Origin of the sequence: Xylanibacillus composti (assembly GCF_018403685.1) — a bacterium.
Classification (GTDB): domain Bacteria; phylum Bacillota; class Bacilli; order Paenibacillales; family K13; genus Xylanibacillus; species Xylanibacillus composti.
On the sequence record NZ_BOVK01000028.1, the window covers coordinates 57672 to 105286 of the forward strand.

Genomic DNA, 47615 nt, shown 5'->3' on the forward strand with positions numbered 1-47615 from the left:
CTGAGCGCTTTGGCACAACGGGATTTGTATGGTTACCAGTTAATTAAGGAATTGGAGCAGCAATCTGATGGGACATTCGTTCTGAAGGAGGGGACGCTGTACCCGATTCTCCATGGCATGGAGGCGGAAAAGTGGGTGGAAGCTTACTGGGAAGAAGCAGAAGGCCGCAGACGCAAGTATTACCGGATTACAGACAGCGGAAGGAAACAGCTGGAGGAGAAAAAGCGGGAATGGCGTCTGTTCCGAGGCGCGGTTGACCGTGTGCTTGGGGAGGAGCCGATATGAGAAAAGATGCCCATCCCCTATTCCAGCAGTATCTTCACGCGGTGTGCAGTCAAGTAAAGGCCAAGGAGCTTCGTCAGGATATCCGGGCTGAGCTGACAGATCACTTGGAAGAACGGATGGAGGTTAAGCTGGCGGAAGGATCGGACGAAGAGGCAGCGGCCGCATGGGCCATTCAGCAAATGGGGGAAGCGGATTCTGTCGCACAAGGACTGAATCATGTCCATAAGCCTCGCACGCCATGGGCCATGCTTGGCTCATTGGCGCTGTTGCTGGCCATCGCCCTGCTCGTCATCTATGCAGTGGAACAGAGCTACCACGCGAGAGGCAGCCAGCTGTATATTTCGTTCTTTGAGAAGCAAACCTTCTTTATCGCGGCGGGATTGCTCCTGCTGTTCGCTCTAAGTCGGTTGCCGTATCGCTCGCTGCTTCGATGGTCCAAGTGGCTCTATGCGGGAACGATTCTAATGGTAGCCGTTTCGGCATCCGAATACGGGGTACAGGTGAACGGTGTTTCGGGCTATGTCAACATAGGATCCTTCGTGGTAAATACGTCAGTCACAAGTCAGTATCTGTTCATCATCGCCGCAGCCGGATTCCTGTATAGACGGAAGGAGAACTGGGGAGCCATCCTGTGGCATACAGGATTATTTACCATAATACCTATGGCGATATACTCCCTTGCCCCTTCTCTGCCAACTCTAGTAATCTATGCAGCTGCGTATACGCTCTTGCTTATTGCAGCCAAATGCAGCTGGCGTTGGGTGCTGCCGCATGTGTTCCTGAACGGCTTGCTTATGTATGGGCTCACCTGGTATGGCCGGGAGCGATTTGCCGGATTCCTGCATCGGGAGGATCTGGCTGACGGAGCCGGGTACGTATACGTGCAAATCGACGAAGCGATTCGCTCTGCAGGCTGGTGGGGGCATGGATTTGCCGCTGTAGCCGACAAGCTGCCATTCATCCATTCGGATTCGATCTTTACGTACATGATCTACAGTCTGGGCTGGGGATTTGCGGCTTTCGTCTCAGTATGCATTCTCCTGTTTCTCATTCAGTTGGCTCAGGCTGGCCAATCGGTCCGCGACTCCTATGGAAGCATGCTGATATACGGATTGAGCGCGCTGTTCTTCGTGCAATTCGCCTGGAGCATCGGCATGTCACTGGGGCTGCTGCCATATTCCAGCGTCACGCTGCCGCTCATCAGTTACGGCGGCGGCAATCTGCTCGTACAATTGACAGCGCTTGGCATCATCTACAGCGTCTATCGCGGCAAGGACATGGTACGCATCGCGTGGGAACGTTAATCGACATTCTCCCAAAAAAAGCAGCCAATCCTGGTGCATTGGCTGCTTTATAACCTTGCTGGGGCAACGCTTCCGTTACTTCTCCATCACGGCGAAGTAATTATCCTCGTTATCCGCAAAGTTAAAGACTTTGCTGCCGGTTGGCATTGCAACGATATCGCCGACCTTGACCTGCTTATTCGCCAGATCGGCATGCAATTGATCGAGATTGTCTGTGAAGAACATTAACGAAGGCGTATCGAGATTCATTTCAGGATTCATCTTGGCTACAAATGCCCGGTCATGAAGGATAATGGTGGTTGCCGCGTTCTCCGAGGGAGACATTTCAATCCACCTCATTTCACCGCTGCGTACATCATCTACGACATGAAACCCGAACTTTTCCGTCCAGAAATCCCGCACTGCCTCTTGATTATTCACATACACCATAATTTGGCCTACTTGCTTAAACATTGAACATCCAACTCCTTTATAGTTTTTCAGAATAAATATTTTGAGAAAATGCACTGCTCCTTGCTGCTGTGCCTCGTAACCGCATCCTTCTTCCCCTCTTTCCAACTCTACTCTTAAGGCATCATTCCCGGCAACCAGCTCCGGATCATCTGTAAGCTCCGTTGTTTCATAAACTTGCCGCAGCTCAATCTGCCCTTCGCCATCCATGAGGATCGGGCATCCGCATTGCCCATTCAATCGCTTCCTCCCGCGACTTCACTTCGATCAGTGTATAGCCAGCGATCAGCTCCTTCGCCTCGGTGAACAGCCCGTCCACCACCTGCGGTTTCCCGCCCGGTTCCGGATAGGAGATGCGAATCGCATTGGAGCTGGGATGAAGCCCGTCTCCGGCTAGCAATACACCCGCCTTGACCAGTTCCTCATTGTACCGCATCATCGCTTCAATCAGCTCCGGACTCGGCAGCTTCCCCGCCTCTGAATCCTTGGTTGCTTTGACAATCATCATAAATCGCATAAGTGAACGCCTCCTATTTATTCGTGAAGCCAACTTCTGCCTGCCGCTTCCTTCTGTTCCGACTTCTATATATTTCGACGATTGGAAACCCTCATCCTCGCCAATTTATTTCGAAACAAACCGACACAAGCATCCCCACTCCGTAGACGCCGATCAAAAGCGCCCCCCCCACATGCCGCTCCAGCTGCCTCGCAGCAAGCGGCGCATGCCAACTGCTGCCAAGAAAGCAAACAAACCGGTTACAATGAAATTCCCGCTTTGAATCCACCCCGCCTCGCCCAACTGATCGCATGTTTCCTGATATCGAAGCCGGAACGCGCAAAGACGGCTACGGCATAAAACAGCGGTGCTGATATTACCCCGCAAGCAATCAACGCGCGCATAACCCTTTTCCTGTTGCTTCTTTCCTTTATTTGCTCCATCGTTCCCAACGCTTTCTCTAATATGGTTATATTGGAATGGACTCAAGAAGCGGCGTTTCTTTCCGCCCCTATCCATACGACGAACAGCACGCCGCCAAATCGACACACAGAAGAAAAAAATCCGAGTTGAAATCCAGGATGGATGTGGAAAGGGTATTTCCTGCGCCAAGGCAGCGAACGCATATTCCGCATGGAACCCGGCGCAGAAACAGAAAGACACGAATGTAAAGCAAAGAGGGATGTCCGCAAGACCGATGAATCGGCCGTCAGACATCCCTGCTCCTGCAGACGGTGCTGCCTATGTATCCAGCAGCGTATAAACTGTCACGTAATGGTTCATGTCCAGATGGTATTGGTACACCAGATCCGATACCTGCAAGGCAATCACCGGCATCGACATTGCATTCACTTCGCGAACGGCTTCCTTCAATCTGAACACCTCGGTGTCGCGATATGGGCGAGCCAACAAATAGCCGAGCGTCACATGCGGCTGATACGGCTTGTGCAGCGGATATACTTCTTCCAACTGCGCGAACAAATCAAGCAAAATCGAGCTGTCCGCATCACTGCTCGGCACAAACTGAAGGCTCACCGCTTCCTTCCACGTCGTCTTCACACCGAGCGCCCTCATTTGGATGACCGAACCTGCATATTGCCTGCGAATCTTCGAGAAAGCCGCCTGCACATCCGATTCCGAGCTGGCAATGGCGCGTTCTACCTCCTGCTTGTCCAACGATACATTATTCATGTTTGCGAAAGAATGCAGCGTTATATGAAAGGTCGCCGGATCGACGAAAGCCAACTCTCTCATCAACGCTGCCAGATTGAATTGCAGCAGCTCACACTTCTCACGATCTTCCACCGACAGCGGGAACACAGAGGTCGCCCCGAAGAAGGGACGGAACTCCCCTTCCCGGGTCACCTTGTTGGACAGACCGGCTTCGATGGACCACGCCGATACAGGAGCCTGGACCTCCTCTTCGAATTGTCGGCCAAGCCTGTCAACAAACATTCTATGATTCATATAGCACACCTGATCTCCATTTTCTATATTTTAGAAACGTCCTTAGCTTCTAGCCGTTAGTCATGTTGTAGCGCTCAAGCTGCGCTTGAATTTCCTCTGCTGCCTTCTGCAGCGCCTCCTCTGGTTCCATTGCCCCAGTCAGCACCTGCTCTATTGCATTGGCTACGCTCTCCCGCGCATCTGCGAACACGCCCATAACCGCCCCTTGAGTCGCTGGATTCAAGGTAGTCGCATGCAATTGATCTACAGCTGTCTGGAATTGCGGGAACTCGGCCATGTTCTGCTGCACACTATCCAGTTCATAAGCAAGCGGGGTTACAGGGAAATATCCAGTTTGAATATGCCAGTACGCCTGCTGCTCCGGCTCCGCCAAGAACTTCATGAATTCCCATGCGGCTTGCTGCTGTTCCGCAGTTGCATCCTTGAGTATATACAAGCTGCCTCCGCCGACTACGACACCGCCCGGAGCGCCATCCGCCGGACGCGGCAAAAATCCTGTGCCAACTTCGAATTGGTTGCCCACACTATCCACAATGCCTTTCAATCCTGCAGTGGAATCAATGATCATCCCGACTTGACCGGCGACGAATGCCTTCTTCGTATCTGCAGTTTTGCGCCCCAAGTTCAAGGCCACCTTCTCATCGATCATTTGCTTCCACCATGTCATAATCTTCATGCCCGCTTCGGAAGCGAGCAGCGATTCGGTTGCCGGCGCTTCGCGACCGTTGCCGTTGTTCACCAGCAAAGCGCCTTGATTCGCGAAGAGCTGCTCCGTGAACCATGGACTGATCGCTATCGCAATGCCTGTCTGACTATCCTTCGTCAGTGTTTTAGCCGCTTCATACACTTCTTCAAACGTCTGCGGCGGACTCTCTGGATCAAGTCCCGCTGCCGCGAACATATCCTTGTTGTAATAGAGCAGCGGATTGGACGTATTGAAAGGCATTGCGTACAGCTGACCATCAAATGTATAGTACCCTGTGATATTAGGCTCCAGCTTGTCCAAGTCATACCCTTCCTGATCAATAAACGTCTGGACGGGCTCAATCTCGCCGGAATCGATCATATAACGGCTGCTCACTTCATTCATCTGCACCATGGCCGGTACAGCGTTGGAGCCAAAGGAAGCCTTCATCTTATTCAGCAGCTCGTCATAACTCCCTTGGAAAACCGCTTCCACACGCACACCCTCCTGGGACGAATTGAATTGCTCCACCAGATCATCGACAGCCCTGCCCATCTCGCCGCCCATCGCATGCCACCAGATGATGTCCACAGGCTCTGACGATTGCGCACCTTCATTTGCGGATCCACCCGAAGTCGCATCGTTTGCGACCGATTGCTGTGAAGAGGTTGCCGCGCCATTCGATCCATTGCCTCCCGACGAGCAAGCACTCAGCAGCAACAAGCAAGCCGCTACGAGCACGAGTATAGAAAATCCCCTGTTCTGTCCAGTAACCTTCAATTTCATTGTTTATCCTCTCCTTATCCTTTTATTGCCCCCGCCGTTATTCCCTGCACAAGCTGCTTCAAGCCGAACACGAGCAGCAGAAGGGACGGCAGAAGTACCAATACCACACCGCTTAATACCAAGTTCCAGGATTGCGCTTCCTCCCACTGCAGCATCGTTATGCCGATTTGCACAGTGCGCATGCCGGGATCATTCGTAATGAGCAGCGGCCACAAATATTGATTCCAGGCGTTCAAAAACACATAGACGCACAGCGTGGCAAGCACAGGCCTCGAAAGCGGAAGCGCCAGCGTCAAAAACATGCGAATATGCCCGCAGCCATCAATCTTGGCTGCTTCAAAAAGCTCGCTCGGCAGCTGCAGGAAGGCCTGCCGAAGCAGAAAGATGCCGAAGGCGTTGGCCAAAAGCGGTACAATTAATCCTGCATATGAATCCAGCCACCCTAACGCGCGAACGGTCAAGAAGTTCGGAATGATCGTCACTTCCCATGGAACCATCATCGTCGCCAGCACGAGCGCGAACAGAGTAGCTCGTCCGGGAAAACGAATGAAGACGAATGCATAGGCGGCCATGCTGGAGATCAAGCATTGTCCAATCATAATGCCCAGCGATACAATGAAGCTATTCTGAATAAATTTCCTAATTGGAACCAGCGCCGCCACTTCGCGGTAGTTGTCCAACTGGATGCTTGAAGGAAGCCATCGCGGCGGATACACATCCAGCTCCCCGGCTGTCATGAATGAGGTGACAAGCGCATACCACAGCGGGTAAAGCACTGCAGCAGCCAAGACGGCCAATACGGTATAATGCGCCGCCGTCTTCCCAATCTTCACTGGTAATGCACCCGCCTTTCCGCCACCCGAAATTGAATCCAGGTCAGCAGCAGAATGAGGGCGAACAGCACCAGCGCCTGAGCGCTCCCAGTGCCGAACCTAAAGTTCACAAAGGCATCCTGATAAATGGCGTAGACAAGCACCTCCGTCGAACGGGCCGGGCCTCCCCCTGTTAAGATGTGAATCTGACCAAATGTCTGAAATGAACCGATGATTGAGACAATCGTCAAGAAGAACAACGTCGGTGACAGCATCGGAACCAGGATAGAGCGGAACATCTGCAGCGGCTTCACTCCATCTATTCTGGCACTCTCCAACAGCACGGGCGGAATGCCCTGCAGAGCGCTGAGCAGCACAATGAAATTAAAGCCCAGGTGCAGCCATACTGTCATCAACGATACCGAAGCCAGCGCTTGCTTCGGGTCAGTCAACCAGCCGACAGGCTCCAATCCGAACAGACTTAACATGTAGTTAAACATGCCTGCGCTCGGATGGAACAGCAGCAGCCAAATTACGGAGGCGGTGCCTGCCGACAGCGCCATCGGCAGAGAGAAACTGAAATGAAACAGCTTCATTCCTCTCAGCGGCACGTGCGCCAGCACAGCAATCAGCAGGGCAATGACGATGCCAGTCGGCACTGTGTAAAGGGTGAACTTGGCCGTCACGATCAGGCTGTCATAAAATCGCGAATCGGTCAGCAATGAAACAAAATGATCCACGCCTACAAATTTCGCGATCCTCCCGCGGGCATCCGTCATGTGAAGACTCAAATATACAGACTGCAGCAGAGGATAAAATAGAAACGCGCCGAACAAGGTCAGGGCCGGCAGTAAAAAGCCGTAGCCCAGCAGCCATTCCTTCCAGCGGTGCGCGATGTTGGCATTGATCCGAAGCACTCTCAACCCCGCTCCTTTCGCTGATTACTGATGAAAAATCCATTGTTGTGCAGGCTCTCCATTCGGCGTGTGGATGATGACATTGGCTCCCGCCGCATTCCCGTATGTGTCCAATGCCTTCCCGCTTTGTTTGTTGATCAGGCTTGTAACTCCCTCCTCATCGGTGAAGAGCCACCAATTCTGATTGTCTGCATAGTTTTCGGCATACAGTTCAACATTATCGAAATCGTTGCTCCCGACAGGAGTGAGCATATGGGGAACACCTCTGCCCATACCAATAAGCGAATAGGAGCCGTCCCCTCGTCTTATTGGCTTCCACATGTACTGCGGATTGTTCGTCACATTCACGTTCGTGCCGTCGCTTATATACCCATCTGCATGCAAGTACGAGCTGGAACGAATGTTGTAAACGGCATAATGATCTACGGGGATGAGAAGCCAGCGCTGTGCCAAAGTGTCGTTGCTCGAATAGATTTGCACATTCGTGCCATCGCTCATTCCGCCGCCGGCAGCATCCAGCGCCTTGCCGCTTTGCGGATTCCAAATCTTGTACGCCCGATGTAGAGGGTCATACTCTACCTTCCACTGCTGCGCACCGGAAAAGTTCCGCTCATAAATCTGCACATTCGTTCTGTTCGCAGTTCCTCCGTCTGCAACATCCAAATACTTGCCGCTATTCGTATTCTGCAATCCGTACGTACCAGCGGAATCCGGCACAAACACCCATTCTTGCGCTCCGCTTCCATTGTCTCGCCAGAGTTGTACATTGCTGCGGTTCAGCACCCCGGCATTATCCACATCCAGCGCCTTGCCGCTCCCCAGATTCAGCAGCTTGTACATGCGATTGTCCACAACCCCAGTCAAGGTCGTATCGCCAAACATGCTGTCATAGGGTCGCGAGATCGCCGCCTGTACAATGGGCCTGCTGAATGTCTCACTGCGAAGCACTTCCATCACACTGTCAGCTGTAATAATGCCTGCTGTCTTGCGCACATCCTCATAGGTGCGGTACAGCTCCTTATGGATCGGGTAAACGCCGAGCCCGTCATCCTTCCAGTTGAAACCGATAATTGTTGCTTCGCGGACACAGTTCCCATTGACTTTCTCCAGGCACTTGCCCGGGTCCGTTACTTGCTGATCCGCCATCATGTCCGGCGGACGCCATGCTTGCATCGTGGTCGTATAAGTCGTCGCGTAATCGTAAGCGAGCTGAATATTGGATGGGCTCGTCGCATAATCGCCAATGCCCAACTCAATAGTAACAACGGCTCCTCCCAGTTCACGGAGCCAGTCAACTACATATTGCAAGACATCGCCGGTGATCTGAGATACATCCGGGCCAGGAGCACCGGGGATAGACGGCGGACTGCCTGGTGCGTTGCCTGTAATTTGACGGCCTGAAATAGCAGGGATCCACTTGTAGTCGTAGGCGATCGGACCCAGCTTGCCTACGACCGACTCATCATGGGGAAATGCCGGATTACGATGTGCCCAGTTGTACCAGCCCCCCTTGAACACATTCGCAAAAGGCTTGAGAATGACCCAATCCTTGGCTGGAATATTGCGGCAATCACTGACCTGATCAATGACATGGAGTGCTTCCACCACTTCTTCGAAATGACGCAGATCCAGCACGACAGTCATACCCGGATAGTTGTCGCCGATATACTCAAGCGCTGTCTTCAGCGTATGCACTTGCTGCGTCGTCTGAATAAATTCCCCTCTTACTGTCGTACCCATAATCGTCGCCAACTCTTCATTGCCGTTGCGGTCGAACAGGACAAGCGGCTTTGCCGGCGTGTGCAGCTCCATATAGCTGCGATCCTTGATCAGGGAGTTATACATATGCATTGTCTGCCAATCGTCATGAAGCTGTGGCTGGTATCCGTTCGAAAGCATTGCCGATACCGGATCCCATGCCAGTCCGTCATAAGACGGATCCAATCTCGGCAACACACGGCCTGCCGTATAGTCATGCATCAGCACAAGCTGATTGTCGCTAGTCAGCTTAAGATCCAGTTCGACCATCTCAAACTTCAAGTGTGCCGCATTGTCGATCGCTTCCAGCGTGTTCTCCACGGCTGGCTTCAGAAGCCCTGGCATGTTCCCCCAAGCTCCGCGGTGCGCGGACAGGAACGGACCGATTTCCGGATTGGGCGGCTGTCCCATCAGCTCCATCAATCTCTGTGGATCATAGCCGTATCCGGGGTAGGGGCCGTAAGGGACACATGTAGGAGCAGCATGAACCGCGTCCTTCTGGAAAGGAAATAAAGCTGAGCACACAATTACCAAAACCAGGCTGGCAATGATGAATCCTCGTAGTTTCCTCACATTCACTTACTCCTTTTCTTAAGATGTCGGTCATACAGTGCAAGTAAAATTTTTACCTTATTTTCGATTTATTTTTACTAGCACAAAGTCAGATTAGCACACTTCTCAAATCCCCATCAACCAAGTTTTGTTAGCGGACTGTAAGAATTATGTGAAGTTTATGTAAAAGTCGTCTCATAATATTTGACAAAATAATTATTCTTCCTATATACTTCTTTTAGTAAAATTTTTACCGAAAATTCGTAGCAAAGGGGAACAATGATGACCACGATTAAAGATATTGCCAAGCGCGCCAACTGCTCGCCTGCCACCGTCTCTCGTGTATTGAATCGCGATCCGTCGCTGCAAGTGTCTGAAGCAACACGGCAAATCATCCTGCAGATCGCGAAGGAGTTGAAGTATAAGACCGTGTCAGAACGGTACACAAAGAAGCACTATCGCCTGGCGCTGCTTTATCACCCATCCTTGTTCCACAATCACGTCAAGGACGATTTTCATTATTCCATCCGTACCGGCATCGAAGGGGCATGCTCCGACTTTGGCATCGATCTGATCAGCAGCTTTAATGAGAAGGGACTGACTGATGTCAGCCTGCACGGCGCCATCATTATCGGCAACTACACGAATGACGAGATTGCTGCATTCGCCTCTACTGTCCCGACGAATTCGATTGTCATCATTGGCCGTAACCCTGATGAACAACGCTATGATTCTGTATGGTTCGACACGCGACGAGCCGTTCATACCGCATTGGACCATCTTCGCAGCTTAAACCATGAGCGAATAGATTATATCGGCTCATCGGAAAATCCCGATCTGCCGCTCGAGGAACGCAGAGATCATATCTTCCGCGCGTACATGTACAGACACTTTCCAAAATACGAGCCCCGCATCTGGATCGGCGGGCATGGAACCGAGAACGGTTACCAAATGATGAAGCAAGCTTACGCGCATGGCGAACTGCCTAGCGCCTATTTCTTCGCTAACGACCCGCTAGCTATCGGCGCACTAGATTACCTGCGTGAACAGCACGTGCAAGTTCCGCACGATATCAGCATTGTCAGCATGGATGGGCATAATCTAACCAACTTCACGACACCTCCGCTCACAACCGTCAACTATCCAAGAGCTTTTATGGGAGAGATATCCGTCCACGCCGTAATCGCGCTGATTGAACAAGCGCGAACGATACGCCTGAAAACACTTGTGCCGACAAATTTAATTGTGCGGGGAAGCACGAAGGCTCTGAACTGATCGGGTGCCGCGTGTCACGCCTACAGTCATAACCACCGGCTTAGCCGGTGGTTATGACTTGACAAAAAAAGCTGGACGTTACCGTCCAGCTTGCTTTTCTGCATATCCTTGATGTTCATGTGCTGTCACGCACATGACATTTCCCGTTTTTTTGCACGCGCTCAGATTGCCGTTGTCTTCCATTCGTTTAAAATTCAATGAGTATGGCATGCTCCTCCGGTAACCATTGGACTTTCGCTCCAAGGGTCTCCGCTACGAAGCGAAGCGGAACCATGGTCATATAGTCTTTCGTAATCGGCTGCAGCTCCGACGGAATCACTTTCCCGTTCAGCGTCGTCCGCTTGGAGAACATGTCCATTTCCAATAGCAGATCTTCCTTGGAGACAACCACCTTATTCTCCGCCTGCCGCCATTCAACGACTGCGCCTATATGTTCAAATACCCCTCTAAGCGGCACATAATAGGATTGATCAACCCGAATTGGCGGAACCGCCAGTTCCAGGGCTTGCCCATTGACGATAATGGCTGGCGCCATTTGCACGAAGATCGGCTTCTCCGGCTTGCCATCCGGCCCTATCTGCCATTCGGCCACACGGCCATCCCGAAGCAAGGCATAGTGCTTCCCTTGCCGATTGGCTAGGTCCACTGCATCCGTTATCCCTTCTACCTGCACAGCTGCATAGGCTGGCTCATTCCAATAACCATTCCACATCCAGACACTGCCGTCTTCCTTCCTGAAGCTGAAATAGCCATCGATGTGGCTTCCCGCAAGTTGCACTGCCCCTTGCGAATGGTCAATCGGTATCGGGTGAAGCAGCTTGTCGGAGACGCTTAGCGATTTGGCATTCATCCAGGTCTGAATGCTGCCGTTCGCCAAGATAGCCGCTCCCCGATGATGGGACGCAGCAATGCCGGTTGCTGCCGGCAAGTCGCTGACGAGCGTCGGCTTGCGGACCTTTACCGGCGTGTCGTCGGTTAATTCCATTCCCCAAACCCACACTTCACCTTCGCTGCCAAGCGCCATCGACGAGGCAGCGCTTGTTGCTATCTGGCGAATGGCAGGCAAGCCCTCTACCTTTGAAGGCGTTGCCAGCTGCTCATTTCCGATCCAACCCCATTCCCAGACGGTTCCGTCCCGCTGCAGCGCCATGCTCTTGTACGAGGATGCCGCTATAGCAACGACGTCCGTCAATCCTTCTATCTGGACCGGCGTGAGCACCGGCGCGTATGAGATCGATCCCTCACCCAGCTCGCCATAGGCATTCGATCCTGTTGCCCACACTGTGCCGTCCTGCTTAAGGATCAGGGCATGAGCGGAACCTCCCGCTATGGCTTTCACATCGTCTATATCCATCCTGACCGGCGTCGAAACCGGCACGATTGACCCGTTCCCCAACATCCCTCTGCCCAGCATGCCCCCCCCATGCCCAGGCGGAGCCGTCCTTTTTCACCGCATAGGTCGCTACATCGCCAGTCGCAATATGGACAACATCCTCCAGCCACTTCTTGTTCTGCCCGCTCCGATCCTCCGCATAAGCAGTACTCGACAGCAGCAGACTGCCTGCGAGCAGTACCGCCAGCAGCTTGCCCGACCTTCCTCTTTCCAACCATCGTTTCATGGCTATGATCCTCCCTCTCCCATACAAAAAAATAATGGCCAATCTGGCAATGTGCCGTTGACCATTAGACGCAAAACGTTAGTATAGAGTTTCATCATTTCCCTTTTTTCTGCCGCATTGCCAAGAGAAGGCGACCTTCCCCTGTTGCGTGATTCGGAGGTCCCCCGTTTACTCGCCGCTTCATTTCCTCGAGCGCTTGCTGACTGCCAGATAGACGGCGCCCCCCATGAGCATGACAAGAGCAATGGCGATGACCGTCCTGCTTGTTGAAGCAGATCGCTGATTTTCTTCCTGTTCGGCACTGTCGGAAGGTTCATTGACGGCGAACGGCTCCTCCTCGGCATCCGCCTCTGTGGAATCGCCGACCGGAACAGGGTCCAGGGTGATCGGAAGCTCCTTGTCTTCCAAATAGGCCAGTTCATTTCCTGCTTCGCCAGCTTTCATGGAAGGCGAGCACAGCGGGTTCTCCCACTGTTCGTCATCCGTGATCCGCAAGAAATACAAATACGTTTCTCCTGCATCGCTTGGTCCATTCAGATTTCCCCATGTGCTGTTCTCAATCATAGTGATCTGATCGGCTTCGACTCCCTTAAAGCTTCTTTGGACTGTTACCTTGACCTCATGATGCTCACCCTTGCGAGAAATTTCGTCCACTTGGCCTACAATGACCGCATCATACTTTTCGTATGCTTCTTCCACCGGCGGCATTTCCACACAGGAAAGCGCGAACGCCGGCGTTCCATTCAGCACTGTGAACAAAAGCAAAAGAGATACAGTCCCCGTCAGTTTTCTCATATTGCACCATCCCTCTGTAGGCAAGATGTGTTTATCGTCCTTTCCATATACAGACGTGATGAGTAGACGGATTTGTTGCACGGAGGTGTTGTAAAATGTGCGGTCAATGGGAATTCGCGTGCTTGCCGATTTTTTCCGCGGAAGAGGCAACATGTCGGTACCCGCCAACGCTAACGGAAGCAGCGGACGCTAATCGTGAATGTTCGGCCCTTTGCACCATTTAACGGAACTGACACCTATATAGCCCTCGCTGCCGAATCCCCTGGCCAGACAGATACCGATATATCGTATTAAGTCAACCGTCTGCTAGGCAACACGATTGCGGAATGAATTTATACGCTTTCGCCATTAGACAAGAAGCATGATAAGATAATCAACAATAAGCTTATAGTGATGCATGCTGGAGGAAATGAGTATGTGGAAACCCGATCGCAACAGCAAGAAACCGCTCTACGCCCAAATCGCCGACCATGTCGAGCAAAGAATAGCCTTCGGTGAATTTCCGCCGGGAAGCCTGCTCCCGTCAGAGCGAAAATTTGCCGAACTGCTGGGGGTCAATCGCAGCACGGTGATTCTCGCCTTCGACGAACTGCGTTCGCTCGGCATCATCGAAAGCCGAACAGGCAGCGGAACAAGAGTAAGCCGCACCAAATGGGGAGCTATCCCCAAGCATACGCCCAACTGGAAACGCTACACAGAAGGCGGCAGCTTCCTGCCCAATCTTCCTTTTTTGCGGCGCATTCGCGAAGCGTTAGCCCAACATCCCGAATTGATTGATTTCGCCAGCGGCGAGTTGTCCGCCGATTTGGCCCCGGTCCGCGAAATTTCAACGCTTATGCAAGAGAAGCTTCACGCACCCTATCTCGGTTATGACCATCCGCAGGGCTATCTGCCGCTGAGGCAAGCATTGGTCGATTTTTTGGATCAGTACAGAAGCATTCCAACAACGGATTCCTCGATTCTGATCACCTCCGGATCGCAGCAATCCCTTTATTTGATCACACAATGCCTGCTGTCGCCAGGTGATGCGGTAGCGATTGAAGATCCTTCCTACTGCTACTCCCTGCCCATGTTTCAATCGGCGGGACTGCGGTTGTTCCGGCTGCCAGTAGACGCGAACGGCATTCAGCCTGAAGATCTGCGTGACCTGCATAAACAGCATCGTATCAAGATGGTCTTCTTGAACCCCAACTTCCAAAACCCTACCGGCACTGTCCTCAGCGACGAACGGCGGAAATCGCTGCTAGAACTGTCAAGCGAGCTGGGGCTGCCGATAGTGGAGGATGACGCATTCAGCCTCACCGCTTTCGAGAGTTCGCCGCCTCCGCCCTTAAAGGCGATTGATCAGCACGGATCCGTCCTCTATATCGGTTCCTTCTCCAAAATTGCCGCTTCCGGTTTGCGCATTGGCTGGATGGTCGCTCCGAACAGCGTGATCCAAAGACTGGCCGATGCCAGAATGCAGATGGATTTTGGGCTAAGCATCATCCCCCAACAGGCAGCCGAGCAATTTATCCGTTCCGACTATGTGGGGCCGCATTTGGACCGGCTGCGGGTAGAGCTGCTGTTCAAACGGGACCTGATCATCGAAGCGATGCAGCGTGAATGGAAGGAGCTTGTCTCCTTCGCCGTTCCTCGCGGCGGCCTGCATCTGTGGTGCAAGATCAAGCCGGAAATTCAGGAGAGCAAGCTGTTGGAAGAGTCTATCAAGCAAGGCGTCGTCTTTGTTCCGGGGACAGTCTACGGCTCTGACTCGGGCTATATCCGCATGACGTTCGCAAGAACAAGATCAGATGAAATCGGTCCGGGGATAGCGGCATTCGCGCGAGCGCTGCGTGCGCTTCTCTAGCTGCCTGAGTCCAAATTCAAAACCACCGAGTCATGACTCAGTGGTTCGGGTGCTACATGATAAATTGAAATACGATCCAGAAGATAAGTACGGCTAGCAGTATGCACCAGATGTAATACCATGACAAGCGCATCCACTTCTTCCCCGTTTGTTGGAAATAAGCGGGGTTCCCTTCTTTGTTCGCTTTGGAAGCACCGATAAGGATTGTTGCGATAAGCCCAGCAATGATAATGCTCGCAGGAATTGCCATTATCCAGCCCACCATGCTCACCCCCTCATTATGCGTTATATATGGCAATCTGGTACTTTTCTGACGATGTTTTTGCCATAGCTCAGACTTTATTGAACAGATCGGGCGCTGATCAACGGCGACGGTTTGGCCTCCTCGATCGGACAGGCACGGTCAGGTGTATCCTGCGCGCTTGTGCGGCTCATATGTTGAAGCAGTTGTTCGGAGCCCAGGCTGTAGGCGATAAGCTTCCGTTTGGATTGCTTGATGACTGCAATATGATCTCCGCCGTCAAACAGTCTGATTGAGGCCGAACTTTTTCCTCTCATCGTGATAATAAAAGGAACTCCGCCGTTGCCAGCATATAGATGCTCTGCACCCGGCCAAACATAATGGGTTTCGAGCAGATTGGCCTGATTGAAAAAAACGATCATTTGGTCCTTGTCTTCGTCTTCCAGCGGCACATCGCCATAGGAAATCGAAACATCGGTTGAGCGAAGCGCTTCATGTACTCGGAACTGGTTCAGAAGCCACTCGACCACTCCGGTCGGAAGACAGGTCATCATTATTTTGATCAAGCTGAAGAGAATGATCGAGCCCAGGACAGCCCAAGTCATCGGCCACATCTCCTTACTAGTAAATTTCGAATCCGCCTCAGCGCTCTGCATCCGCCTATCTTTTGTTTCGTGTGTTATCATAACGCTGCAGCTACAACAGAGGACCATCCAATTCAAAAAAAATAAGACCAACCATTTCACTGGTTGGACTGTGTTGCTTCGAATAAGACAGATAGTATGATAAGTGGACGACTGATTCTTGAAGATGTCCGATCTTGCCTTCATGAAAGAAGGCATGCATCAATATTCCACCTTCCCCAACAAATAAGCAGTCAGCAATCCTGTGGCAAAGGTGAGCATGCTTACGACCAACAATGCGCCGCTTGCCGGCCAACCCGGAAAAATAACGAACACAGACCCGAACACCGAGCCAATGATAACGGCAAAAGTTCCTGTACCAAAGCGAGTTAAGCAGTAGTTGATCAGTTTGCTCATGGCAATCAATCCAATCGCGATTCCCGCTCCGGTAACAGCAATGATATCAAGCTGAAGATTACTGATCGCGCTAATGACCGTTGGGTATACGCCAAGCACCAGTAACATAAACGACCCGCTTACTCCCGGCAAAATCATGGCACTGCTGCCAATAAACCCCGAAAAGAACAACAGCAAATATGTACCGAACGTAAACTGCTCAATGACCGCTACTTCGCGCTCGCCCACAAAAATCAAGGAACCGATCAACACTGCGCCAATGGCTAATAACAGGTAATGCCGCATCCGAAACGTGCGTCTGGCCTCCGCTTTGCGAAACAAAAAGGGGAGAATCCCCAAGATTAATCCAAGAAAAAAGAAATACGTCGGACCCGCATGATGATGAAGCAACCATTCCAATACACGGCTAAGTGTAAAAATTGCAAGAAGGACTCCTATCCCCAGAGGAATCAAAAAGCCCAGTTGCTTTTTCCATTCCTTCGAGAATAATCCATTAATCGCGGCAACGACCTGATCGTATATGCCAAGCATCACTAAAATCGTTCCCCCGCTTATACCAGGAACAACATCAGTAGCCCCCGTGATCATCCCTCGATAAATATTTCTCCATTCCATTGGTTTTCTCCCCCATATCCGGTTTATGCGGCGAGTTTGATCTCGTCCTATCCCCTTCTTAAAGGTAACAGGTCGTTCACCTGATTTCAATTCCATATTGGCTGATCATGCATATTGTCTCAAATGGCCACTGGCGCCCGCTGTATCCAAATACCATGCCAGCATCAGTTAGCCAACAAACCGATCATCGAGCGCTGCACGGGCGAATTGGCGAACAACGGCTATTGCGCGCGGCATGTCCCGATTCAACCGCTATAGGCGGACACGGCAAAGAGCCGAGGCAGAAACCCTCTGCTTCGGCTCGCTTCTTAGCATTCGTGTTGAATTGCCTGATTACGGACGCTCCAGGGCAAACCGCTTGCCCAGAACAGCGTAGTCACTGCCACCTAAACGGCTTACCGGCTGAAGTCGGTCGGCTGCCACAATGCCATTCAGATACACCTCTTCGGCGAAGTGAAAGCGAACAACCCGGCCGATCAACAAATCGCAGGCAGGCTCTTGTTCGCCAGCGCCGCCAAGGCCAATAGCTTGTTCCAGCACGCATTCCATGCGAATCTTTGCTTCCTGGATGCCTGGAACCTCGATGGCCGCACTAGCAACAGGAGTAAATCCTGCGCGCGGCATCTCGCTTTCATTGGGCGGCAAGCTGGCTGCCGCCTCATTCGCCGCATGCACATTCGTTTCATCCACAATATGAACCACGAATGCTTTCCTCTCGACCGCATTGCGCGCCGTATCCTTCCTGACACCCTGCTTGCGTTGAACAGAAACGGACAGCAGCGGCGGATCGCTTGCGACAATGGAGAAATAACTGAACGGCGCAGCATTCAAGACACCCTCTTGGGAGAGCGTCGTGACCAGCGCAATCGGCCTTGGAATCACGCTGGCGGTGAGCAGCTGATAATTCTCGCGGGCGGTCAGCGCCGCAGGATCGATGACGAGCATGACCAATCCTCCTTATGAAAGGATATGTTCATGATACCACTGTCCGGCAGCTGCTGCCTCTGTTCGCGTCAGCTGATGCCCGCTGTACTCCCAATGTACCGTAACGGCCGCCCCCGCTCCCTCCAACAGGCCAGCCAATTCATCCGTTTCCTGAGGGGAGCAGATCGGATCATTGCGCCCCGCTCCGATCCACACGGGCACATCAGACAGATCAGGCAGCTCAATCCCGCGGCGAGGCACCATCGGATGATGCAGAATTGCCCCTCTAAGTGAATCCGGATAGTGAAACAATAAGCTGCCCGCAATATTGGCGCCATTGGAATAGCCGACGGCCACCACATTATGCCGGTCAAATGCATATTCATCAGCAGCCTCGTTGATGAACTCATGCAGTTCCTGCGTTCTGGCAATCAGATCCGGTTCATCGAACACCCCTTCGGCCAGCCTTCTGAAGAACCGGGGCATCCCGTTCTCCAGCACATTGCCGCGTACACTCAGCACAGCGGCTGTATCATCCAGCTGCACGGCCAGCGGCAGCAGATCTTGCTCCGTCCCGCCAGTTCCATGGAGCAGCAACAAGGTCGGGGCAGCCGGGGCGCTTCCTTTGCGAAAAATATGCTTCACTGCTTATCCTCCTCCAGCACGCGAATTTCAAAAGGCGGCAAGCCCTGATTGATTTGCTCCCGATGCGGCTCATACCACGCAGGAAGCATCAGCTGCTCGCCCAATGTCTCATACGGCTCGTCAAGCTCAAATCCCGGCGGATCTGTCGCGATCTCGAACAAGATCTCTCCTGCTTCCCGGAAGTAGATGGCGGTGAAGTATTGCCGATCTACAATAGGAGTGGGATGAAATCCCTGCTCAGCTACAAAGGCGCGCCAGCTTTCCTGATCCTCCCGGTCTGCCGCCCGCCATGCGATATGGTGAACGGTGCCGGCTCCGCCATGGCCTCGGCCCATGACCGATGCATTCACATCGACCAAGTTGCCTAAATCCCCGTGCGCCCGGAAGCGAACCATCCCTTGCTCCTCGCCGATCCGTTCCAGACCGAGCACATGCTCCAGGGCATGCATCGTCTGTTCCGGCGCCATGCTGTAAAGCACGGCCCCTCCGAAGCCTTTGATCGCCTTGTCTGCCGGAACTCCCCCGAAGGACCACTTGCTGTTCGGACCTTCCTTGCGCGCTACAAGCTCGAGCTTCAGTCCGTCGCGATCTTGGAAGCGCAGATACGTTTCGCCGAAACGCTGCGTCTCTTCGTAAGGAATCGCAAACTTCGAAAGTCGCTCTTCCCAGAATGGCAAGGCGCCTTCAGGCACTGCGAACGTTGTATAGCCCACTTGCCCGCCGCCGACCCGGCCTTTTCTGGCACCCTCAAACGGGAAGAATGTAATCGCCGTCCCCGGACTGCCCACCTCATTGCCGAAATACAGATGGTACACTTCCGGAGCATCGAAGTTGATCGTCTTTTTGACAAGCCGCAAGCCCAGAATCCCAGCATAGAAATCAACATTGGCCTGAGCATTGCCGACAAAAGCCGTAATGTGATGAATGCCTGCTGTGCTTTTCGTCATATCTGCTCCTCCTATCATCATAGATTGTCATCAGAATCAAAATAGAACAGCGTCGAGCGAAATGGATCCAGCCCCGATTAGAGCGACAGCGACAAAGACAGCGACAAGCACCAGGTTAAATTCGTAGCCATTGGCCGTACTCCAAAATCCGTTCTGTCCGTGCACCTTCACAATCGCGACAACCATAGTCACAGCGAGCAGCAGCGCAACCACGACAGTGAAGAGTCCTGCTGCAAATAATATGCCTCCGAAAAATTCCACCATACCTACGGCAACCGCCGCGAACACGCCGGGCTTAATGCCAATCGATTCGAACCAACCGCCGGTACCCTTCGGACCGTAGCCGCCAAACCAACCGAACAGCTTTTGCGCGCCATGCGCCGCAAAGGCCAGGCCAACAATAAGACGTACAATCAACAATCCCAGATCTTCCATATTCCATTCCTCCAGTTAGTTTTATATTAAATATCTTTTTTTCAAGATAAATGGCAAAAAAATTAATGCTTCTGTGCGTGATACCCCAGCTTCTTCAGTAAGTCGGTGGCTGTTGCCTTTTCCTCCAAGGTCAGGCCGTCCATCAGAGATTCAATCGTATCAGCATGAGCCGGGAAGAGCTGATCGAACAATTCCTTTCCTGCCTCCGTCATTTCGGCATACGTAACTCGCCGATCCTTCGGGCAGGACACTCGTTTCAAATAGCCTTTGGCCTCCAGCTTATCTACGGTGTAGGTGATCGTTCCGCTTGTGACCAAGATTCGCTCGCTAATGCGCTGCAGAGAAGTTTGCCCTTTATGATAAAGCAGCTCCAAAATGCTAAACTCCGCAGCCGACAACCCTTTTTGCTTCATATCCTTCACGGCCCGCTCCATCACAACCTTGTAAGCTTTGGCAAGTACAACAAACAACTTCAACGATTGATTCCGATTGTCCATCCCCCCGCCTCCCATCGATGCTTCGAATTCATATATCTTAAATTTAAGATATTTTTACTATACACCCGACGCATGAGAATTGCAAGCCTTTTCGTGAACAACCCTGCCATTTCGTTATCGGAGCTGTCCTAGATTAAAGGTATGAATTCAACTTAAAGCTTCGCATTCTTGCACTTCTCTCCCTCAATCGGCACCGCGAGAATTTAATCGTTCTCATTATCTCCTGCCTAGTCCTCCCTGTTCCCCCGACGTTTGTTGTTTATTTTTCACCGAGGCTGTCTATCCTTTTCGAGCAATTCTATGATGTTGTCAAGTTTCTTTTCAATTTCTGCAATCTTGTTCATTTTCACCGTTTGATTAACAAATAATCTACGGATAAAAAGTGTGAAGGATATTACGAATAAAGCGATGAGCCCAATCACGATAACCCAATAAATGATTGACCATACCATTATTCCTTCCACTGCAGCCTAACCCCCTTCTCCTTTACCCATCTTAACATGAATAATTCCAAAATCCGATCTGCCCTTAAGAAATCGAAAAGGCGGCCCGGAGGCAGCCTTCGATTATCGTTAACCGTTTAACTTCCTGCAAATTGGTCAAAGCTTCTTCCACTGTCTTTCCTTGACTTGTTCCCTCCACCTCGAGACAACGAGCAACTAACCGCTCGTCTTCTTCTGTGATCGCAGCTTATTTACTTACCCAATAAAGGGTCTGCCTGCTTCATTCATGAATGAAATGAACAACCATAACAACAGAAACGGCACGAGACATGCTATGATGATCAGCCAAACCAAAACCTTGGTATTTCGCAGTTTACGCATAGGCACTCCAGATGCATTCGGATACGCGCATTTAGAACAGCTTCCCTTGCAGGTACAGATTCGCAGACAGCTTTATGATCGCTTGATTATAGCACACTTGCCGCAGCGACTTGCCCGTTGCCATAAAAACAGGATACACCGTTTTCATTGTCGCGCTCATCTTGTCATGCAACTGCTTGAACACCTCGTCCTCACTGTAAAATTGCGTCTCCCTGCCTTGCAGCCATTCCAGATAGGAGACAATCACCCCTCCGGCATTCGCCAGAATGTCCGGGATGATTATGAAGCCCTGCCGCGTAAGCTCCGCATCAGCTTCCTCGGATATCGGGGCATTCGCGCCTTCCACCAATACCTTTGCCCGGACGCGCTCCACATTGTCTTCGCGAATTTGATTTTCCAGCGCGGCAAGAACGAGCACATCCACATCCAAATAAAGCACGGCCTCCCGTTCTAAGATCTCGGCTTGCACCCCTGCGGCAGAGAGCTCCTCCGCAGTTTGAGGAAGATCCCCCTTATTCATCGAGGTATATTGGACCAGAGCAGGAATGCTAAGTCCCTCCGGATTGTACAGCGTTACGTTGCGGTCGCTGACTGCAACCACTTGATTGTTCAATTGGTCGCAATGGTAAGCTTCCAATGCCGCGACCGATCCGACGTTGCCGAAGCCCTGTACGGCCAGCTTCAACGTACGGCCCCGATAAGCAAGCGCTGTCTGCGCAACCGGGTTCTCGGATTCTGCCAAGTATTGATGATGTTCCGTTAAGTAATCCTGCAAGAAGTAGCGGAGCGTGAAGTACACTCCCTTCCCGGTCGCTTCCCGTCTGCCCAGAGATCCTCCGTTCATAACACTCTTCCCGGTGAAGCTGCCCCGATAAGGCTTGCCTGGACGGATGCTCTTGTACTCGCTCATCATCCAGTCCATCTCCCGCTCCCCCGTTCCCGCATCCGGTGCGGGGATATCCTTGTCCGGTCCCAGGACATCGCTGAAATAGCGCACGTATTTCTTGCAAATCTGATACAGCTCCCGAACAGTATAATCCCGCGGGTTTATCGTGACGCCGCCCTTGCCCCCGCCGAACGGCACCTCATGCAGCGCGTTCTTCAGAGTCATCAGCGCAGCCAGGTTGACGACCTCATCCTCATTCACCGACTCATGGAACCTTATCCCGCCCTTGTACGGTCCCAGTGTATCATTGTGTTGGATGCGATATGCCGGAATACGGACGACTTCCCCATTCTCCAGCACAACCCGGAGGTAAGCCTTATGCACATGGTTAGGCGTCGACAGAATGGCAGCAAGCGATCTGAACGCCTTCTCCCTATAGCCATCCCTCAAATCGGGCAAAAACGTAGGTTCTCCGAGTAGATCCTGCAACGAACGCTCGATGATCTCTGACATTTGTATGCTCATTTCAGCTAATCCCCTCCCTATACGTTACCTCTATTTTACCAAAAAGTATGTGAAATCATTCTTCAATCGGATGTCCGGATGCGGCAAATACCACTGCGTCCACTCGTCCCGCCTGCCTCGGCAGAACTCCGAGTGTTCATCCTCCTATTCTCAATTTCTGATACACCTTCCACTAATAAAGGGTAGTAAAGGAATAAATTTCGGCGAAAATAGCGTGTAGAGGCTCCGTTATTACCCGTTTACTATTAATAGTAGGAGCTAGCTTCATAGTTAGTGGTAATGGGGTAATAAATGTAAATGGAGCGAAACAACTGAAAGAAACCGAGCAAACGTTGGGAATCAACCCATATCTGCTCGGCTTTTTGCTTATTAAGCTCCAGTTACATTTTAAATCCCTTTCCCGCCAATCGGTCGAACCTGGATGCCATCGATTCCCGCGATAAGAGGACGACAGCGATTGATGAGCTCGCGTACTTGTTCATTCTGCAGCGACGCAGCGTGCGCCTCCTTGCTCTCCCACAGTTCTGTGATCCACAAATCATCTGGATTTTCCTCGGCTTCATGAATGATGTAATAGATTACTTGTTACTAGATTTGATAATTTGGGAAAGGGCGCATCTGGGGCAGCTATTCAGAATATGAACATTATGCTCGGATTTGACGAGGGGTTAGGGCTAGGGTAAATCAGACTTGCTTATCATGGGGCCTTTATTGACAGGTTAAACTTGTTCATTTAGTGTGAAATTAAGGGATTATCTTCCTGTTGAGCATTTATTAAGCTGCTTCAATCAGCATCATAATGAAAAAAGCATGGTCTATTCGCAACATTCGATTCAATTTCAAATTAGAGAGGAGCGCCATCATGGATAATAATATGAAACAAGCGATCATTAGGGGTGAAACCTCGCTTGGCATCGAATTGGGGTCCACACGAATCAAAGCTGTACTTATTGATCGCAAATTTGAGACAATCGGTTCCAGCAGTTACGAATGGGAAAATCAATTGATAGACGGTTATTGGACCTACGATCTTCATGAAGTGATTAACGGGGTGCAGGAAACCTATCGCCAATTAAAGCAAGAGATCGAGAAGAAATATGGCGTAACACTGCAAAAAATCGGATCAATCGGTTGTTCCGCTATGATGCAGGGCTATATTGCACTTGATCATGCAGGGAAGCTGTTGGTTCCATTCCGTACATGGCGCAATGCCACAACAGGTGAGGCTGCATCGAGGTTAACTGAAACATTCCAGTTTAAAATTCCTCAACGCTGGAGCATCGCACATTTGTATCAAGCCATTTTGAACGATGAAGAGCATGTCACTAACATCGATTATATTACGACTTTGTCGGGTTACATTCATTGGATGTTGACTGGCAGAAAGGCTCTCGGTGTAGGGGATGCCTCCGGCATGTTCCCCATCGATAAATCTACTCAGCAATATAACGAAGAAATGATCGAAAAATTTTCTGAATTAATTGCCGATAAAGACTACCGGTGGAATCTTATAGATATACTTCCTAAAGTTTATACTGCAGGCGAACATGCTGGTTGTCTCAATGAAGCTGGCGCCCGACTGTTAGATCCATCAGGCAGTCTGCAAGCAGGTATTCCGTTATGTCCTCCAGAAGGCGATGCCGGGACAGGCATGGTTGCTACGAATAGTGTCAAAAAGCGCACCGGCAACATTTCCGTAGGCACGTCAATTTTTGCCATGTTTGTACTCGAGGAAGATTTATCCACGGTGTACCCTGAGATTGACATCGTGACTACGCCTGATGGCAGTCCTGTCGGCATGGTTCTTGCTAATAACTGCTCCAGCGATATTAATGCATGGCTTGGCTTGTTCCGCGAATGTTATGAAGCAATGGGGTTGAAACCGGATATGAACCAATTATTCAGCGTCTTGTTCAACAAAGCTCTGGAGGCAGACGCAGATGGCGGCGGTTTGTTGAGCTACGGCTACTATTCAGGCGAGAACATTACCGGGCTTGCGAAGGGTCGTCCGCTGTTCGTCCGTTCTCCGGAAAGCCGCTTTAATCTGGCTAACTTTATGAGAGTTCATCTGTTTTCCGCGTTTGCTGCGCTAAGGCTGGGAATGGATATTTTGACAAAGAAGGAACATGTAACGATTGATCATATTTTGGCGCATGGCGGATTGTTCAAAACGCCTCTAGTAGGTCAAAAAATATGTGCCGCAGCACTGAATGTTCCTGTTTCCGTCATGGCTACGGCCGGTGAAGGCGGTGCATGGGGGATGGCCGTTATGGCGTCCTATATGGTTAATAAGGATCAGCACGAGGACTTGGCTGATTACCTTGATACTAAAGTATTCAATGATAAAGAAGGGCAAGTGGTTTATCCTGACAGCGCAGATGTGAATGGCTTTGCCTTGTTTATGGAGCGTTATACGGAAGGGTTGGCAATTGAGCAGGCAGCGGTAGATCACTTTGTGGAAAATTGGAGATATCCGATAGAGTAAAAGGTAGGAATGATGACTCGTAAGAGCAAGCGAGTCTGCTTCAAGCACGGAAAACCAGTATTTTTTTCGACAAATCGCGCAGCCGGCTTGGAAGGACGCATTGCCGGACATTGGTTCAGGATGGAGCTTGGGCCTTTTGAATTCATAGCACTCAAAGGGCGGAAGGCTGCAGGCCTGGATAAGGGCGTTACCAAATGCAAGCCAGTTCGAGAGTGGGCGAAACTTAATGCCCTAGCTACAGTTACTGTCTATAGTACCAAGGAGATCTGCGCAGAAGTCATGGCTTCGAGGAGCCGCATAATGTCAAGTACTGGTGGGGACTTGGGAACGAAGAAGCTGCGGTCCCTGATATCGGCTTTCTACACAATCCGCATGAATACATGAAAGCCTCTTGGGAATTCGCCTTAAACATGGGCATTAATCAGGGAACTGATTCAAACCATATGCGTAAATATACTGAAGTCCTTGCAGATAGCAATTTGGTCGGGAAGGAAGTGAAAGCATGTATACGAACGAGGAAATCCGCTATAAATACATGAAATACGCCAAATTCTTGGATCAGTACGAAAAAATACCGGAGCAATTGTTTTTCAAAAAAAGACGGCAGCGATTATTGAAGCATGCGTCTGGATATGTATTAGAAGTGGCCGTGGGAACCGGAAGAAATCTGCCCTATTACCCGGAGGGGTGCATCGTAACAGGGTTGGACTACAGTTCCGACATGCTGGCTGAAGCTAAAAAGAAAGCAGAAGCGCTCCCCTGCCAATCCGCTTGACAGAAGGAAATGCGGAACAGTTGCCCTTCGAAACGGATCAATTTGATACGGTAGTCTCTACCCTTGCCACATGCACCTTCCCCGACCCCGCTCAGGCATTGAAGGAAATGCAAAGGGTCTGCAAACCTGGCGGGAGCATCCTCTTGTTCGAGCATGGGAAAAGCCGCTGGCCTGTACTGGGGAAGCTGCAGGATAAAAGAGCGAAAAAAAACGCTGAAATTGTCGGTTGTTATGGGAACCGTCTCCCGCTACAGCTCGTACAAGATTCGGGCATGCATATTCAGTCCGCAAGGAGCTCTTACGGCGATTTTCTCGTAGAGATCGTTGGTCAACCGGGCAACGAGTGACGATGATGGCGGTAGAAACGGTGCTCCATGATCCCGAAACCAGCTTCTGCAATCTTACCCGATTCCTAACGAGTCCTTTCCCGCCAACGGGTATACTTGTGGATAGGAGAGCTTAATCATGATATGATGGTGACGTTTGATCTCGATTTGAAATGATTTTTGCACGGAAAGAAGCTCAAACAAGGGGGATGTTCTGATGGAATACCATAGAATTACAAGTATTGAGGATCCGTTATTCAAAAAAATGCATCAACTGATGCAGAACGTATTTCCTCCCGAAGAGGTACTGGCCTTTGACCTTTGGAAGGAACCCCTGGAGGACCCCGGCATTCGCGTATTCGTTGCGGTTCATGAAGGGGAAGTTGTAGGTGCGACAGAGTACCGTTATTATGAAGATTTCCATGTAGCTATGACAGATTTCACCATCATTGGCCAAGCAGGACTGGGCATTGGCCGTTTCTTGGCTCAGAGAAGGGCCGAGGATTTGAACAAATTGGCTGAGGCAAACGGGAAGAAGATGTACGGCATGTTTGCTGAAATTTATGACCCTTATCGGGTAGACCATTATGAGTTTGGCGGCGTAAAACCAATGGACCCGTATGTCCGCCGCGAGGTATTGTCCCATCTTGGCTATAAGCGGCTGGATTTCCCTTATGTCCATCCTTCCTGGAATAATGATGGCGAAGCGGTCACGGGACTGGATCTCTGTTTCCTTCCTTCGGATGAGAACAAGAACGAATTGGAAACCGATCTGATCGTCCAGTTTCTGCGCCGTTATTACGCGGTTCTCCCGAACAAGCCTCAGGCATGGAACGACATGGTCGAGCAATTGGCGAGCGTTCCAACAGTTAAGCTCCTGCCTCTTTAAATTCTTGAACAGCTATAATACCTACGGAATAGCGAAAAGACGAAACCCCCAGGTCCACTTCAAAATGGACTGGGGGTTTATAAATTCAGTTCAATACAAAAACCGAGCAAGTGGCAGGAAATTATCCTCCATCTGCTCGGTTATATTGCCATACCTCAAAAGATCATAAGCAAATTCCAATAACTGAATATCCACAGCAGGACCACGGTGGCCGCCGTATAAAGTGTGTAATGAATGCGACCGCCCCGTCTCCAATACCCTTTCTTCCAGGCAAGCACAGTGAAGAGCACTAAGGCCGCTCCTACTAAAACCATCAATACGGGAAGAAAATCTATCACAGGCGCCCATGCGGGTACGACGCCGAAGTAAGCTTTCGGCAGGCCATAGACAGGATCGAATTCGCTAGTCACTATGATTCCCGACACAAATCCAACAGCCAGTAGACCATAGACTGCAGCCGCACCCCTTGCAGTGACAGCCAGGATAGGCTGATGCTGCTTTCTGCGGCGTCTAACAAGCCGTATTCCGGATGCAATGCCGCTATAGACAAGAGACCCGATAACAAAAACAAGTGTCAGGATCAGCATAGAGAAGGTGAAGCCGCTAGTGCTGTACCAAGGAACCTTCGAGTACGTCATCGGCCCGTCTGCCATAAGCATCATGCTGCCTGCTGGGTCCTTCCCAAACACAATCGTGCCGAAATCGCCAAAAGGATCCTTCGCTTCCCCCCGGTCCAGATTGTGATACACATTCGGCTCCACTTCAACGAAGCGGCTGGTTTCACCCATATGCGAGACCAGCAAATGCCCTTCTTCGTCCAGATCAACATGAATCATGCCCATTGTCAGACTAATAAATTTCTCTGATGTCGTCCAATTTCGCCGGTTCTGATGATATTCCCCAACCAATGATCTGGAACGTTCCATCGTCCCCTCTGCCGGCACATTTTCTGATGCTCCCTCCATTACGGGACTAGCTGGAAAGTAACGATCCATGAAAGCTTGGAAAATTTCTGTATGTGCGAAGTAGTTGCCTCCGCTATAGGCGATAAACAGACCGACATTTTCGCTCGGCACAAGGTACAATCCGGCATCGAACAGCATCGTGCTCCCGGGATGAAAGAGAACCCGCTGCCCATTGACTGTCCTCTCTATGAAACCGTGAGCCATACCATCCAAATGGGGCGAATGGGCAAACAGTTGGCTGTGCATCAACCGCACCGTATCTTCCGCCAAGATGGTTTCACCGTCCAAGCTTCCTCCTTGGAGATGGGCCAGCATGAACCGGGCCAGATCGCCAGCTGTACTGCTCATGCTGCCGGCAGGTCCAGGCAAGAATTCAAACGCGCCCTCCCGATACTCTCCATCCACATAGCGATAAGCTTGGGCCATATGTCCGGCCAAATCCTCAGGAATCGGCTGCCGGAACGTGCTGTATTCCATGCCCAAGGGGGCGAAGATATGCTGTTCTACATAATCGGCAAAAGGCATACCGGACACTTGCTCGACAATGTATCCCGCCAAGGCCGTACCGTAATTGGAGTAGGCCGATACGTAACCGGGCGGAAAGATGCGTGCAGGCATTTCCCCTTGCACATATTCGTGCAATGATCGTGTATCGGCCTCCGAAAGCCGGTATAACGTCTCGGAATAATCTTCGAATCCGGGCGTGTGCGTCAGCAAATGCGTGAGCGTAATCGGTTCCGATTCCCCTGCAGTCTTGGTCCGGGAAGGGATCTCAAAATCGAGATAAGTGTTCACATCTGCGCTCAAATCAACCTTTCCTTGTTCTGCCAACTGCATGACCGCCGTCCAAGTGAATAGCTTGGAAATGGAGCCGAGCCGAAATAGCGTTGTCTCCGCGTCAACTTGCCTGGACTCATCCATATCGGCCAAGCCGTATCCTTTCGAAACGATGGTCTCCCCATTGGCAACTACCGAAACCGCGGCATTGGGAATACGGAGCTCCTCCATGCGCTCCTTCATCATTTGGTCCACGAACTGTTCTACTTCCGCGGAATCCATGGAACTGGCAGCAACCATCGAATTTCCTAGAAACGAGGTGATGCTCATGAACAAGCTGGCGATAAGCGTCATTTTAAGTAATTTCATCATTCGGTTCTCCTCTTTATTCGTTGGCATTATTCATCCTTCTTTCGATGACGGGCAGCAATGATCACATCTTCTGCTGTACTATCCAGAAGCTCTACTCCTCTTTCCTCGCCAAATTCCTCCGGCAGCAAGCCATTGGCAACCATAACGGAAAGTCCCGCCGAGAACACCCTCATTTTCAACAAAATGATCGACAACTCTTCCGTAGTGAAGCCTCCCAGATCGGAATCCTTCTTCATTATCTCAATCAAGTCGTTGCCCAAATCCTGATCGTACGTTTCCAAATAATCGTTTTGCTTCATGATGAAGTCGCGAAACAGCACACTGTACTCCTTGGCAAAACGCAGACTCGCCACGCCAATATCGTGGAACGGATTGCCCGTATCCTGCTCGAGTAACAACTGGTGGCTTAACGCCACAATTTTTTTTACGACCTCTCTCTTAAGCTCTTCCACATCCTTAAAGTTGACATAAATCGGGGCAATCGAGCTTTCCAACTGATCGGCGACTTTTCTGATCGTAATGTGATCTATGCCTTCCACCTTTGCGATTTCAAAAGCTGCATCAATGATTTGCTCTTTGGAGAACTTCTTCTTAGGCGGCATGTTCACCCTCCTTATATCGTTCACTTGATACATATCATATGTTATATATCATGTATTATGCAATAGAACTGTGAATTTGTAAAGGTTATTTTTCAACCTGCACGAAGAGAAAAGAAATGGCGGTGAGCTATTTTGACTATACAGGTCGTAAATTATATAGTTGGAAATAAGGAGGGGCATACATGGAAGTGTTCACAGACTTTTTGGCGCGTATCGACAACCCGCAGCATCGGGCGCGAACGGAAGAGGTATTGACTTGGATCGCTACGACATTCCCCGCTTTAGTTCCCGAGATAAAGTGGAAGCAGCCGATGTTCACCGATCACGGTACATATATCATTGGCTTTAGTGTAGCCAAGCAACATCTGGCTGTTGCCCCGGAAAGGGCAGGGATTGATCGATTTGCTGAAGAAATTGCGAAAGCTGGCTATGATCACACCAAGGAGCTGATCCGTATCCATTGGGAACAGCCGGTTGATTATTCCCTGCTTGAGGGCATGATCGCGTTCAATATGATGGATAAAGCCGACTGTTCCACTTTTTGGCGATGATTGTGCGCAACGAAAAAGCCGAGGAAATCAGGTGTATTAACCCGAATTCACTCGGCTTTTTCCGAATAGCATTCCGCCAGTTATGACAGGCATGTTGAAGTTTGCCCGTTATTATTCGTACAACGTGTCTGCGTTCTCGTAACGCAATTCCTCTGAATGAACACGGGTATCCTCCCCGTCCGGGTGAGCAGTCGAAAGATCCACCTCTTGGATATTCGCTTGTTCGACTTCGAGCTGATCGGGCTGCTTGGTGTCTGGTCGTTTGTCCGCCATCATTTGTTCGCCCCCTGTCCGTTATCCATGCATCCGATGGTCAATTCGCATTTGCCGCAAGCTTCGCAGCTTATGCCGCTTTTATGTTGCCACCCCATCCGTTATCTATACGGCAAAAAAATCTATTGGCAACGCCAGCTTTGAATGCATGATCATGCAACGGAATTATCGAATGCCTTCCAGTTCATTGGTCACTGTCTCAATCATATTCACGAACGACGAGAGCTCCTCAGAACTGGCCGCTTGTTCCCTTGCAAGCGCCGAAGTCACCTCTGAATCCTTCATCACTTCACGCAATTCCTCCGAAATCTCTTGCAGCGTAGCCTTAATCACTTCCAGCGAACCCTTGGAATTAGCTGCCAATTTTCGAATCTCATCCGCCACTACCCCGAACCCTCTTCCATGTTCTCCCGCATGCGCTGCCTCGATCGCTGCATTTAATCCAAGCAGATGGGTTTGATCCGAAATTTCTTGCAAGATCGAACCGACTTGGCTGATCTCACCGATCTTGGTATGCAGCTTATTCACTTTCTCGTGCGCCTTATCCTGCAATTCCGCCGTCTGGATGGCAGAATCTGCAACGGACTGGCTGCTGCCGCTCAGCTCGACCATCATCGAGGCAAGCTCCTGAACTGCCCTGTTCACTTTGGCTAACGTTTCTTTCCTTTCCTCATACAACACTTGTATCTTCTGTTTTTCATCGTGCTCATAAGCTTCCAAAACCAATTGCGAGTCTAGATTAAACATTTTGGACAAGGATAATATAATCGTCATCCAATTGTCCGGAGCAACTTTTTGAAGATTTTGAACTGCAATGTCCAAATAGAGCATGTAGGTGCCTAAATACCACTCCGTTGTTAAGCCAATGCGCGAGTGAAGCTTTCCAATATAGAGCCGTCTTTCTATGAACTCCATATCGATTTTTCCGTCCACCATCGTCATGAAATACCAACGCTGCGTCTCTTTCAACCGTTCTATCGTACTATTCGAATCGATAATCTTCGCTAATTCTGGCTGCGCATAAATTTTATCGTATAGTTGATCGACAACCTTGTCCGTTATTGCCTCAAAGTGCTGCCTTTGCCGACTTAGATAGCCTAAATCTTCCTCGGTTAACCCAATATACTCAAGTTGGGTCATTCTTTGCTCATCCAGTTGAATCATACGAAGACCTCCCGATTGCTGCTATGTAATAGAAAATAAGTTATATAGAACCGGAATTATCAAACAACTTGGTCTTGATGATAGGCCAAGGTAGTTATCCAGTCGTAGTCCTATAGTAGTATATAACCGTTATACTTACAAGTCCTATCAACATACACATAGACGTACAACGCGGCATTCGCGGAGCAAGGAATCCACGATGAGCTGCTTGCTCGGTGCGGCTTCAGACACAGTTGTATGCCCGCAGCATGAGCCGCTGCTAGCCTCGGCTCAACGCAGCAGGCAAGTCGCATAGGCGACAGATTCAGATAACCTACCTGGCTTGGCAACGCGCTCTTCTGTTTCAAATGTGTACCGGGACGCTATGCAACTGAATGTTACATAGGACGATATTCGAAATTCCTGAAGGTCCCTTGGCCTGAGTCCCCATTGCCGCCAAGTAACCGGAACCATTGCCACAAAAAAAGAAAAGTCGAGCACATGTCAGGAACATCCTGAATTTGCTCGACCTCAATCCTATCCTTGCTCAAACGATTTGAACATGCTCACTAGATCTTGGGTTTAATCGCTTAGCGATACCCCTATCTTACTCAACGGTCACACTTTTCGCCAAATTCCGCGGCTTGTCGACGTCGTGTCCAAGTGCGAGCGAAGCGTAGTAAGCCAGCAGCTGCAGCGGGATAACCGACAGTGCCGGGGTCAGAAGCGGCAATGTACGCGGGATGGAGAGAATCTCATCTACCGACTTGCCGAATTCTTCTTCGTATCCCTCGAAGCAGAGGCCGAGCACATGCGCGCCGCGAGCGGCTACCTCCTTGATGTTGCTGATCGTCTTCTCCAGCAGCTCTTCCTGCGTAGCCAGCGCGATGACCGGCACATCATCCTCGATCAGTGCCAATGTGCCGTGCTTCAGTTCACCGGCCGCATACGCTTCAGAATGAATATAGGAAATTTCCTTGAGCTTCAGGGAGCCTTCCAAGGCGACAGCATAATCCAAACCTCGACCGATGAAGAATAAGCTCGGATGCTTCGCAATGGCTTCCGCGAATTGCTTAACCTTGTCAGCTTGCTTCAGCAGCGCTTCCACTTGATCCGGCAGCTGCTGCATCGCTTGGATAAGCTCCGTTGTTTGCGTCTCGTTCAGCTTGCCCAACTGCTGCGCCATATAACCGCCCAGCAGGTAAAAGGCAATAAGCTGTGAGGTGTACGCCTTCGTCGAGGCGACAGCGATTTCCGGACCTGCCCAGGTAACGATCGTATCGTCTGCTTCGCGAGCAACAGAGCTGCCCACGACATTCGTAATCGCTACAACGCGCGCGCCCTGATTTTTCGCTTCCCTCAATGCGGCGAGCGTATCCGCCGTTTCACCGGACTGGCTGACGACAATGACCAGCGTGTTCGGTGTAATAATGGGTGAACGGTAGCGATATTCGCTGGCGACATCGGTTTCTACCGGAATGCGCACCAGCTTCTCGATGACGTTCTTTCCGACCAGGCCTGCGTGGTATGCGGTACCGCAGGCTACGATATGAATGTTCTGAATGCCGCGAAGATCATCCGCCGACATGTTCAGTTCATTCAAAACAAATTGCTTGCCGTCCGGGCTGATTCGGCTGCCCATCGTGTCGCGGTATGCCTTCGGCTGCTCGTATATTTCCTTGAGCATGAAATGATCGTATCCGGCTTTTTCTGCAGTGACCAGATCCCATTCGACACGCAGCATTTCCCGGGAAATGCTATTGCCGTCGACTGAACTCAGGGCAACGCCGCTTTTTGTCAGAACGGCCATTTCTCCGTCGTTCAGGATATATACGTCGCGTGTATGCTCCAAAATTGCGGGAATATCCGACCCGATATAGTTCTCGCCGTCGCCAACGCCGATAATCAATGGACTGGCCAGACGTACGGCCACCAATTTATCCGGCTCATGCTCGCTCATAACGGCAAGCGCGTAGGCGCCGCGCATTTTCTTCACGGCCTTGCGAACGGACTCGACCAGATCGCCTTCATAGCAATCGGCAATAAGATGCGCAATGACTTCCGTATCCGTCTCGGATTGAAAAACAGCGCCCTTCGCAGCGAGTTCTTCCTTCAAGGTCAAATAATTCTCGATAATGCCGTTATGCACGACGGAAAACTTCTTGCTGTTGTCCGCATGCGGGTGCGAATTCTCATCCGATGGTTTCCCATGTGTCGCCCAGCGCGTATGACCGATCCCGGCATTGCCTTGTAGCGGCGAATCTGTCAAAGCAGACTCCAACACAGCCAGACGTCCTTTAGCCTTGCGTATAGCCAAACCACCAGCCGTTTGCACGGCGATCCCCGCCGAATCATAACCGCGGTACTCCAGCTTTTTCAACCCGTTAATCAATATGTCTTGAGAATCTCTCTTCCCGATATATCCAACGATTCCACACATTCTATTTATACCCTCCAATGATGCAGGAGAGCGCTCCATGGCTTATGCAAGCATAAGAAACCAAACTTACTTTTTGAACGCTCTCCGCATAGTTCGCATTCAAAAAGCTAATTGCCAAACATCCAATGATTCAATAGAAAAAAATCATGTCATTTCCCCAACATCCCGCCGGAACTTTGTCGGGCCGGTCGCCCAGCCGTTTTGATTCCAGCTTGCGGTCAGGATGTGTGACCGAGAGGTCCCCGCCGAATCATTCGAACACCTCTACCTCGTCAACTTCCACGAGCGCATACATCGATGAAGACCTCTATCGTCCGTCATGCTGCATGATCCATGAAAGTTCTGGCGCTTTTGCTGCAGATTAAGTCCCGCCCCTCCTTTCTGTCCTCGAATACATATACTCATCTTATTCAAATTGAGCGGGATGTGCAACAACATTCTACGATCTTTTCCCTGTCACCCATAGATGCTACATCCTGTTGCATGCCATCACTGGACGATTTCTGTCGAATTGACTATGATAGTAATAGATTTCGAATTATTACGACAACTTTATGGTCGATGGATGTCATTCGAATGAGCTGAAGAAAGGCGGGGAAAGCTTGATAGACTTACATGTGCAGATCAAAAAAAGCGGAGGGAATTGTTTTGATGACGTAATGGAGACGGTAAGCGGCTGGTACAATCGAAGCTGCCGTATGATGCATGCCGACGGCTTGAAGTTTGCCTTTCACCCGGCAAGTCCAGAGATGCCGACCATTGGGGCGAGGATGCAGGTAGACTTCCAAACAGTATTCCCCTTGATGGAAACGTTCCACGGCTTGCGCATGCGCATGCACCAGCACATTTCCCCCGAGGAAGCCTTTTCTCTGATCAAGGGCCAGCTTGAAGCAGGCAACCCCGTCATTCTGGCGCAAGACGACTATTATAATCCGGGGGACCCCAATTTCGGCGTCCGCCATGCCACCCACCACCTGATGATAGTTACAGGCTGCGAGCCGGACACAAAGGGGCTCTATTGCATTGATCCCTTCTTCGAACGGGGTAGAAGCCTGCTGCCCTATGATCTGTTTGCCCAAGGCTTTGACCGGTGCATCACCTGTACGCCTGTCGCAACGAAAGCAGCGGATGGCGTCTTCATGAAAGCTGCCTTGCGCGATATTGTCAAGGAGGAGCTGCGCGGCAAATCGGCCGCCGCCATGCTGGCTCTGGCAGAAGCTTTGCCTGCTATCCGTATGGAAGATGAAACGAAGGGCTGCGCCACTTTCGGGGACAGCTTGCTGTTCCTCCGGCATGCAGCCCTGAATACCTCGCGCCGAAACTATAGCCATATGCTGCGCTACTTGGCCGTGCACGCAGACAGCCCTTCTCTATACGGGACTGCGGATGTCTTCGAGCTCTTGGCCAACCGCTGGATGATCATCATCGGTCATCTGACCAAGCTCAACAACTTGGCCAAGCAGGAGGAAGGCGGCACGGCCAGCCAGGAAACAGTCATTCGCGGATTAATGGCGAAGATTGCGGAGGCCAGCGAAGCAGAGATAGAGGCGCTTGAGATTCTTCACAATCAATTAGGCCATGATGAACGCGCGTTCAATCAGCGGGAGGTTGCCGCTGCAGTTCATCACGAAGAAGTGGCCGTGAAGGAAATCGTTCCAGTGGATCTCGTCCCTTATTTCCACACACGAGCCATCGAGAATGATGCAGGAACCGCCAATTTCGACTCGGAGGGCTATTATTTCTCAAGAGAAGGAGCCCCGGAAGGAACACTGCGCGTTGCCGATATGCTCTTTGCCTTCCCCGCTCTCGCACTCGATGACCGCGACAATCTCGTGTGCCAGGGACAAGCGATCGATTTGCCGGACGGCGAATTCCAAGGATTGATGCTGCTCGGCTGCTGTGAGTTCGGCAGCTACAGAGAAAGCCTGACCGTTGAGTTCGCAGATGGATCGTCTGAAGATCTGCCATTCGGATTCTCGGACTGGTGGACCTATACCCCCGTCGACGGTGAAATCATCGCTTGGCGCTCCAACGTCATGCGGTTGGGCAAGGGGAAGCAAGCTGCCGAAACGTACATGTATGCCAAGAAAAAATCGTTCCGCACGCGCAATACGCCTGTCCGCCTGCATTTGCCTGACTTGTCCACCATTCATATCTTCGGCATTTCTTTGTGGAAATAATCGCGAAACACCTCCGACCGACATCCCGCTCATTGGCGGCATAAACAAGGAGCAGCGCCCATCCCCTCCTGGAGAATCGCGCTGCTCCTATTATGCATGCAGGCCAATCCGCTGGCTGTCAGCCAGTCTGCCCGGCAAAACCTGATTATCGCTTACAGAGCCAACCGTTCGCGTATGACCGATGCAATTTGTTCCACATACTGCTCAATCTCTTCCTTCTTCGGGCCTTCGGCCATCACTCGCACAACCGGTTCGGTGCCGGAAGGACGGACGAGCACCCGGCCGTTGTCGCCCAACTGCTCCTCCACCTTGGCAATGGCCTCCATGACGTTCTCGTCCTCCTCCAGGCGGGATTTGTCCACGCCCTTCACATTAACGAGCACTTGCGGATATTTGGTCATCAATTGCTTGGAAGCGCCAAGCGACTTGCCGGACTGCTTCAACGTATCCACCAATTGGATCGCTGTCAGAATGCCGTCCCCTGTCGTGTTGTAATCCAGGAAGATGACATGGCCCGACTGCTCGCCGCCAAGGTTGAATCCGCCCTTGCGCATCGCTTCCATCACATAGCGATCTCCAACCGCTGTCTGCAGCGCCTTCATGCCAAGCGGCTCAATGCCCTTGAAGAAGCCGATGTTGCTCATGACGGTAGTCACGATGGTCTGTTCCTTCAACTGACCGTTCCGATTCATGGCATCGCCGCATATACAAAGTATAAAGTCGCCATCCACTTCTTCACCGTTCTCATCAATGGCAATCAAGCGGTCTGCATCTCCGTCAAAGGCCAGTCCCAAGTCAGCCTTGCGATTGAGCACTTCTTCCTTCAACCGCTCCGGATGCGTGGAACCGCAGCGTTCATTGATATTCAAGCCAGTCGGCTCGGCGCCAATGGTCCAAACTTCAGCGCCCAGCTCGCGGAATATCTTCGGCGCCAGCTCATAGGCTGCACCATGCGCACAATCCAGTACGATCTTCATGCCATCGAACCGCTGCTTGACCGTAGTCTTCAAAAAGTCTATATAGCGATATTTCGCTTGTTCGTCCGTTTGCACTGTGCCCATCGCTGCGCCAATCGGCCGCGGCAGCGTATCCACTTCCGCGTCCATCAGCCTCTCAATCTCGGCCTCCGTTTCATCGAGCAGCTTAAATCCGTCACTGCCAAAAAACTTGATGCCGTTATCGCCAACCGGATTGTGCGACGCAGAAATCATCACCCCTGCTGCCGCTCCGAGTTCCCTTGTCAAATAAGCGACGGTAGGCGTCGTGACGACCCCGAGCCGAATGACATCCGCGCCGATGGAAAGCAAGCCCGCGATCAAGGCGGACTCCAGCATCGGCCCCGAGATTCGTGTATCCAAGCCGATCACGACCTTCGGTCTTTCTGTATGGCCGGCCAGCACATAGCCGCCGCAGCGTCCAATCTTGAATGCCAGTTCGGGCGAAAGCTCCTGGTTCGCTACGCCCCGCACTCCGTCAGTGCCAAAATATTTCCCCATTCCTATTCGTCTTCCTTTCCCCATTTGTTTCTGTTTTTGCTTCTTACACGGTACGCAAGCGCCCAAGGAATGGTGACTTCCTAACGGCGGAATGCCTCCGGCTGGTTCGCTCGCTGCGGTACAAAGGTGGACGCCGCTCGCTCTGGAGCCCGCTCTGCTCCTTCCGCTGCCTGCTTCCGGGCAGCTTCTTGCACAGAGACTTCAGCAACCGCATCGGCGCCAGTACCTGTATGGTCCGTACCCGGTGGTGGGACGGACCCGCTTCTGTTGCTTCTATCTTCTTGTCCGGAATCGGCATCAACAGGCGGATCCGTCTCCGGCTCCTCCTCTTCCGGCACATTCTCCCCATCAACCGGCCCCGCTTCTCCCGGATCGATGCTTCCTCCCGTTTCCTCCGCATCGCGGGGCACGATCTCTATCGCAACCGTGGAGGGGAAATTCGCGCCAAACTTGATGAAAGAGGGGAGGTTCCCTCGCAGCGGCACTTCATGGGATCCGGCCGGCAGGTTGCTTACATCGATAACAAGCTGTACGTTCTCCGCAGTCAAGTTGCCCACGAGCTCCGGCGCTCCTTCTACAGTTACATCCAGGCGGTCGTCCTCCAGATCGACGAATCGGGTAATGTATTGTTCATTATCTCCGATAATGGTGATCGGCAGCGCAGACAATGTGCGTGTCACCGATGCGACAATCTCAATTTCCACATTCACCGTGTTGGGCAGCACCTGCTCGATGCCCTCCCGCGCCGGGATATTCAATGTATACGACGTGCTTGAGGTCAGGCGGCTCAAGTCCAGCGTCGGTCCTTCGTAGAATTCGTACGGATCCAACACATCTTGGGCGCCATAGAGTGTCACTTCATTAACGCTCATCTTGTAAGAAGCTACCGCATATCCCGCTGGCGGCTGCCCGCTGAACAATAATTGCAGCGGCACGGTTGTGAATGGGCTTGTAATGGGCACCTCCACATTGACGATGGCCGGCTGAATGGCGGCTTGGACGACTTCTCCGTTGGCCGTCACAGCTTCCACCTTATAATCGCCGTTCAAGGCCGAGCTTCGTCCGCTAATATCTACGCTCACCCGCGCGCTGGCTATTCTGTTCAGTTGGCTTTGCGGCGCCGTCACATACACCCGACTTGGCGTCGTCACCGCTGTACCGGCAGTGAAGCCTTCCTCGGGCTGACCTCTTACCTCTACAGCAACCGGCACCTCCTTGCTCTGAATTTCCTCGATCACCACTTTTACCAGAAGCGGCGTAATCGTGACCTGGAAGCCCTCCGGAAATCCTGCACTCTCCAGTGCAATCGTCTGGGTGCCGGCCCTGGCATTGGACAAATCCGCAATAACGGTCCCTTCCTTGAATTGGCCATCCACAGCCTGTGCCGGACCGCGAACCGTAACCCTTACCGTTTCCGGTTCCATGGAGACGAAATGATACTGTGAAGTATCCAGTCCAACCCGCTTGATGGAAACATCCGTTATCACTTTTTCATTATAGACAGGCATAGTCATCTTGCGATCCGGTGTCACTTCCTCGTCCAGATGGACAACGACCCAGAGCAAAACACCGATCACGAGCGCAATGACGCGAATGACATTCTTGTTGTCAAACCACTTATCCATTCGCCTGCCCTCCCTTTCTTCTCCAGAAAGAGCCGCGTTCCTTCGTCTGCGGGCGCAAATCAGCAAACAGCTTGGAAATTAAGGATTCCTCCGTAATATCGCGCACAACTTGTCCATTCATGGCCAGTGAGATTTGCCCGGTTTCCTCGGACACGACAATGCATATCGCGTCGGAAACCTCGCTCATCCCGATCGCTGCCCTGTGCCGCGTACCAAGCTCTTTGGAGATAAAAGGATTTTCCGAGAGGGGCAAGTAGCAGCCTCCCGCTGCAATCGTGTTCTGCTTAATAATGACAGCCCCGTCATGCAGGGGCGTATTCGGTGTGAACATGTTGATGAGCAGCTCGGAGCTGATCTGCGCGTTCAGCTGAATCCCTGATTCCGTATAATCGTTCAGACCGGTACTTCGCTCAAAGACAATTAACGCCCCAATTTTTCGCTTTGCTAAATAATTAACGGCCTTAATCACTTCACCTATGCGCTGATTAAATTCCTGATCATCCTCGTTGACCGTTCGCAAAAACAGCTTGCCGCGACCCAACTGCTCCAATGCTCTGCGGAGCTCCGGCTGAAAGATGACAATAACGGCCAAGACGCCCACTGTAATCATCTGGTTCATTAGCCATTTGAGGGTGTCCAAATTGAACCACACGCTTACGGCCCATGTAATCATGATGATCATGATGCCTTTCAGCAGCTGAACCGCTCGGGTGCCCTTGACTACCAGGATCAACCGGTACATGATGTAGCTGACGATGAGAATGTCGATTATGTCTGTAATTTTCATGTCTTCAAAAATCCCCATCAGCCCACCCCTATTCACCGGTAAATTCTTTGCGCATATCCCTATGTTGTGACAATAGCTATATTTTATCATATTCCTTACAAAGATGACATGCCTGGAGGAGATCAGGTACTCCGAACGGACCACGCGAAGCGGTGCCCAGAGCGAGTGGACATGATCTTCGCAGGCCGTCGCTTCCCGCTTTGCCGGATAGAAAAAAAAGCCTCTCCCGCTAATGCAGCAAGTGAGGCTCCTTCCATACGTGTTTGCCTGCTAAGGCGTAACCGCTTCGACCCATTCGCCCATCTTGAACCATAGCCAATCGATGGCTTTGTTGATTTCGGAATGCTCGCCTGAGATCAAAGCAGTAGAAGCTAGATTCAAACGTCCGTCCACGACAACCAAATTCCCATTCACTTGACCTTCCACGACCAGTTCTCCATTTTCTACATACAGATCGCCGTTAATGACATGTCCGGCCGGAACGATGACCTGATTCTTGGTAATGATCAACTGATCGAGATCATCCCCCTTAACCATAAGCCGTGTGTCGCTGTCCCACATCGAGACAAGACTCAACAGCATGACTGCAATGAACAGTACCGCTGCCGTCACAGCCGGATGCTGGCGCACCCATCGGGTCCAAACCTGGCGTTTCCGTGTACCGGGCAGTGCTTGCATAACCGAGTCCACCAGATAATCCGGGACAGGTGAACGGGGCATCGAGCGGATCAGCGCTGTTGTACGTGTGTATTGGTCCATTCGCTGCCGGCAAGCTGCACAATCCACCAAGTGTTGTCGGAGGTCCATACGCCCCTGCGCGTCCAAATCTCCGTCCATATATTCATGAATGAAAGTGATCGCTTCATTGCATTTCACGACAGGGTTCCCCTTTCCCGGATAACCGAGGTTAGATTGCTTGTGTTATACGATACGTGCCACTTCGAATTATGTTTCAAAAAAAATGCTGGTGATCTAATTTTTTTCGAAGCGCTTCCCTACCCCGATGTACCCGCGTCTTAATGGTAGTGATTGGCATATTCAGCACATCGCTAATTTCCTGCAAGGACATGTCATGCAAATAACGCAATATCACAATGGATTTGTATTTCGCGGGCAGCTTCTCAATCGCATCCCGGATAACCTGCTGCGTCTCGGACAACACCAGCTGCTGCTCTGGCAGCGGATCGGGGGATGACAGCATATCATGACCGTCTATCCCCTCTCCTTCCGAGCTTTCCGCATCCAGACTCAATGTACTCTTTCGCTTGCGAAGCCGGTCAATGCACAAGTTCGTCCCGATGCGATAAATCCAGGTAGAAAATTTATGTGTATCATCATAACGATCCAGATTCGTGTATACGCGCAGAAAGGTATCCTGAACCACATCCTCCGCCTCTTGCGCATTGCCAAGCATCCGATATGCGAGATGATAAATTCTGTCTTTATATAGCTGTACCAGCTCGCGGAACGCATCGCGGTCGCCATTCCTCGCAAGCTTGGCCAATCTGGGCTCCAATCCTTCCAACGCCGTCCCTCCCAGCCTTGGTTATGTTTTTCTTTTATTTGTACGACGTGCTCGTAGTATGCAGTGCAATGCCCGCCACTGGGACCCGGTGACCGGCTCATGGCTTTCATTACAATGGTCTTTCCAGGTATGTACGACGAAGCGCCAAAAACCGGGCCTCATGGCCCGGCGGCAGCTTGTTCGTTGCTGATCAGCCTGTATTTCTCAGACCCGCTGCAATCCCATTTATCGTCAACAACACTTCACGCAACAAGTCCGAGTCTTCTTCGTCCTTCTCCCGAAGTCCGCGAAGCTCTGTCAGCAGATCCACTTGCATATAGCTTAGCGGGTCAACATACGGGTTGCGCAGTCTGATCGATTCTTGGATAACAGGTACATTATCCAAAATCTCTTCTTGGCCGGTAATCTGCAGGATCAAGGATGAGGTAAGAGCATATTCTTCCTCTATCCAGCCAAAGATCCGGTTGCGCACTTCATCGCTCTGTACCATTTTGGCATATTCCTTCGCAATCAACAAATCCGCCTTGGACAAAGCCATCTGCAAATTGTCGATCGTCGAACGGAAAAATCCCCATTGTTCGTACATTTCCCGCAGCTCTTGAAGACGCTCCTCCGAATCCTGTACGTAGCTTCTCAGACCCGTTCCTGCAGCGTACCACGCCGGGAGCAAGTAACGGCTCTGCGTCCAGGAGAATACCCACGGAATGGCCCGGAGATCCTCGAACCTGTCGCTGTTTTTACGCTTGGAAGGGCGAGACCCAATGTTCAACTCGCCAATTTCCTGCAGCGGTGTGGATTCCTTGAAGAAGGTTACAAAATCAGGGTCGCGGAAAATAAGATCCTGATACTTCGTCTGGGCTTTCTCCGATATGCTCTTCATAATGGTTTCCCATTTGTGCAGATTCACATTGCTTTGCGGATTCCGCGCCAGCAACGCTGCCTGAATCAATGCGGAGGTCGCCTGTTCCAGACTGCGGTATGCAATCCCCTGCAAGGAATATCGGGACGAGAGCACCTCGCCTTGTTCGGTAATCTTAATACCGCCCCCGATTGTTTCCGGCGGTTGCGCCATAATGCTGCGGTTAAGCGGCATGCCGCCGCGGCCGAGCGCTCCGCCCCGTCCATGGAAAAACTTCAGCTTAACGTTACAGGCTTTGGCTACCTTCGTTATTTCTTTCAGTGCTACACGCAGCTCCCAGTTGGCTGTCAAAGCGCCGCCATCCTTGTTGCTGTCGGAGTAGCCGAGCATGATTTCCTGCATATCCCCCATCGCCGCAACGCTCGCCCGATAAGCCGGAAGCTCGAACAGCTGCTGAACGATGGAAGGCGCCGCATGCAGATCATCAATCGTCTCGAACAGTGGCGTCGGCTGAAGTGTGCAGGTATAAGTACCGTCGGCATGATGCTGGTACAAGCCCATTTCCTTGGCGAAGAGCAGCACTTCCAACAAATCGCTGACACCCTGCGTCATACTGATCAAGTAATGGCGGATACACTCGGTTCCAAACTCCTGCTGTGCACGATAAATGGTACGGTATACGGCTAGTGTTTCCTCAGTCGCTTCGGAATACCCCATGAAAGAGGAGGTCAATGGACGCTTTTCCTGCAGTAGATTGTGCAGCAGCTTAATTTTGTCTTCTTCCCCAAGCGAGCTGTAATCGTCCACAATGCCCAAATTAGCCAAAATCTCTGTCATAGCCGCCTCGTGCTCCTTGCTGTGCTGGCGAATGTCCAGCGTGACCAGGTGGAAGCCGAACAGCTCGACTTGACGAACCAGTACATTAATGAATTCTTCTGAGATGTAGTCAGCGTAATGGTTGCGCAGGCTCCGATCAATCAGACGAATTTCTTCCAGAAACTCGTCTTTATTCAAATACCGGGCTTGCTCGGGAACCTGCTTGCTGCCGACATTCTGCAGCTTCTCGATCATATATGCGATCTTGATCCGGTAAGGCTCCGTATCATTATGCCATACTTCGGCTGAAGGCAGATCAATGTATTGTTTATCCCAAGCAATGGATTCCAGCAGCTCGTCGCTTACGTTTACGATCGTCGTGCTGAAGGAAAGCTTTTTCTGCAACGCTCTCAAGCTCTCAATATACTTGCTCAGCGCTACATTCCGATGGAGCTCCAGCGCCTTCCAAGTAATATCGGAAGTAACGGAAGGATTGCCGTCTCGGTCGCCCCCAATCCAGGAGCCGAATCTTAAAAAGGTAGGAACATGCCAATTGTGGTTCGGATAATACTTCGTCAAGCAGCGTTCCAGTTCTGCATACACTTCGGGCAGTGCATCAAACAGTGTTTCGTCAAAATAATACATGCCGTTGCGCACTTCATCGAGCACCGTAGGCTTCCGTTCGCGCAACTCGTCAGTTTGCCACAATGTCAGTATTTCCGTCATCAGATTGCGGCGAAGCTTATCCCGTTCTTTCCGGGTCAGAGTCGGGTTATCCAGCTTCATCATTTCCTGTGCGATGCGATGATGGATATCGCGAACAACTCTGCGCATTGCTTCGGTTGGATGGGCCGTCATCACAAGCTCCAAGGAGATGCCTTGCAGAATTTCCTGCACTTCCTCGTATGGAATGTTGCGATTGCGCAGCTCCATCACCATGCTTTCAATAGAACCTGGCTGAACGGTTTCTTCTGTAGCGCGCTCATAGTCGCGCTTGCGACGAATCCGATGGTTTTGCTCTGCAATGTTCACAAGCTGGAAATAAATCGCGAATGCGCGAATGACTTGATGGCGAATATCCGGATGCAACGTACGGATCGTTTGTGTAAATTCCTCGAGCATGTCGGGAACAAAATTAGCGCGTAAGGACTTGCTCATTTCCCTGATTTTCTCTACGATATCAAGCAGTTCATTGCCGCCTTGATGTACCAAAACTTCACCGAGAAGATTACCTAGAAAACGGACATCTCTCCGCAACATATTTACGGAATTTACTGGTTTTGCGTCTATTGTCAGTTCGGTCATAACCTTTCTCACCCCATCTATCTGTTATCTTCGACGTTTTCCCGATAAAGTCCCTACATACCATCATACTAAAAATCTCATAAAAAATCTGCACTTTGTTGCAAAAAACCAAACGAAATGACAAGAGCAGCTCCCTATCTAGAGCCATTGCTGCTGATAAACAGGCGAATTCATTGGTTCCCCGTACCTCTAACGGGTTTAATTCCTTCTTTCTGGTTCCCTCAGTATAAAAAAAACACACTTCTCCTGCAGCAGGCTGGAAAAGTGTGCATGGGGTGCGCATTGGAAAATGTCGATCCATAGATATTCTTTATGAAGTCGAAATTTCGTGTTTGCCCCTCTAATCTTAATATAGTGCTTGAGTCGCCTTGGGCGTGAAGGGAACCAAATCGTCCGTTCGACCGTCGCGTATCTTGATCGCCCAAGCGGGGTCCGCCAATAACGACCGGCCAATGGCGACCAGATCGAACTCCTCGCGTTCCAGCCTTTCAATCAATCCGTCGATTTTGGTGTTCGCCGCTCCCTTCCCTTCACTAAAGAAGCTCATAAAATCGCTGTCCAGCCCAACCGATCCGACCGTAATCGTCGGCTTGCCGGTCAGTTTTTTGACCCAGCCGGCCAGATTCAGATCGGAACCCTCGAACTCGGGCTCCCAGAATCGACGGGTGGAGCAGTGGAACATATCCACGCCCGCCTCTGCCAGAGGAGCCAAAAACTGTTCCAACAACTCCGGCGTTCCAGCCAACTTTGCTGAGTAGTCGCTCGCTTTCCATTGCGAGAAACGCAACACGATCGGGAAATCCGGTCCGACGACGCTGCGGCAAGCTTGAATAACTTCTGCCGCAAAGCGGGTCCGCGCCATCATGTCGCCGCCATAGCGATCTGTACGCGGGTTCGTCTTGTCCCAGAAAAACTGGTCGATTAAATAACCGTGCGCGCCGTGAAGCTCCAAACCATCGAATCCAAGCCGCTTGGCTTCGGACGCTGCCTCAGCAAAAGCTTGAACAATAGCGGCGATATCTGTTTCCGTGTAATCGCCGACATGTCCGCGCGCTCCCATATGCCAAATTTGAGGAATGATCCGTCCCCCTGCCTTATGGACCTCAGCGACCACCTCTGCCCAACCGTTCAACGCGGCTTCTCCGTAGAAATGAGGCACGTTTTCTTGATTGGACGAATCCGGATGATCGATTATAGTTCCTTCCGTCACGATCAACCCTACGCCGTTCTCTGCCCTGCGGCGGTAATAGGCTGCCACATCCGGTCCCGGTACGCCGTTCGGGGAAAACTGCCGGGTCATGGGCGCCATCACAATGCGATTGGATAACTGAGTATTCAGTACGGTAAACGGTTGAAACAACGCTTGAACGGATTGAGAATAACTCATCATAACCTCCAAAATAAGTTTTATATAAGTGACGACAACCTTTCTTGACTATAAAGTCAAATATATGGCAAAAAAATAAGCGACCACCGTTTCGAATGATTCGTACTCCGCTCGCTTCCCAGAAGCCTCAAGCATCACCTCCTTCATTCCAGCATTCATTCCATAGTCCCGAGCGGGAACATATCATACTTGACTATACAGTCAAGAAAAGCACAAAAAATAATTAAGTGGCCATCAGCGTCAAAACCGTTCGCAAGACTGTATCCACCTGCTCCCGAGTAGCCCCTGTCTTCTCCAGAATCTTCACGCCGCTTAGCGCATTATTCAAATATGCGGCCAACTCTTGACTCGAAAGACGATTCGTAACCAGTTGCTGTTCCTGGGCGCTGCGGATAACTTGTTCGAGGATACGCTCGGATTGTTCAAACATGAGCTCGACTTCACGAGTCACATCCTTGTCGTCCGCTCCAAATTCCAGTGCGGAATTCATCATAAAACAACCCCGGTGCAAGGTTCCTTCATTGCGATCCACCGTTGCGTCGCAAATATCCTGCAATTTCTGCAAGGGCGACACCTCACGGGAAGCCAGCTCCTCCAGTATGGCAATACTCTGCTCCCGATACAACGCCAACGCCTTCAAGAATAATTCGCGCTTATGCTTAAAAACACAATATAAACTCTGTTTCTTCACATTCGTTGCGCGGGTCAAATCTTCATACGAAGTTGACTTAAAGCCTTTCGTCCAAAACACTTCCATGGATTGACATAGCGCACGATCAACATCAAATTCTCTTGGTCTGCTCATGGGATTTATTGTAACAGTTCTTGACCATTAAGTCAAATATGAATTCTTGTAGTACTGCTCTGCTTCGTTACCGAACAGCCAGACCATGAAAGGGATAACAAAAAAAAGCCTTGCGCAACAAGGCTTTCCGCTAATGCTTATGGAGCGGGTGATGGGAATCGAACCCACGCTACCAGCTTGGAAGGCTGGAGTTCTACCATTGAACTACACCCGCATATATACACCTAAAGCGAATGAAACCTACCTAGTGATTTCCGATTACTATTGGAGGGTTCACATTGGATAAAAAAGTGGTCGGGACGACACGATTTGAACATGCGACCCCCTGGTCCCAAACCAGGTGCTCTACCAAGCTGAGCTACGTCCCGACGATGTAAGTATTATTTCTTCGAAGTAAAAGTGGCGTGCCCTGAGAGGTGCAGACCTGCCGGTCTGACTGCGAAGTATAGCTTTCGAAGCGGATGCTCCGACGAACTCCTGTCGTTCGACTCTCTCCGGTTCCCTTTGCAAAAGCTTCGAAGTAAAAGTGGCGTGCCCTGAGAGATTCGAACTCCCGACCTTTTGATTCGTAGTCAAACGCTCTATCCAGCTGAGCTAAGGGCA

41 protein-coding genes, 2 tRNA genes and 3 pseudogenes (1 of these 46 only partly in view) are annotated in these 47615 nt (G+C 51.1%); 9 read left to right on the plus strand and 37 right to left on the minus strand.

The window, feature by feature from the left end:
* On the plus strand, nt 1–285 hold the 3' portion of the coding sequence (locus XYCOK13_RS11325; protein ID WP_244865120.1) for a PadR family transcriptional regulator. 51 nt of this gene lie to the left of the window's left edge; 285 of the gene's 336 nt are visible here — the last part of the coding sequence; the start codon falls outside the window, past its left edge; the stop codon is at nt 283–285.
* Complete coding sequence (locus tag XYCOK13_RS11330; RefSeq protein ID WP_213412267.1) at nt 282–1589, plus strand: FtsW/RodA/SpoVE family cell cycle protein; 1308 nt, start codon at nt 282–284, stop codon at nt 1587–1589. The genes XYCOK13_RS11325 and XYCOK13_RS11330 overlap by 4 nt, the downstream gene beginning before the upstream one ends.
* Before the next feature lie 75 nt (nt 1590–1664).
* Here XYCOK13_RS11330 and XYCOK13_RS11335 read toward each other — a convergent pair whose 3' ends face one another.
* The 7 genes and pseudogenes from XYCOK13_RS11335 to XYCOK13_RS11365 form a co-directional block, all read right to left on the minus strand.
* Complete coding sequence (locus XYCOK13_RS11335; protein ID WP_213412307.1) at nt 1665–2042, minus strand: VOC family protein; 378 nt, start codon at nt 2040–2042, stop codon at nt 1665–1667.
* A 96-nt stretch (nt 2043–2138) separates the two neighbouring features.
* A pseudogene (locus XYCOK13_RS11340) lies at nt 2139–2556 on the minus strand (YciI family protein); the annotation flags it as partial.
* Between the two features lie 720 nt (nt 2557–3276).
* Nucleotides 3277–4002, minus strand: a complete 726-nt coding sequence (locus XYCOK13_RS11345; protein ID WP_213412268.1) for a hypothetical protein — start codon at nt 4000–4002, stop codon at nt 3277–3279.
* A 49-nt stretch (nt 4003–4051) separates the two neighbouring features.
* The gene (locus XYCOK13_RS11350; RefSeq protein WP_213412269.1) at nt 4052–5473 is read right to left on the minus strand and encodes an ABC transporter substrate-binding protein; all 1422 of its coding nucleotides are present in this window, start codon (nt 5471–5473) and stop codon (nt 4052–4054) included.
* Between the two features lie 14 nt (nt 5474–5487).
* A complete protein-coding gene (locus tag XYCOK13_RS11355) occupies nt 5488–6306 on the minus strand; it encodes a carbohydrate ABC transporter permease (protein WP_244865121.1) in 819 nt (272 codons plus the stop codon).
* Entirely contained in the window at nt 6303–7202 is a 900-nt protein-coding gene (locus XYCOK13_RS11360; protein ID WP_244865122.1) for a carbohydrate ABC transporter permease, read from the minus strand. The genes XYCOK13_RS11355 and XYCOK13_RS11360 overlap by 4 nt, the downstream gene beginning before the upstream one ends.
* 24 nt (nt 7203–7226) lie before the next feature.
* Complete coding sequence (locus tag XYCOK13_RS11365; RefSeq protein WP_213412271.1) at nt 7227–9533, minus strand: RICIN domain-containing protein; 2307 nt, start codon at nt 9531–9533, stop codon at nt 7227–7229.
* 261 nt (nt 9534–9794) lie between these two features.
* On the opposite strand from XYCOK13_RS11365, the gene XYCOK13_RS11370 reads away from it, so the two are divergent.
* Nucleotides 9795–10787: a LacI family DNA-binding transcriptional regulator gene (locus tag XYCOK13_RS11370; protein ID WP_213412272.1), complete on the plus strand. Its 993-nt coding sequence runs from the start codon at nt 9795–9797 to the stop codon at nt 10785–10787.
* A gap of 187 nt (nt 10788–10974) precedes the next feature.
* Here XYCOK13_RS11370 and XYCOK13_RS11375 read toward each other — a convergent pair whose 3' ends face one another.
* The 3 genes from XYCOK13_RS11375 to XYCOK13_RS11385 all read right to left on the minus strand — a co-directional run bounded on the left by XYCOK13_RS11375 (nt 10975) and on the right by XYCOK13_RS11385 (nt 13201).
* A complete protein-coding gene (locus XYCOK13_RS11375; RefSeq protein WP_213412273.1) occupies nt 10975–12126 on the minus strand; it encodes a stalk domain-containing protein in 1152 nt (383 codons plus the stop codon).
* On the minus strand, nt 12083–12406 hold the full coding sequence (locus XYCOK13_RS11380) for a hypothetical protein (RefSeq protein ID WP_213412274.1): 324 nt from the start codon (nt 12404–12406) through the stop codon (nt 12083–12085). The genes XYCOK13_RS11375 and XYCOK13_RS11380 overlap by 44 nt, the downstream gene beginning before the upstream one ends.
* Before the next feature lie 180 nt (nt 12407–12586).
* The gene (locus XYCOK13_RS11385; protein ID WP_213412275.1) at nt 12587–13201 is read right to left on the minus strand and encodes a hypothetical protein; all 615 of its coding nucleotides are present in this window, start codon (nt 13199–13201) and stop codon (nt 12587–12589) included.
* A gap of 415 nt (nt 13202–13616) precedes the next feature.
* Between XYCOK13_RS11385 and pdxR the strand changes: the two genes are divergently transcribed.
* Nucleotides 13617–15050 (plus strand): MocR-like pyridoxine biosynthesis transcription factor PdxR, encoded by a 1434-nt coding sequence (gene pdxR / locus XYCOK13_RS11390; protein ID WP_213412276.1) that lies wholly within the window; start codon nt 13617–13619, stop codon nt 15048–15050.
* A 52-nt stretch (nt 15051–15102) separates the two neighbouring features.
* Here pdxR and XYCOK13_RS11395 read toward each other — a convergent pair whose 3' ends face one another.
* From XYCOK13_RS11395 to XYCOK13_RS11445, 11 genes are all read right to left on the minus strand, one after another.
* Complete coding sequence (locus XYCOK13_RS11395) at nt 15103–15300, minus strand: hypothetical protein (protein ID WP_213412277.1); 198 nt, start codon at nt 15298–15300, stop codon at nt 15103–15105.
* Between the two features lie 89 nt (nt 15301–15389).
* On the minus strand, nt 15390–15896 hold the full coding sequence (locus XYCOK13_RS11400) for a YfmQ family protein (protein WP_213412278.1): 507 nt from the start codon (nt 15894–15896) through the stop codon (nt 15390–15392).
* 240 nt (nt 15897–16136) lie between these two features.
* On the minus strand, nt 16137–16946 hold the full coding sequence (locus tag XYCOK13_RS11405) for a DUF368 domain-containing protein (protein WP_213412279.1): 810 nt from the start codon (nt 16944–16946) through the stop codon (nt 16137–16139).
* Between the two features lie 333 nt (nt 16947–17279).
* Nucleotides 17280–17891 carry a flavin reductase family protein gene (locus XYCOK13_RS11410; RefSeq protein WP_213412280.1) on the minus strand — a complete coding sequence of 204 codons (612 nt, stop codon included), beginning with the start codon at nt 17889–17891 and terminating at the stop codon, nt 17280–17282.
* A gap of 12 nt (nt 17892–17903) precedes the next feature.
* Complete coding sequence (locus tag XYCOK13_RS11415) at nt 17904–18515, minus strand: alpha/beta hydrolase (RefSeq protein WP_213412281.1); 612 nt, start codon at nt 18513–18515, stop codon at nt 17904–17906.
* On the minus strand, nt 18512–19462 hold the full coding sequence (locus tag XYCOK13_RS11420; protein ID WP_213412282.1) for a ring-cleaving dioxygenase: 951 nt from the start codon (nt 19460–19462) through the stop codon (nt 18512–18514). The genes XYCOK13_RS11415 and XYCOK13_RS11420 overlap by 4 nt, the downstream gene beginning before the upstream one ends.
* Nucleotides 19463–19498: 36 nt before the next feature.
* Complete coding sequence (locus tag XYCOK13_RS11425) at nt 19499–19897, minus strand: DoxX family protein (RefSeq protein ID WP_213412283.1); 399 nt, start codon at nt 19895–19897, stop codon at nt 19499–19501.
* A gap of 62 nt (nt 19898–19959) precedes the next feature.
* Nucleotides 19960–20394 (minus strand): MarR family winged helix-turn-helix transcriptional regulator, encoded by a 435-nt coding sequence (locus XYCOK13_RS11430; RefSeq protein WP_213412284.1) that lies wholly within the window; start codon nt 20392–20394, stop codon nt 19960–19962.
* A gap of 266 nt (nt 20395–20660) precedes the next feature.
* Nucleotides 20661–20846, minus strand: coding sequence for a DUF4083 domain-containing protein (locus tag XYCOK13_RS11435; protein WP_213412309.1), 186 nt, complete (start codon nt 20844–20846; stop codon nt 20661–20663).
* A gap of 403 nt (nt 20847–21249) precedes the next feature.
* A complete protein-coding gene (locus XYCOK13_RS11440; protein WP_213412285.1) occupies nt 21250–22629 on the minus strand; it encodes a Glu/Leu/Phe/Val family dehydrogenase in 1380 nt (459 codons plus the stop codon).
* A 387-nt stretch (nt 22630–23016) separates the two neighbouring features.
* A complete protein-coding gene (locus XYCOK13_RS11445; RefSeq protein WP_244865123.1) occupies nt 23017–23166 on the minus strand; it encodes an NIPSNAP family protein in 150 nt (49 codons plus the stop codon).
* Nucleotides 23167–23491: 325 nt separating this feature from the next.
* Between XYCOK13_RS11445 and XYCOK13_RS11450 the strand changes: the two genes are divergently transcribed.
* The 3 genes and pseudogenes from XYCOK13_RS11450 to XYCOK13_RS11465 all read left to right on the plus strand — a co-directional run bounded on the left by XYCOK13_RS11450 (nt 23492) and on the right by XYCOK13_RS11465 (nt 27104).
* On the plus strand, nt 23492–25114 hold the full coding sequence (locus XYCOK13_RS11450; protein WP_213412286.1) for a xylulokinase: 1623 nt from the start codon (nt 23492–23494) through the stop codon (nt 25112–25114).
* Nucleotides 25115–25649: 535 nt separating this feature from the next.
* A pseudogene (locus XYCOK13_RS22335) lies at nt 25650–26236 on the plus strand (class I SAM-dependent methyltransferase).
* Between the two features lie 196 nt (nt 26237–26432).
* Nucleotides 26433–27104 (plus strand): GNAT family N-acetyltransferase, encoded by a 672-nt coding sequence (locus XYCOK13_RS11465; protein ID WP_213412289.1) that lies wholly within the window; start codon nt 26433–26435, stop codon nt 27102–27104.
* 155 nt (nt 27105–27259) lie between these two features.
* Here the strand turns inward: XYCOK13_RS11465 and XYCOK13_RS11470 are convergent, their stop codons facing one another.
* Complete coding sequence (locus tag XYCOK13_RS11470) at nt 27260–29215, minus strand: serine hydrolase domain-containing protein (RefSeq protein ID WP_244865124.1); 1956 nt, start codon at nt 29213–29215, stop codon at nt 27260–27262.
* A gap of 29 nt (nt 29216–29244) precedes the next feature.
* Nucleotides 29245–29820 (minus strand): TetR/AcrR family transcriptional regulator, encoded by a 576-nt coding sequence (locus XYCOK13_RS11475; protein WP_213412291.1) that lies wholly within the window; start codon nt 29818–29820, stop codon nt 29245–29247.
* A gap of 182 nt (nt 29821–30002) precedes the next feature.
* Between XYCOK13_RS11475 and XYCOK13_RS11480 the strand changes: the two genes are divergently transcribed.
* Nucleotides 30003–30371, plus strand: coding sequence for an iron chaperone (locus XYCOK13_RS11480; protein WP_213412292.1), 369 nt, complete (start codon nt 30003–30005; stop codon nt 30369–30371).
* A gap of 111 nt (nt 30372–30482) precedes the next feature.
* Here the strand turns inward: XYCOK13_RS11480 and XYCOK13_RS11485 are convergent, their stop codons facing one another.
* From XYCOK13_RS11485 to glmS, 3 genes are all read right to left on the minus strand, one after another.
* The gene (locus XYCOK13_RS11485) at nt 30483–30647 is read right to left on the minus strand and encodes a hypothetical protein (protein WP_213412293.1); all 165 of its coding nucleotides are present in this window, start codon (nt 30645–30647) and stop codon (nt 30483–30485) included.
* Nucleotides 30648–30809: 162 nt separating this feature from the next.
* Nucleotides 30810–31808 carry a globin-coupled sensor protein gene (locus XYCOK13_RS11490; protein ID WP_213412294.1) on the minus strand — a complete coding sequence of 333 codons (999 nt, stop codon included), beginning with the start codon at nt 31806–31808 and terminating at the stop codon, nt 30810–30812.
* Between the two features lie 586 nt (nt 31809–32394).
* Nucleotides 32395–34227 carry a glutamine--fructose-6-phosphate transaminase (isomerizing) gene (gene glmS, locus XYCOK13_RS11495; protein ID WP_213412295.1) on the minus strand — a complete coding sequence of 611 codons (1833 nt, stop codon included), beginning with the start codon at nt 34225–34227 and terminating at the stop codon, nt 32395–32397.
* A 602-nt stretch (nt 34228–34829) separates the two neighbouring features.
* On the opposite strand from glmS, the gene XYCOK13_RS11500 reads away from it, so the two are divergent.
* Nucleotides 34830–36407 (plus strand): beta-sandwich domain-containing protein, encoded by a 1578-nt coding sequence (locus XYCOK13_RS11500; RefSeq protein WP_213412296.1) that lies wholly within the window; start codon nt 34830–34832, stop codon nt 36405–36407.
* A gap of 152 nt (nt 36408–36559) precedes the next feature.
* Here the strand turns inward: XYCOK13_RS11500 and glmM are convergent, their stop codons facing one another.
* The 11 genes and pseudogenes from glmM to XYCOK13_RS11550 all read right to left on the minus strand — a co-directional run bounded on the left by glmM (nt 36560) and on the right by XYCOK13_RS11550 (nt 47380).
* The gene (glmM, locus tag XYCOK13_RS11505; protein WP_213412297.1) at nt 36560–37903 is read right to left on the minus strand and encodes a phosphoglucosamine mutase; all 1344 of its coding nucleotides are present in this window, start codon (nt 37901–37903) and stop codon (nt 36560–36562) included.
* Nucleotides 37904–37983: 80 nt separating this feature from the next.
* Nucleotides 37984–39528, minus strand: coding sequence for a CdaR family protein (locus tag XYCOK13_RS11510; RefSeq protein WP_213412298.1), 1545 nt, complete (start codon nt 39526–39528; stop codon nt 37984–37986).
* Nucleotides 39521–40333, minus strand: coding sequence for a diadenylate cyclase CdaA (gene cdaA, locus XYCOK13_RS11515; protein WP_213412299.1), 813 nt, complete (start codon nt 40331–40333; stop codon nt 39521–39523). The genes XYCOK13_RS11510 and cdaA overlap by 8 nt, the downstream gene beginning before the upstream one ends.
* 252 nt (nt 40334–40585) lie before the next feature.
* Nucleotides 40586–41191, minus strand: a complete 606-nt coding sequence (locus XYCOK13_RS11520) for a zf-HC2 domain-containing protein (RefSeq protein ID WP_213412300.1) — start codon at nt 41189–41191, stop codon at nt 40586–40588.
* A 76-nt stretch (nt 41192–41267) separates the two neighbouring features.
* Nucleotides 41268–41840: an RNA polymerase sigma factor SigW gene (gene sigW, locus XYCOK13_RS11525; protein ID WP_213412301.1), complete on the minus strand. Its 573-nt coding sequence runs from the start codon at nt 41838–41840 to the stop codon at nt 41268–41270.
* Nucleotides 41841–42030: 190 nt separating this feature from the next.
* A complete protein-coding gene (gene ppc, locus XYCOK13_RS11530; protein ID WP_213412302.1) occupies nt 42031–44820 on the minus strand; it encodes a phosphoenolpyruvate carboxylase in 2790 nt (929 codons plus the stop codon).
* Between the two features lie 346 nt (nt 44821–45166).
* Nucleotides 45167–46207, minus strand: a complete 1041-nt coding sequence (locus XYCOK13_RS11535) for an NADH:flavin oxidoreductase (RefSeq protein WP_213412303.1) — start codon at nt 46205–46207, stop codon at nt 45167–45169.
* 223 nt (nt 46208–46430) lie between these two features.
* The gene (locus XYCOK13_RS11540; RefSeq protein WP_373314387.1) at nt 46431–46832 is read right to left on the minus strand and encodes a TetR family transcriptional regulator C-terminal domain-containing protein; all 402 of its coding nucleotides are present in this window, start codon (nt 46830–46832) and stop codon (nt 46431–46433) included.
* 24 nt (nt 46833–46856) lie between these two features.
* Nucleotides 46857–47012, minus strand: a pseudogene (locus XYCOK13_RS22340) (TetR family transcriptional regulator); the annotation flags it as partial.
* Between the two features lie 140 nt (nt 47013–47152).
* Nucleotides 47153–47226 (minus strand) — tRNA-Gly (locus tag XYCOK13_RS11545).
* 77 nt (nt 47227–47303) lie between these two features.
* Nucleotides 47304–47380, minus strand: a tRNA-Pro gene (locus tag XYCOK13_RS11550).
* Between the last annotated feature and the right edge of the window lie 235 nt (nt 47381–47615).

Coding starts and splice junctions, on each gene's coding strand:
- XYCOK13_RS11330 (WP_213412267.1), top strand. CDS start 282: ATGAGAAAAGATGCCCATCCCCTATTCCAGCAGTATCTTCACGCGGTG.
- XYCOK13_RS11335 (WP_213412307.1), bottom strand. CDS start 2,042: ATGTTTAAGCAAGTAGGCCAAATTATGGTGTATGTGAATAATCAAGAG.
- XYCOK13_RS11345 (WP_213412268.1), bottom strand. CDS start 4,002: ATGAATCATAGAATGTTTGTTGACAGGCTTGGCCGACAATTCGAAGAG.
- XYCOK13_RS11350 (WP_213412269.1), bottom strand. CDS start 5,473: ATGAAATTGAAGGTTACTGGACAGAACAGGGGATTTTCTATACTCGTG.
- XYCOK13_RS11370 (WP_213412272.1), top strand. CDS start 9,795: ATGACCACGATTAAAGATATTGCCAAGCGCGCCAACTGCTCGCCTGCC.
- XYCOK13_RS11380 (WP_213412274.1), bottom strand. CDS start 12,406: ATGAAACGATGGTTGGAAAGAGGAAGGTCGGGCAAGCTGCTGGCGGTA.
- XYCOK13_RS11385 (WP_213412275.1), bottom strand. CDS start 13,201: ATGAGAAAACTGACGGGGACTGTATCTCTTTTGCTTTTGTTCACAGTG.
- pdxR (WP_213412276.1), top strand. CDS start 13,617: ATGTGGAAACCCGATCGCAACAGCAAGAAACCGCTCTACGCCCAAATC.
- XYCOK13_RS11395 (WP_213412277.1), bottom strand. CDS start 15,300: ATGGCAATTCCTGCGAGCATTATCATTGCTGGGCTTATCGCAACAATC.
- XYCOK13_RS11400 (WP_213412278.1), bottom strand. CDS start 15,896: ATGACTTGGGCTGTCCTGGGCTCGATCATTCTCTTCAGCTTGATCAAA.
- XYCOK13_RS11405 (WP_213412279.1), bottom strand. CDS start 16,946: ATGGAATGGAGAAATATTTATCGAGGGATGATCACGGGGGCTACTGAT.
- XYCOK13_RS11410 (WP_213412280.1), bottom strand. CDS start 17,891: ATGCTCGTCATCGATCCTGCGGCGCTGACCGCCCGCGAGAATTATCAG.
- XYCOK13_RS11420 (WP_213412282.1), bottom strand. CDS start 19,462: ATGACGAAAAGCACAGCAGGCATTCATCACATTACGGCTTTTGTCGGC.
- XYCOK13_RS11425 (WP_213412283.1), bottom strand. CDS start 19,897: ATGGAAGATCTGGGATTGTTGATTGTACGTCTTATTGTTGGCCTGGCC.
- XYCOK13_RS11430 (WP_213412284.1), bottom strand. CDS start 20,394: ATGGACAATCGGAATCAATCGTTGAAGTTGTTTGTTGTACTTGCCAAA.
- XYCOK13_RS11435 (WP_213412309.1), bottom strand. CDS start 20,846: ATGGTATGGTCAATCATTTATTGGGTTATCGTGATTGGGCTCATCGCT.
- XYCOK13_RS11440 (WP_213412285.1), bottom strand. CDS start 22,629: ATGAGCATACAAATGTCAGAGATCATCGAGCGTTCGTTGCAGGATCTA.
- XYCOK13_RS11450 (WP_213412286.1), top strand. CDS start 23,492: ATGGATAATAATATGAAACAAGCGATCATTAGGGGTGAAACCTCGCTT.
- XYCOK13_RS11465 (WP_213412289.1), top strand. CDS start 26,433: ATGGAATACCATAGAATTACAAGTATTGAGGATCCGTTATTCAAAAAA.
- XYCOK13_RS11470 (WP_244865124.1), bottom strand. CDS start 29,215: ATGAAATTACTTAAAATGACGCTTATCGCCAGCTTGTTCATGAGCATC.
- XYCOK13_RS11475 (WP_213412291.1), bottom strand. CDS start 29,820: ATGCCGCCTAAGAAGAAGTTCTCCAAAGAGCAAATCATTGATGCAGCT.
- XYCOK13_RS11480 (WP_213412292.1), top strand. CDS start 30,003: ATGGAAGTGTTCACAGACTTTTTGGCGCGTATCGACAACCCGCAGCAT.
- XYCOK13_RS11485 (WP_213412293.1), bottom strand. CDS start 30,647: ATGATGGCGGACAAACGACCAGACACCAAGCAGCCCGATCAGCTCGAA.
- XYCOK13_RS11490 (WP_213412294.1), bottom strand. CDS start 31,808: ATGATTCAACTGGATGAGCAAAGAATGACCCAACTTGAGTATATTGGG.
- glmS (WP_213412295.1), bottom strand. CDS start 34,227: ATGTGTGGAATCGTTGGATATATCGGGAAGAGAGATTCTCAAGACATA.
- glmM (WP_213412297.1), bottom strand. CDS start 37,903: ATGGGGAAATATTTTGGCACTGACGGAGTGCGGGGCGTAGCGAACCAG.
- XYCOK13_RS11510 (WP_213412298.1), bottom strand. CDS start 39,528: ATGGATAAGTGGTTTGACAACAAGAATGTCATTCGCGTCATTGCGCTC.
- cdaA (WP_213412299.1), bottom strand. CDS start 40,333: ATGGGGATTTTTGAAGACATGAAAATTACAGACATAATCGACATTCTC.
- ppc (WP_213412302.1), bottom strand. CDS start 44,820: ATGACCGAACTGACAATAGACGCAAAACCAGTAAATTCCGTAAATATG.
- XYCOK13_RS11535 (WP_213412303.1), bottom strand. CDS start 46,207: ATGAGTTATTCTCAATCCGTTCAAGCGTTGTTTCAACCGTTTACCGTA.